The sequence below is a fragment of the Microbacterium sp. C23T genome (assembly GCF_053345975.1).
On record NZ_JBKFBD010000024.1, the window covers coordinates 1 to 54,289 of the forward strand.

Genomic DNA, 54,289 nt, shown 5'->3' on the forward strand with positions numbered 1-54,289 from the left:
TACGAATCAGACACCGAACGACGCAACGCGCTACCCGACTGGCTGCACTTCTACAATCACCACAGGCAACACTCCGCCATCGGAGCCGCACCCATCAGCAGACTCAACAACCTGCCTGGACATCACACCTAGGCCACGGACTTCTCGAGCGCGGGGGACGTCGTCGCCGGCGGAGCCAGCAGGTGGATCTCCTCGAGTTCGAGGACGAGGCCGGCGTTGGAGCTCGCCTCGGCGGCGAGGCGGGTCAGCAGAGCGTGGTCGATCCGAGGTTCGTCGGCGCTCTCGAAGGTGAACCGGAGCGGGATCGACGGATCCAGCCACACGGACGAGCGTCCTGAGCCGTCTGCGTGGCGCCACGACATCATGAAACTCTCGTTGCGGCGCAGCTTGGTGGTGACGATCAACTTGACGTGTGCAAGAAGGTGCTCCGGCACGTAGATCGGGGTGCCCTCGGCACCGTAGGCGAGTTCAGCCATGGGGACTGCTCCTTCCGGAGGCGTGGTCCCAATTATAGTTCGCCATCGAACGTTTTGCTAATGGGATTTTCGTCATCGGATGTTCAACAAATTAAAGTTCGATGATCGAAGGTTTCGCTTTCGAGAGTTTTGTGGTCGAATGAAACGAATTCCTCCGTCGGTTCGCGGCGTGGGGACCGACGAGGGAGTGAGCTCGTGACGGAGACCGCGATGCCGTCGACGGCGATGACGGACGGACAACGCCCCGATGTGGCCGGCGTGCTCGAACGACTGCGGCTGGCCGAGGCGAAGCTCGCCCGGCGGCGCGAGCAGCAGACCGGCATGAACGAGACGGACCGCGCAGCGATGCGCTACCTCCTGGAGCACGTCGACGCGGAGGAGATCACCCCCTCCATGATCGTGAGGGCGCTCCACCTCTCCCCCGCCTCGGGCACCGCGCTCATCGACCGTCTGGTCGCACGCGGACTCGTCGTCGTCGAAGGACACCCGCACGACCGTCGCAAGAAGATCATCCGCCCCTTCGATCGCAACGTCGACCCGGACCACCTCGACCCGCTCACGATGCAGCTGCGCGGTCTCGCGTCCGGATTGCCGGCGCGGGATGCGCGCATCGTCGCCACCTTCCTCGAGGACGTCCTCGCGATGGTCTCGGGGACCGCGATCCCCGCGAACTGACGGCGCCGGGTCAGAGCACCACGGGCGCGAGTCGCTGTGCGATCTGATCGAGCGCTTCGCGGATCGATCCGAACTCGCACACGCTGGCGGTTCCCGCGACCCACAGCACATAGACGCGGTCGTCCTTGCACTCCAGGTACGCGACCACACGACGAGGATCCGTGGGGTCGGCAGACGGATCGCAGGCCACCCAGGCTCCGGATCCCACCCACAGCAGCTCGGGGCGACGGGTCTGGACCGCGGGAATCGATGTCTCGAGCATGGCGACCTCCTGGGTGGTGTCCGCGCCTCGTCGCGCGTCATCGTCAAAGATCCTCGCCCGCGGACGTCGGGAAGAGGGGCTTGACGGCGGGCGCGCGATCTGAGTGTGGCGCTGCGCCACCGAGGGCGTCTTAGGCTGATGCCGATGCGGGAGTTCTTCGGAGGGGTCGGTCTGCTCGGCCGCGGCTTCGCGCAATGGCGGCAGAGGCCCGGCCTCATGGCACTCGGCCTCGTTCCTGCGGCGATCGTCGGCCTGCTGTTCCTCGGCGGGCTCATCGCACTCAGCGCCTCCCTGCCGGCGCTCACCGAGGCGATGACGCCGTTCGCCGACCGCTGGCCGGGCGTGTGGGCGACCGTCTTCCGCATCGCGGTCGGCACCGCGCTCCTCGGCGCCGCCCTCGTGCTGGTGGCCGTCACATTCACGGCGCTGACGCTGCTGGTGGGCGATCCGTTCTACGAGCGGATCTGGAGGGGGGTCGAGGCAGACGCCGGAACCCCGAAGCTCGAGGGCGACTACGGGTTCTGGCGCTCGGTCGCGGACGGGCTGTCGCTCATCGCACGCGGCGTGGGCATCGCACTGGTCGCCGCGCTGATCGGCCTCGTCCCGGTGATCGGCGCAGTGGCGAGCACCGTCTTCGCGGTGGTCTTCACCGGATGGCTGATCTCCGACGAGCTGAGCTCGCGCGCGCTGACCGCCCGCGGACTGACGAGGCGCGACCGAAAGAAGCTGCTGCGCCGCAGACGCTTCCGCGTGCTGGGGTTCGGCGTCGCGACGCAGCTGTGTTTCCTGGTGCCGCTCGGCGCCGTGGCCACGATGCCGGCAGCCGTCGCGGGAGCGACGCTGCTCGCGCGGTCGCTGCTCGATCCCACCCCGCCGACTGCTCACACTCCGGCCTGACCGGAATACCGGCGACGCGGCATCCGAGTCAGTCGGACCCGTCGTGATCCGAGGCCACGTCGAGGAGGTGCGGGATCGCGCGGTCGATCATCGTCATGGTCGCCGTCAACGAGATCCGGAAGTGATGCGGCTGCTCGAACAGCGACCCGGGCATGACATATACGCCCCGCTCCTCGAGGGTGTCGCAGAACGCCTGGGCGTCGCCGCCGGGCGCCTTGCCCCACAGGTAGAAGGTGCCCTCCGGCCGGGTGACCTCGTAGCCGGCATCGGTGAGCGCGCCGTACATCCGGTCGCGCTTGCGCGTCAGCTCGGCCGTGTCGAGCGACAGGGTCTCGAGCTCCGGCACCGAGTACTGCATGACGGCGTCGGGGAACCCCCAGCCGATGGCCAGCCCCAGGGGGAAGAGTCCGGCGCGCAGCTCCTCCCGCTCGGCCATGGGGATCCGGGGCGACAGCGCCAGGTAGCCGAGCCGCGCTCCGGGGGCGAGCAGCACCTTGCCGTAGCTGTAGTCGATCACCGTCCACGGGTAGTACGCGGCGGGGCTCGTGAACGCGATGCCGTCGAAGCGGATGCGGCGGTACGGCTCGTCGGACAGCAGCCAGATACGGCGGTCCTGGGCACGCGACGCCTTCTCGAGCACTGCGGCGAGCGCCTCCCACGTCGACGGCGGATAGACGCGACCGGTGGGGTTCGCGGGCGAGTTGACGACGACGATCCTCGTGCGAGGAGTGATCGCGCGCGCGATCGCGTCGACATCGAGGTCGAACGTGTCGGGCGCGAGGTCCGCACCGACCGGGACGAGGTCCGCGGCGTGGAGCATCGGCGCGTAGCAGAACCAGCCGGGCACCGGGATCACCACCTCGTCGCCCGCGTCGGCCAGCAGCGCGAACGCGAGGGAGATCGCACCGAAGGCGCCCTGCGTCATGGCGATGTCTTCGGGTTCGAAGTCGAGTCCCAGCTCTCCGGACAGCGCGCCCGCCACGACTTCCTGCGCGGACCGCTCGCTGCTCTTGTAGGCGAACCAGTCGACGGTCCGCGGCTCGGCGTTCCTGCGAATGGCCGCCGGGAGGCCGGGCAGCGCCATCTCGTGCGGGTTGCCGAACGCGAAGACCAGTGCCTCCGGGTCGGACGCGACGACCTGCATGCGGGAGAAGTACGAACCGACGACATCCACCGCCGCCTTCGCCGCCGTCGCCCGTGTCGACATCGCCATGGCAGTCACCTCTCGCCCCAGTGCCGATCCGTGATCCCGCCCAGGATCCCAACAGACGCGGGGCGCGTCAATCGCCTCCGCGATCGGCACGCGTCACAGGCGTTCCCCAACCGAGCAGTGCTACCTTCGCCCGGGCGCGACAAGTGGAGGACGGATGATCGACGACCCTGAGCTGGGGCTCGTACTCGGTGGTGGTGGCGCCTTCGGCGCCGCCCACGTCGGTGTGCTGCAGGTGCTCGCCGAGCGAGGCATCCGCCCCGGCATCGCGACCGGAACGAGTTCGGGCGCCCTCGTCGCGGCCGCGTACGCCGCGGGCCTGGAGGCGCACGCCATCGAGCGCGCCGCACACGCTTTCCGCTGGAACGCGATCGCACGCTGGTCGATGACGCCGCGCTGGGGTCTGCTCGACACCACCGCCATCGTCGACGCCGTCCCTCGTGCCCTCGGCGAGGACCCTCGCATCGAGCACCTGCCCCGGCGCTTCGCCGCGTACGCCACCGATCTGCGCACGCGCCGCGGGATCATCCTCGACGAGGGGCCGCTGAGCGCCGCCCTCCGCGCGACGGTCGCGGTGCCGGGCCTTCTCCCCCCGATCCGCCGCGGCGATGCGCTGCTCGCGGACGGCGGGATGATCGACAACGTGCCGGTCGCCGCGGCGCGCGCCCTCGGCGCCACCCGCGTGATCGTCGTGCGGCTGCACGCGAAGTGGGAGAACGTGCGCATGATGCGCACCGTCACCCGCACCGCGGATCTCGTCGCCGACCCGTCGGTCGTGCTGGTCCAGCCCGAGATGGAGGGCATGGCGCAGTGGCGGATGACCGACGTGCCGCGCCTCATCGCCGAAGGACGCCGCGCGGCGACGGTGGCGTTGGATGCTGCGGCACAGCGTGGTGCGTCGCTCCCCGCGGATGCCGCGCTCGTGGCCGAGTAATCGTCGCGAGGCGCTCTCTCACATCCGCGCGTAGCGGGCGCGAGCGAAGCAGAAGACTCCGTAGATGATCAGACCCGCGGCGACCACCCAGAGGATGATCGGCCCGAAGGGCAGGCCGGCGAGCGTGTGGAGCGCCGCATCCAGCCCTCCGGCCGTCTGCGGATCGTGCGTGACGGCCGCGACGACGAACAGCGCGCCGGCCACCGCCACGGCGATGCCCTTCGCGACGTAGCCGACGATCCCGAACGTCACGATGCCCTTGCGGGCGACTCCGGTCGGCAGGTCGAGGTGCTTCTCGAACGCGCGCGTGAACCCGCGGACCACGAAGGCCGCGCCGATGGCGAAGACGATGAGACCGATGAGCACGAGCAGGAAGATCCCGCCGGGGGTGCTCATGAGACGGGCACTGAGCGTCTGCGACGACTGAGACGAATCGGAGCTGCCGCCGAGCGCGTACACGAGCGCCGTGAAGGCGATGGCGAGGTACGCGAGGGCGGTGCCGATGTACTTGACGCGGTAGCCCCACTTCTTCTTGGTGTCGGGGTTGCGCTCCAAGAACGCCTGCGCGACCTGCCACACGGCGAGCGCCGCCAGCCCGACGGCGATCGCCCAGAGGAGGAACACCCCGAGAGGTGTACTGCGGATCGCCTCCATCGCACCGCCCTGGTCGGCCTCTCCTGCGCCGCCGGTCGCCACCGAGATGGCGATGAAGCCGATGACGATGTGCACGATCCCCAGCACGACGTAGCCGATGCGGGCGATGGTCCGGAATGCGGGCGACTCCGTCGCTGCCCGCGCCGCGTTCTTCGCAGTGGTCATTCGCGAAGCGTATCGCCGGGGAATCCCGCAGGATTGGGGCTTGAAATCCGCACGAGAAGCGTGCTCAGGCGTCCGGTTCCGCAGAGGACGCCCGCGACGACATCGCCCTTCGGATGCGGTAGGCCTGCATCGCACTCCACACCAGGCAGGCGACCGCGACGCCCTCCAGGAATCCCGCCAGCACATCGCTCGCCCAGTGGGCGTGAAGGTAGGTGCGGCTCCACATCATGTAGGCGATCCAGACCGCTCCGAGTGCCCACACGTACCAGCGGCGCAGCAGCAGTCCCAGCGTGACGGCGATGGTCGTCGCGACGGCCGTGTGACCGGAGGGGAACGAGGTGGCCACGCTCTCGGCGAGCGAGTCCGACGGGCGCACCCGCGCGATGATCGCGGCCAACGGGGCGCCGATCGCCGTCACGGTCACGATGGCGATGGCGAGGGTCGCAGCATCCCATCGCCGTCGACGCCAGAGGAAGACCGTGATGATGAGGATCCCGACGACGGGCGCCCCCACCACCCCGCCCACGATGGAGGGCACCCAGGCGATCACCAGACCCACATCGGTCAAGCCTGCGAGCATGACGTCGTCCCACCAGAGGTCGACGGCAAGGGGATCGTGTCCGCCCAGCGCCACCGCGAACCGCAGCACCACGAACAGCACCGTGGCCACCACGCCGATCACCAGGACCGTCGCGCGGTGGGGGTCGGGGTGCGGAAGCGGCTCGTCGGGCGTCACGGCGAGCGGCGCGCGACTGACCTGCGGTTCTTCGTTCTCGCCCACGCGACCATTGTGAACGCGGCCTGGTCTCGCCCGCGCCCTCTTGCCTTGTGCGGTCCGGGTGTCGTATGGGCCATTGACGAGCCGCACGCGCACTGCTCTGATGAGCGCATGGAGGCGATCGTCGACGTCGACTACGTGGTCGTCGGTGCGGGGGCGATGGGGATGGCGTTCGTGGACGCCCTCACCACGGCCGCCGACGACGTGTCGGTCGCGATCGTCGACCGCCGTCACGGCGCCGGGGGTCATTGGCTCGACGCGTATGGATTCGTGCGCCTGCACCAGGCGTCAGCGTTCTACGGCGTCGCCTCGACGCTCCTCGGCGGCGGACGGCTGCAGACGGACGGCCCCGAGCAGGGACTGCACGAACGCGCGAGCGCCGCGGAGGTATCGGAGTACTACGCCCGCGTGCTCGCCCGTCTCGTCCGGTCAGGCCGGGTCGCCTTCCACGGCCGCAGCGAATACCTGGGCGATCGCCGGTTCGTGTCGCTGCTCAGCGGTACGCGTTTCCATGCGCCCCGCGCGCGGGTGGTGGACGCGCGGTACCTGTCCCCCGACATCCCGCTGCTCACTCCCCCGCCGTTCGCGGTCGAGGACGGTGCCCACGTCGTGGCCGTCAACGACCTCGTGCGCCTCGCGGAGGCTCCCGGCCACTACGTCATCGTCGGTGCCGGCAAGACGGCGACCGACACGTGCGTGTGGCTGCTGCAGAACGGCGTCGCCGCGAACGCGATCACGTGGGTCCGTCCGCGCGACCCGTGGCTGCTCAACCGTGCCGTCGTACAGCCCGACCCGGCGATCTTCCTCGGCATGGCGGCCGACACGATGGCCGCCGCGGCGGCGGCTTCAGATCCCGACGACGTGTTCTTCCGGATGGAGGATGCCGGGATCATGCTGCGCTTCGATCCCGCGGTCACCCCGACGATGGCCAAGACGCCGACGCTCGCCACATGGGAGCTCGACCTCGTCCGGACGATCGACGACGTCGTCCGTCGTGGACACCTGCAGTCCGTCGGCCGGGGACGCCTGACGTTCGCCGACGGCGACGTGCACGTGCCCGCCGATTCGCTCGTCGTCCACTGCGCAGCCGAAGGGCTGAAGTACCCGGGCCTCACACCGATCTGGACCCCGGAGGCCATCACCCCGCAGCCGGTGCGGGTCGGCTTCCCCTGTTATGGCGCAGCGCTCTCCGGCTACGTCGAGGCGACCCGCGACGACGACGCCGAGAAGAATCGCGTCTGCCGCCCCTCGCCGTACTCCGACACCCCCGCCGACTGGGCGACGATGCAGACGATCGGCGGCGACGCGTCGCTCGCGATGTCGAAGGAGACGGATCTGCGGGCGTGGTCGAACACGACGCCGCTGAACCCTGCGCGCGTGGCTCCGGAGCGGGCGGACGACCCGGCCGTGCTCGCCGCCGCGGCGAGGTTCAAGGAGAACATCGGCGCAGGGCGAGCGCGTCTCGCGGAATTCGCGGGGATCGCATAGGCCGTACGTCAGAATGTCGCCATGAACCAGACGGCCGTCTACCAGCCCGGCGTGTGCAACATCGGTCCCGCCGAGATCCGCAGGCGACGCGCGTCGGGGTGGTGGGGGCTCGCGATCGCCGTCGTCTTCCTGGGCATCGCGTTCGCCCTCGGGTGGGCGGCTCCGTGGCGTCTGCTGGTCGCGCTGCCGGTCTTCCTGTCGGCCCAGGGATTCCTGCAGGCCGCTTTCCACTTCTGCGTCGGGTTCGCGAGCCGGGGTCTGTACAACTTCGGCGACCTCGGAAAGGAGGCGAGCGTCCAGGACGCCGAGTTCCGGCGGAAGGATCAGCGCAAGGCGCTGCTCATCAGCCTGCTGGCGTTCGCCGTCGCCGCCGTCGTGGCCGTGGTCGCGTACCTGATCCCGATCGGCTGACGCGTCGGGACCTCAGTCCCAGTCGAGGTACTCCTCGACGATGACCGCCGTCTCGATCGGGTGCGTGAGCGGGAAGAGGTGACCGGCACCGTCGAGGTTCTTGACGCTCGCCCGCTCGGGCGCCGTCGCCCGCAGGCGCTCGCCGTTGGTGCGCGGGGTCACCTCGTCGTCCGCGCCCTGCACGATCAGCACCGGGATCACCGGGGCGAGAGCGATGTCTTCGTCCTCGACACCCAGCAGCAGCAGTCCGTTGACGCGCTCGGGGTGCGCAGCGACCAGCGCACGCGCGACGGTGCCGCCGCGGCCGTGCCCGCCGACCCACGTGCGCTCGAGGCCCAGCTCATCGATGACCGCGACGACGTCGTCGGCCTGATCGCCGGTCGACGCCGCGTCGACGTTCGTGCGATAGCCGACGCGGATGATGTGGAATCCCGCCTCCTCGGCGAGGTAGTGCCCCACTACACCCAGCGCGTCCTGGCCGGGTTCGGCGATCAGCACCAGGCCGATGGGCCCGTCGCCCTCGACGATGTACGGAATCGCGCGTCCGTCGGGCTCGAAGATCTGCGTGGTGTCGGTCATGGGAAGCCTTTCCGGGAAGCGAGCGTCAGACGTTGAAGCGGAACTCGACGACGTCGCCGTCCTGCATGACGTAGTCCTTGCCCTCGAGCCGGGCCTTGCCCTTCGAGCGGGCCTCGACGACCGAGCCGGTCTCGACGAGGTCGTCGAACGAGATGACCTCTGCCTTGATGAAGCCCTTCTCGAAGTCGGTGTGGATCACGCCGGCCGCCTGCGGCGCCTTCCAGCCCTTGCCGATGGTCCAGGCGCGGGCCTCCTTCGGGCCGGCCGTGAGGTACGTCTGCAGCCCGAGCGTGTCGAAGCCGATGCGCGCCAGCTGGTCGAGACCGGACTCGTCCTGCCCGGTCGAGGCGAGCAGCTCCGCCGCTTCCTCCGGGTCGAGGTCGATGAGCTCCGACTCGATCTTCGCGTCGAGGAACACGGCCTTGGCCGGTGCGACCAGAGCCTCGAGCGAGGCCTTCTTCGCAGCATCCGTCAGCACCGCTTCATCGACGTTGAAGACGAAGATGAACGGTTTCGCGGTCAAGAGGCCCAGCTCCCTGATCGGCGAGAGGTCGATGCCCGAGGCCGACAGCAGCACACCGCGCTCGAGGGCGTCCTTCGCCTCGACAGCCGCGGCGAGCACCGAGGGGTCGAGCTTCTTGCCCTTGACCTCCTTCTCGTACCGGGTGATCGCCTTCTCGAGCGTCTCGAGGTCGGCGAGCTGCAGCTCGGCGTTGATGGTCTCCATGTCGCTCTGCGGGTTCACCGCGCCGTCGACGTGCACCACGTCGTCGTCGTCGAAGCCGCGCACGACCTGGGCGATCGCATCCGCCTCGCGGATGTTCGCGAGGAACTTGTTGCCGAGACCCTCGCCCTCGCTCGCGCCGCGGACGATGCCGGCGATGTCGACGAAGGACACGGCGGCGGGCAGGATCCGCTCGGAGTGGAAGATCTCCGCCAGTTTGTCGAGCCGCTGGTCGGGCAGGTTGACCACGCCGATGTTGGGCTCGATCGTCGCGAAAGGGTAGTTCGCCGCGAGCACCTGGTTCTTGGTCAGGGCGTTGAAGAGGGTCGACTTGCCGACGTTCGGGAGACCGACGATTCCGATGGTGAGAGCCACGGGCATCCAGTCTAGATGGCGACGGATGCTGCACCCCGCGGCATCCGGCCCTCCGAGGATCAGTCCGGGTCGACGCGCCACCGCATGAGCACGCTGCCCGAGCGCTCCCACGACCGGGTCTCGAGCAGCTGGAGAGCCACCGCCGCGTCGTGACGCTCGCGCCCGTTGCCGCGCGTGTCGCACGACGCGATACTGAGCGCGTGGACGAGTGCTGCGCGCCGCGGGTGCCGGAGGGCTACGACCGGGAGTTCAACGCCCGGTTCGCCCGGCGGCTCGCCCGGCAGTACCGGAGCGACGGCCTCACGCCGAGTGCGGCCCTGGTGCTCGACTTCGCGGGCTCGGTCGGGCTCGAGGGAGCCTCGCTGCTCGAGATCGGCGGAGGGATCGGCGACATCCAGCTCGAGGCGCTGAAGCGGGGCGCGTCCCACACGACCAACGTCGAGCTGTCCGCCGCCTACGAGCCCGAGGCAGCACGGCTGCTCGACGAGGCCGGCCTGCGCGATCGCGCCACACGGATGCTGGGGGTCGATCTCGCGAGCACGCCCGAGGCGGTGGAGCCCGCCGACATCGTGGTGCTGCATCGCGTCGTCTGCTGCTACCCGGACTACGAGCGCCTGCTCGGCGCCGCCGCCGGACGAGCCAAGCGCGCGGTCGTGTTCAGCCACCCGCCGCGCACGCTGTTCGCCCGGTTCTCGGCGCGCGCGATCAACGCCTTCTACACCCTGACGGGCAACCCGTATCGCGCGTACGCGCACATGCCCGACGCCATGATCGCGGTGCTGAGCGGGCGCGGCCTCGAACCGCGCTACCGCGAGGTCAGCGGGCCGTGGCACGTCGTCGGCTCCGTGCGCACGTGACCCGTCGAGCTCACGACCGGATGCCGCGGAACGCGTGCGTCACGTACGGCAGGTCCACGACCTCCGCGCCGGTCGCCTCGATGACCCGGCGCTCGTCGAACAGGTCGCTCACCGAGGCCAGGATCGCCGCCCGGTCCGCGCCCGACGCGGTGATGACGTAGCTGCGCGAGGCGACCATGTCGAGGAGCGCTGCGCGTGTGAGGGAGCGCGTCCACGTCCATGAGCGCGGCTCGAGTCCGTCGAACGGCTCGGCCACGCGGGGTCCGTCGCCCGCGAGCATCTCCTCGGCGTGACTGCCCTGCATCGCCGCCGTGAGGCGCGCCACCCATGGATCCGACTCGTCGCGGATGTTCCAGATGAGCCCGAGCACACCTCCCTCGCGGAGCGCGCGCCCGACCTCGGCGGACGCGGCGAGGGGGTCGACCCAGTGCCACGCCTGGCCGAGCAGCACGGCGTCGACGGAGGCGTCGGGAAGCGGCATCCGTTCCGCCGTCCCCACGAACGTCGGAACCCCGTGGACGTGCTCGCGGAGAGCGGCGAGCATGTCGGCGTCGGGGTCGATCGCGACGACCTCGGCGCCGGCTTCGACGATCGTGCGCGTGAGCTTGCCGGTGCCCGCCCCGACGTCGGCGACCCGCACGGCGCGGCCGGGCTCGCGCACCGGGGCGAGCATCCAGTCCACGGCGTCGCGCGGGTAATCCGGCCGGCCCGACTCGTACGCGCCCGCGGCGGCCCCGAACGACAGCGACATCTCTTCGCGACTGGCCATGTCTCCGACCCTATGACGAGAGTGCGCGCCCGGCGCGCCTTCCGTCCGCGCAGCCGGGCCGGGGTGAGTCTGGACATGTGCCTCTGGACTTCACCGCGATCGACTTCGAAACGGCGAACTCCAGCAACGCCTCGGCCTGTGCGGTCGGACTCGTCCGCGTACGAGGCGGCGAGATCGTCGATCGGACGGGCTGGCTCATCCGCCCGCCGGCCGGGCACGACGTGTTCTTCGAGCTGAACGTCCGCATCCACGGCATCCGACCGGAGGACGTCGTCGACGCGGCGCCGTGGAGCCGCCAGCTCGCCGAGATCGTCGCGTTCGTGGGATCCGACGTGCTCGTCGCCCACAACGCCGGGTTCGACATGGCGGTGCTCAAGCGGGCGTGCGACGCGACCGGCGACGAGTGCCCGCCCTACCGGTACGCGTGCAGCCTGCAGGTGGCCCGCAGGGTCTACCGTCTCGAGTCGTACCGTCTGCCGTTCGTCGCCGCGGAGGCCGGATTCGCCGATTTTCCGCACCACAACGCCACCGCAGACGCCATGGCCTGCGCGCACGTCATGATCGACGCGGCGCGGCGCGTGGGCGCCGACGACATCGACGCCCTCACCGAGGCGGTCGGCGTCCGGGTGTCGCAGATCTCGGTCACCGAAGCCCCCGCGGTCTCGTTCGCCGTCGCCTGACGCGGAACCGGTCCCCACGGCCGCTCCACTCGCCGCCGGCGCGTCGAGCGGAGCCTCGGGCCGCGTGCGCCCACCTGCGGCCCGCCGCGCGGGCGATGTCCGAGGCATCCGGCACCCTGGAGTCATGGACGCAGTCGTGATCAGTGTGGTGGCAATCGCCTGTCTCCTTGTCGGCGTGATGGCGGGCTGGGCGGCGGGACTCGCCCGCGGCGCGGCACGTGCCGCGCGCGAACAGGCCGACCTCACCGCGCGGCTCGCCGGCTCGGATGCCGCGCGGCAGGGGGTGCAGGCCCAGCTCGAGCATCAGCAGGTGCTCTACCGTGAGCTCGCGAGCCAGGCGCGCCACGACCAGGCGGCCCGCGAGGAGCGCGAGCGCCGCGAGCAGTCGGTGCTGCGGGCCCTCGCGCCCGTGCAGGAGACGCTGGCCGCGATGCACACGAAGGTCGACGATCTCGAGCGCGACCGACACCTGCAGTTCGGCACCCTCGCCGAGCAGCTGCGACGGGCGCACGAGTCCGACGAAGCCCTGCGGGCGACCACCGAGTCGCTGGCCGGCGCCCTGCGCTCGGGCAGCACCCGCGGCGTCTGGGGCGAGACGCAGCTGCGGCGCGTCGTCGAGGCCGCCGGGCTCACGCGCCACGTCGACTTCGACCTGCAGACGTCGATCACGTCGGACGCCGGCGCGGGCCGCCCCGACATGGTCATCCGTCTCCCCGGCGAGAAGGCGATCGCCGTCGACGCCAAGGTGCCCCTCGACGCGTTCCTGGAGGCGAGCGCCATCCCTCTGACGGCGCAGGGCGCTGAGGGCGCTCGTCGGCGCAGCCTGCTCGACAAGCACGTCAAGGCCGTACGGGCGCACGTTGACGCCCTCGCCCGCAAGACCTACTGGGCGGGACTCTCGTCGAGTCCCGAGTTCGTCGTGTGCTTCGTGCCGAGCGAGTCGCTCCTTGCGGCCGCCCTGGAAGAGGACCCCTCGCTGCTCGACTATGCGTTCGGCAAGCGCGTTGCGCTGGCATCGCCCGTGAACCTCTGGGCGGTGCTCAAGACCGTCGCGTACACCTGGACCCAGCAGGACGTCTCGCAGGAGGCCCGCGTTCTCTTCGACCTCGGCAACCAGCTCTACGAGCGGCTCGGGTCGCTGGCGTCGCACGCCGACGACCTGCGCAGGGCGATCGAGCGCACCGTCGACAGCTACAACCGGTTCGCCGGATCGCTCGAGACCCGTGTGCTGGTGAGCGCGCGCAAGTTCCCCGGCATCGACGCCACCAAGCTCGATGCCGTCAACGAGCCCGCCGCCATCGAGAAGAGTCCGCGCCGTCTCACCGCGCCGGAGATGCTCGACGAGACGCTCCCCGGGCTCGAAGAGCGACCCGGACCCGACACGGGACGCGACGTCGAACACCCGCGTCTCTCCGCGACCGCGGAGCTCGGCGACGTGCGCGCACGCATCGCCTCGCCGAACGAGTGAGGCTCAGGCGCCGCCGGGGACGAAGCTCAGCAGCACGATGACTGCGGCCGAGACGCCGACGAAGGCGCCGATCATCCACCAGGCACTGATCTCGTGACCCTCGTCACGGCGGACACGCAGGAGCACGTCCGGTCGGCGGGCGGGATCGATCGCGTTCGCGACCACCGCCTGCGCGCCCGTCTGGGGCGACGACGGATCGGCTGAGTGCGCAGACATCGTCAACTCCTCGAGTAGGAAACACCAACGTGTCTCCATCGACACCACTGAAGATTCTGCCAGAGTTCCCTCGAAGGCCGGTCACGAAACGGTCACGGCGGCATCACGTGTCGCGCCGCCGCGGCCGTCTCCCTCAGGCGGTCAGAGCCACTTCGAGACGAGGTGCTCCGACGAGATCCGGCGCAGCGTGCCCGACGCGCCGCGCAGCACGACGCTCTCGGTGTAGACGTACCCGCCCTCGCGGCGGACGCCGGCGACCAGCGCGCCGTCGGTCACGCCGGTCGCGACGAAGATCGTGTTGTTGCCCTTCACGAGGTCGTCCGCCTCGTAGACGAAGCCGTCGAGGTTCAGGCCCGCGTCGATGCCGCGCTGCTTCTCGTCGTCGTCGCGCGGCCACAGTCGGCCCTGGATGTGGCCGCCGAGCGCCTTGATCGCACACGCGGTGACGATGCCCTCCGGGCTGCCCCCGACACCCACGCACATGTCGGTGCGGGCGTTGTGCCGCGCCGCATTGATGCCACCGGCGACGTCGCCGTCGCTCATCAGACGGGTGCCGGCGCCGGCCTCGCGGATCTCCTCGATGAGGCGCTCGTGACGCGGGCGGTGGAGCACCGAGACCACGAGCTCGTCGACGGGCTTGTCGAGGGCCTTGGCCAGCCGGCGGATGTTCTCGCCGATCGGCAGGCGGATGTCGACGACGCCGACGCCCGCGGGGCCGGTGACGAGCTTGTCCATGTAGAAGACGCTCGACGCGTCGAGCATCGTGCCGTGGTCCGAGACGGCGATGACCGAGAGCGCATTGTTGCGGCCGGCGGCGGTCAGCGAGGTGCCGTCGATCGGGTCGACCGCGACGTCGGCCTGCGGGCCGCGGCCGTTGCCGACCCGCTCGCCGTTGTAGAGCATGGGCGCTTCGTCCTTCTCGCCCTCGCCGATGACGATCGTGCCGTCGAAGTTGACCGTGGTGAAGAACGCCCGCATCGCGTCGACGGCGGCCCCATCGGCTGCCTCCTTGGCGCCGCGGCCGATGAACGGCACTGCGCGGATCGCCGCCGCTTCGGTCGCCCGCACGAGTTCGAGTGCGAGGTTGCGGTCGGGGTGGAGGGGACTCATGTCCGCGGTCAGGCTCACCATGCGGTCAGCCTATGCCAGCATCGCGCCCGATTCACGAGAATTTCACGCGACAGAAAGGGAAGGAATGGCGTTTCTTTCCAATAGTGCAGGGACGCGGGTTTCCCGCGCTCCGCCGGGCAGCGGCATCCATTCCGGCTTCCGGCCCTTGGGTAGAGTTTGCGGTGACGCCCATTCGATCAAAAGGGAGCACTCATGCCCGTCGCCACCCCGGAGCAGTACGCCGACATGCTGGACCGCGCGAAGGCCGGTGGCTTCGCGTATCCCGCCATCAACGTCGCGAGCTCGCAGTCGATCAACGCGGTCCTCCAGGGACTCACCGAGGCCGGCTCGGACGGCATCATCCAGGTGACGACGGGCGGCGCCGACTACTTCGCCGGCCACACCGTGAAGAACCGCGCCGCCGGTGCGCTCGCGTTCGCGAAGTTCGCCACCGAGGTCGCCAAGAGCTACCCCATCACGGTCGCCCTCCACACCGACCACTGCCCGAAGCCGGCGCTCGCCGACTTCGTGCTCCCCCTCATCGAGGCGTCGGAGGAAGAGGTGAAGGCCGGCCGCAACCCGATCTTCCAGTCGCACATGTGGGACGGCTCGGCAGTCCCGCTCGACGAGAACATCGAGATCGCGAAGGACCTGCTCCCCCGCCTCAAGAACATCAACGCCATCCTCGAGGTCGAGATCGGCGTCGTGGGCGGCGAGGAGGACGGCGTCCAGCACGAGGGCTCGAACGAGGCGCTCTACACGACGGTCGCCGACGTGACGAAGGCCGTCGAGGCACTCGGCCTCGGCGAGCACGGACGCTACATCTCGGCCCTCACCTTCGGCAACGTGCACGGCGTGTACAAGCCGGGCAACGTCAAGCTCCGCCCCGAGCTCCTCGGTGAGATCCAGGAGGGCATCGCCGCGAAGTTCGGCACCGGCCCGAAGCCGCTCGACCTCGTCTTCCACGGCGGGAGCGGCTCGACCGACGAGGAGATCGCGCTCGCGGTCGCCAACGGCGTCGTGAAGATGAACGTCGACACCGACACGCAGTACGCGTTCACGCGCTCTGTCGCCGGCTTCATGTTCTCGAACTACGACGGCGTCCTGAAGGTCGACGGCGAGGTGGGCAACAAGAAGGCCTACGACCCGCGCGCCTGGGGCAAGATCGCCGAGTCGGCGATGGCCGCCCGCGTGGTCGAGGCCACCAAGCAGCTCGGCTCGGCCGGCAAGAGCCTCGGCGCGTAAGCAGCGGATTCGACGGATGCCCCGGCACCGGCCTCGCGGCCGATGCCGGGGCATTCGCGCATTCCATGATGCTGAGGTGGGCCCATGCGCCCGAGGCTCCGCGCGGCGCGAAGCGACGCGTGGAGGGGCGTGGGGATCACTCGGGGTCGGCGTACCGGTCGAGCAGTCCGGGAGCGCCCTCGGGGCGGTGGACCACCACGATCTCGTCGCCCGCCTCCACGCGTCCGCCCTGGACGACGCGCAGGTAGGGCCCGAGACGGCGTTCGCCCGAGAATCGTTTGACCCATCCGCGCGCGTCGTCGCCGCCGACCCAGCGCGCGAACGTCTGGCACGGGGTGCGGGGCATGGTGACCTCGACCTCGACGCGGTCGCCGATGCGCCAGCGTTCGCCGATGAGCGCGGCGTTGACGTCCATGCCCTCGACCCGCAAGTTCTCGCCGAACCAGCCGGGCGGCAGCTCGCGGCCGAGCTCCGACTCCCAGAACGCGGCGTCCTCCTCCGCGTACGCGTAGAGCGCCTTGTCGAAGCCGCCGTGGTGCTTGCGGTCGGCCTGCACGTCGGCGTAGACACCGTAGGGACCGACGCGCACGGGTCCGTCCACGGGGCCCTTGTCGATCGCGGTCACGCCGACGGAGCCGGCATCGGGACGCAATTGTCGGACGGCGCAGACGGCGACCAGGCGAGGCATCCGCTCATCCTAGCCATGGGCCCTGCCGGTCACGCTCACTCCCCCGGCGGCGCCGCAGGTTCGCCGCGCAGCAGCACGCGGCCGTCCGAGACGGCCCGCACCTCGATCGACGCGATGTCGTCGCGGTCGAGGGCCGTGCCGGCGTCGAGGTGGGCCGTCGTCCCGGGCCCCGCTCGCCACGAAGACAGCTCGCTCGTGGTGCCGTCGGTCGAGGTGACGACGAGCACGTAGGGCCACTCCTTGTCGGCTGTGTAGGGGTCGCGGCTGGGCGGGTAGTGGCAGATCATCGCGATGCGGGTGCCCCACGCCACATCGGTCAGTTCCACCTTCGCGGTCAACGGCACGTCCGTCACCGCCTGGAGCGCGACGACCTCTTCGGGCACGCTCGCCGGCGCGACCGCCGTCGTCACCGCGAACGCGACCACGACGGCGACGGCCGCCGCCGCGGCGAGGCCGCTGCCCCACGCGATCATGCGACGCCTGCGGGCGTCGCGCGTCCCGCGGACGACCATGCGCTCGCGCGCCGCGGGATCGGGCCCGTCCTGGTCCGACGGCTCGAGCAGGGTCTCGGCGCGTTCGGGTGAGACCCGCGCCAGGAGTCCCATCGTCGGCGCGAGATCGGCGATCGCGTCGCGGCAGACAGGACAGCTGTCGAGGTGGGCCTCGTACCGGCGACGGTCGTCCACGCTGAGCGCGCGCACGACGTACGCGGCGTCCCAGTCGGCGAAGCGGGCGTGATCCGTGGTCATCGCGTCACCCCCTTCTCCTGCAGGGTGAGCCGGAGGGCGCGCAGCCCGTAGTGGAGCCGCGACTTGACGGTGCCCTCCGGGATGTCGAGTTCGTCGGCCATCTCGGCGACGGAGAGCCCCCGGTAGTAGGCGCGCACGACGACGGCACGGTGGTCCGTGGTGAGCGTGGCCAGCGCCTCCTCGACGAGGATCGCCTCGAACAGAGCGTCGGTCGCGTCCGGCGCGCTGCGCTCAGGGACCTCGGCGACGCCGATCTCCCGGCGGCGCCGCGCACTGCGCGCCTCGTCGATCACGAGGTGACGCGCGACGGTGAACATCCACGAGCGCGTGGTCGAGGGATCCTGCTCGAGGATCTTGGGCGTTCGCCACGCCCGCAGCAGCGTCTCCTGCACGATATCGTCGGCACCGGCGCGGTCGCCGGTGAGATGCACGACATAGCGCCAGACCGGCGCCGCATGTGCGTCGTACAGAGCGGCCAGGCGCGCGGCATCGCGTCCGGCGGCACTGTCTCGATGCTCCACGCTGTCGTGCGGCATCCATCACCTCCCGCAGGAGACACGAGACACACGACCCGCGGGTTCACGTGAATCCGCAGCGCGCCCGCGCCGTCACCTGTGAGTATGGACCCGCGGCGGCGGGACCGCACAGCGCGCGATGCGCGCGCCGCAGAAGGTCAGAGCCGCGCGCTGTCGAGGAGCGCCTGCCACACTCCGGGGTCGTTCGTCAGCGGCGCGACCATCAGCGCGCCGGCGATCAGCGAGAAGACGATGCCGCCCACCAGCGGGATCCACCACGTCACGCGCGAGCGGCGCATGTTCCAGACCGAGAGGGCCGCCGTGGCGCACCAGCCGACCACGAGGACGATCACGGCAGCGATCGCCCACGGCTTTCCGGCGGCGGGATCCGAGAGCTGCACGTCGACGCCCATCAGTCCGAGCATCGTCTCGGCATACGAGCCGTAGTCGAGGAAGGCGGGCACCGAACTGATCACGTTGACCAGGCCGTAGGCGAGCAGAGCGAACGTCACGATGCGATCGACGGGGTGCTGACGCTTCTCGGCGACGGCAGGGGCGGGTGGGATGCCGTCGGCCGGGGCATCCGTCATGATCGGCGCGATCGGTTCCTGCTGCCACGGCGCCGGCTCCTGGATGCGCGCGCGCTGCTCCTCCGCCGTCGCGTACTCGCCGTACTGGGGGCGGGGACGCGAGCGCGGATCGGGTTCGGCGTTCGCGGCGTCGCTCATGCGCGGGTCCGTCCACCGAGGGCGCGGTCGTCGCGCTTGCCGGCAGCATCCGTCCGGAGCTCCTTCGGGAGGGAGAACTGCAGATCCTCCTCGGCCGTGCGCACCTCTTCGACATCGCGGTAGCCGGCCGCGGCGAGATCGTCGAGTACCTGCTGCACGAGCACCTCGGGCACCGATGCGCCACTGGTGACGCCGACGGTCTCGACGCCTTCGAGCCACGCCTGCTCGACCTCGTCCGCGTAGTCGACGCGATAGGCGGCCTTGGCGCCGTGCTCCAGCGCGACCTCGACGAGCCGCACACTGTTCGACGAGTTCGCCGACCCGACGACGATCACGAGGTCGGCGTCCTTCGCGACCTTCTTGATCGCGACCTGGCGGTTCTGCGTCGCGTAGCAGATGTCGTCCGACGGCGGATCCTGCAGCTCGGGGAAGCGCACCCGCAGGCGGCGCACGGTCTCCATCGTCTCGTCGACCGAGAGCGTCGTCTGCGACAGCCACACGACCTTCGACGGGTCGCGCACCTCGATGGTGTCGGCCTCCTCGGGCGAGTTCACGATGGTGACGTGGTCGGGAGCCTCACCCGCGGTGCCCTCTACCTCTTCGTGGCCGACGTGGCCGATGAGGAGGATCTCGAAGTCGTCGCGCGCGAAGCGCACCGCCTCGCGATGCACCTTCGTGACGAGGGGGCACGTCGCATCGATGGCGCGAAGACCACGATCGGATGCCGCGTTCACGACTGCGGGCGACACCCCGTGCGCGCTGAACACGACGTGGGCGCCCGAGGGGACCTCGTCCACCTCTTCGACGAAGATGGCGCCCTGCTTCTCGAGCTCGGTGACGACGTGGATGTTGTGCACGATCTGCTTGCGCACGTACACGGGTGCGCCGTAGCGCTCGAGCGCCTTCTCGACGGCGATGACGGCGCGGTCCACGCCCGCGCAGTAGCCACGCGGGGATGCCAGGAGCACCCGCTTCTGTCCGGCCCCGGCGATATCCTTGAGCGGTTCGCGCCGCCGCGGGATCCGCGGGACGGGCATGCTCACAGGGGCCTGACTCGATCGGGTCTGTCCCGCGGTGCTGATGCTCACCCCTCGATTCTACGGGCGGGCTCCTGAGCGGGGCCTCCGCCGAGGAGCCCGCGATGCCCGCCGGCTCACGGGCGTGAGCAGCCCGCGCACGGGCATGAAAGGACCGCATGACGAGTTTCCAGCCCGCCACCGTCCCCGGCGAGCCGCCGCCCCCCGACTCCGTTCCGCCGCGAGATTCCACGGCGCAGGCGCCGACCTCCGTCGCCCGGCTCAACGACACGATCCGCGGTTTCGTGCAGACGTGGGGCTCGGTGTGGGTCGAGGGCGAGATCACGGGGTGGAACCAGCGGGGCGGCAACGTGTTCGGCCGCCTGAAGGACCTGGTGACCGACGCCACGATCTCGTTCCGCATCTGGTCCTCCACACGGGACCGGCTGCCCGCAGACCTGAAGGTCGGCGACCATGTGATCGCGTGCGTCAAGGCCGATTACTTCGTGAAGAACGGCGACTTCAGCTTCGGCGTCTCGGCGATGCGCCATGTGGGACTCGGCGACCAGCTGGAGAAGCTGGAGCGCCTGCGGGTGCAGCTGCGGTCCGAAGGACTGTTCGATCCCTCCCGCAAGAAGCCCCTCCCCTTCCTGCCGCACCTCATCGGCCTCATCACCGGCGAGAACTCGGATGCCGAGAAGGACGTCCATCGCAACGCCGAGCTGCGCTGGCCGCAGGTGAGGTTCCAGACGAAGTACGCCGCCGTGCAAGGAGACCGGTGCGTTCCCGAGACGATCGCGGCTCTGAGGGCGCTGGATGCCGCGCCCGACGTCGACGTCATCATCATCGCCCGCGGCGGCGGCGACCCGCAGACCCTGCTCGGCTTCAGCGACGAGCGGCTGATCCGGGCGGTGGCGGCGGCATCCACCCCCGTCGTCAGCGCCATCGGCCACGAGAACGACCACCCGCTCCTCGACGACGTCGCCGACCTCCGCGCATCGACCCCGACCGACGCCGCCAAGCGGGTCGTGCCGGACGTCGCGGAGCAGCGCGCGCTCGTCGGGCAGCTGCGTGCCCGCATGAACACCCGGCTCACGCAGCGCATCTCGCACGACATCGCCCAGCTCGAGCAGCTGCGCTCCCGCCCGGTGCTGCGCGACCCCGAGACGCTGCTGACCACCCGCTCGCACGAGGTCGAGCTCCTCGCGGCTCGCGGGCGCGATCGCATCGACCGGTCGCTGCGCGTCCAGGAGCAGCGCACCGCCGAGCTCCGCGCGACGCTGCGCGCTCTCTCGCCCGCATCGACGCTGGCCCGTGGCTACGCCATCGCGCACCTCGCCGACGGCGTGATCGTGCGCGACGCCGCGCAGGCCCCGGCATCCACTCCCATCGTCGTCACCGTCGGGCGCGGCTCGTTCGCGGCACGCTCCGAGGGTGAGATCGCGGAGGACGACGGCCGGACGGGCGACGACGTCGAGCCGGACCGGGCGCGGGGCGGGGCGGGTCCCGCGGCCGAATAGACTGTGACCATGACTGAGACGAGCGGCGCCCTCACGGACGTCGCGACCCTCTCGTTCGAGCAGGCGCGCGACGAACTCGTCCGCGTCGTCGCCGAACTCGAGCAGGGCGCCCCGACCCTCGAGCACTCCCTCGCACTCTGGGAGCGCGGCGAGGCGCTCGCCGCCCGCTGCGAGGAATGGCTGCTGGGCGCCAAGCGCCGTCTCGAGGCCGCTCGCGCCTCCGCCGATCGCGCACAGGGCGAGGCGCTCTGATGTCACGCGAACCCCGCATCGTCGCCGAACTCGGTCGCGCCGAGACGCCGCAGGAGACCGCCGACCGCAAGGCCGAGTCGTCGCGCGTCTACCGCTCGAGTCAGAACGTCCGCAATCTCATCGCGGCGCTGCTCGCGACACTCGCGGTCGTCATCGTGATCATCGCCGCCGTGCCCCGCGGCACGCCGCCGCCGCGCGAAGCGATCGATGTCGCCTCGGTCGCAGCGGGTGTCGCCGCCTCCGAGGGCCGCACGATCATCGCCCCGGAGATGTCCGACGGGTGGATCGTGAACCGCGCCGGCATCGAAGGCAACGGCGGGGTGCGCGCGTTCACCGTCGTCTACGCCCCCGCCGAGGAGGACGAACGCGGCTTCCTGCGCGTCGCGCAGGGATTCGACGCCGACGAGGCGTGGCCCGCCCGCGTGCTCTCGGGCTCCGCCCCGCAGGACACCGTCACCATCGACGGCATCACGTGGGAGCGCTACGAACTCGATCCCGACCGCACCGGGAACATCTCGGTCGCGCTCGCCACCGACGCCGGCACCGACACGGTGCTCATCTACGGCGCCGCGAACGCCGACGCTCTCGAGGAGACGGCCCGCTCCGTCACCGATCAGATCACCGCACTGCGCGACGCCGACAGCATCGAGGAGACTCCGTGACCGCTCAGCCCCTGCCCGAAAAGGTGTGGAACGAGATGATCCGCGGCAATGCCCGCTTCGTCGCGGGCGAGCCTAACCACCCGCGCCAGGACGTCGACCGCAGGGCCGAGACGGCCGCAGGGCAGCGGCCGCGCGCCGTCCTCTTCGGCTGCTCCGACTCGCGGCTCGCGGCCGAGATCATCTTCGACAAGGGGCTGGGCGACCTCTTCGTCGTTCGCAACGCCGGTCAGGTGGTCGGCGAGTCGATCGTCGCGAGCCTCGAGTACGCGGTCGCGATGCTCGAGGTCCCCCTCATCGTGGTGCTCGCGCACGACAGCTGCGGCGCCGTGCGCGCTGCGATCGACAGCACCGCGATCGATGCCGCGCCCCTCCCCCCGCACATCTGGCGGCTCATCGCGCCGATCGTGCCCGCCGCACGCCAGGTCGCCGCGGAGACCGGCGTCTCGCGCGCGGACGAGATCGACGCCGAGCTCGTCGGACGTGAGCACCTGCGCAACACGGTCGCCGACATCCTCCGCTCGTCCGAGCTCATCAGCACCGCCGTCGCCGAAGGACGCGTCGGCATCGTCGGCGCCAACTACCGCCTCGCCGAGGGCGTCGCCGTGCCCCTCGTCGCTGTGGGGCTCGACGCCGCCTGACCCCCGAACTCTGCCAAGACATCCCCTGTACCGACACGTGAGGAACAACGACGTGACCGACATCGAGTACCGCATCGAGCACGACACCATGGGCGAAGTGCGCGTGCCCAAGAACGCGCTGTATGCCGCGCAGACGCAGCGCGCGGTGGAGAACTTCCCCATCTCCGGCGACCGGCTCGAGCCCGCGCAGATCGTCGCGCTCGCGCGCATCAAGAAGGCCGCGGCCCTCGCCAACAAGGAGCTCGGCACGCTGGACGGCGCCATCGCCGACGCCATCGCCGGTGCGGCTGACCGCATCATCGCCGGCGAGTTCGCCGACCAGTTCCCGATCGACGTCTACCAGACCGGCAGCGGCACGTCGTCGAACATGAACATGAACGAGGTGCTCGCGACCCTCGCCACGCAGGCGCTGGGCGCGACCGTGCACCCGAACGACCACGTCAACGCGTCCCAGTCGTCCAACGACGTGTTCCCCACCTCGGTGCACATCGCCGTGACGCAGGAGCTCATCGACGACCTGATCCCCGCGCTCGACCACCTGGCCGTCGCTCTCGAGGCGAAGGCCGACCTCTGGAAGACCGTCGTGAAGTCGGGCCGCACCCACCTCATGGACGCGACTCCCGTCACCCTGGGCCAGGAGTTCGGCGGCTACGCCCGCCAGATCCGCCTCGGCATCGAGCGCGTGCAGGCTGTGCTCCCCCGCGTCGCCGAGGTCCCCCTCGGCGGGACCGCGGTCGGCACCGGCATCAACACGCCGGTCGGCTTCCCGCAGCGCGTGATCGAGCTCATCGTCGCCGACACCGAGCTGCCGATCACCGAGGCCAAGGACCACTTCGAGGCCCAGGCCAACCGCGACGGCCTGGTCGAGGCATCCGGCGCCCTCCGTACCATCGCGGTGTCGCTGACCAAGATCAACAACGACCTCCGCTGGATGGGCTCGGGCCCGAACACGGGTCTGGGCGAGCTGCACATCCCCGACCTGCAGCCCGGCTCGTCGATCATGCCCGGCAAGGTCAACCCGGTGATCCCCGAGGCCACGCTCATGGTGTGCGCGCGCGTCATCGGGAATGACGCGACCGTCGCGTGGGCCGGCGCCTCGGGTGCCTTCGAGCTCAACGTCGCCATCCCGATCATGGGAAGCGCGGTGCTCGAGTCGATCGAGCTGCTCGCGAACACCTCGCGCGTCCTCGCCGACAAGACCATCGACGGTCTCGAGGCGAACGTCGAGCGCGCCGCCGCGTACGCCGGCATGTCGCCGTCGATCGTCACGCCGCTCAACAAGCTCATCGGCTACGAGGCCGCCGCCAAGATCGCCAAGCACTCCGTCGCGAAGGGCATCACGGTGCGCGAGGCTGTGATCGACCTCGGCTACGTGGAGCGCGGCGAGCTCACGCTCGAGCAGCTCGACGAGAAGCTCGACCTTCTCTCGATGACGCACCCGGGCTGATTCGCCCGTCCCATGCCGCAAGCCGTGCGTCGGCGGGATAATCGGGTCATGGCCCGAACGCCCCGCCCGGTTCCCGCGCGCGTCAGGATCCTCGCCGCGATCCTGGCGGTCGCGTGCGTGGGTCTCGCGATCGTGGGAAGTGTCACGTTCCTGGTGCAGCGCGAGCAGGCGCTCGGTGGCGTCAACGATCGGCTCAAAGCTCAGGTCGCGTCGCTCGAGACCGTGGCCAATGGCGACTCCGCGGACGCGACCGACGGCGCGTCCGCGGCGACGGAGGAGCTCGACAAGAGCGACTTCCAGAATGTCGACGACTACCTGAACGCGGTGGTGGCGCGCCTCGTACCCGCGCGCAACGAAGGCTCGCTGGCGCTGGTCGACGGGGTACCGAGATGGGTGCCGTCGACACTCACGGGAATCCCCATCTCGAAGAACCAGCAGCTCATCGACCGCGTCGTCGAGGAGACCGCGGACGGTACACCGCACATGGGAACGGCGGTGACCGACCAGGGTTCGCTCCGCTACATCGCGATCCCGGTGACCATGGCGGGTGATCCCCGGCAGGGCATGTACGTCCGCGCGGTCGATCTCGGCGCGGAACTCCAGCCGGTGACCTTCGCCATGACGACGTACGTGATCGCGGCGGTCGCCGTGCTGTTCGCGATCGGGATCGTGGGGTGGTTCGTCACCGGCCGGCTGCTGTCGCCGATCCGGCGCCTCCGCGAGACGGCCGACGCCATCTCGATCACCGACCTCTCGCATCGGCTCGAACCCCAGGGCAACGACGACATCGCGGATCTGTCGCGGACGGTGAACTCGATGCTCGATCGCCTGGAGGATTCCGTCGACGTGCAGCGCCAGCTCCTCGACGACGTGCGCCATGAGCTGAAGACGCCCATCACGATCGTGCGGGGTCACCTCGAGCTCATGAACCCCCAGGATGCTGCGGATGTGGCGTCCGCCCGGGACATCGGCATCGCGGAGCTCGACCGGCTCACGAGGCTCGTCGAGGACATCGACCTGCTGGCCACCGCCGAGGCGGACTCGTACAGCCTCGAGACGGTCGACCTCGCCGGGCTCACCGAGCGAGTGGGCGAGCTCGTCGCCGTCATCCCCGGGCACAGCTGGACGGTCGAGGCCCGCGCCGAAGGCGGCACGATCGGCGACCAGGACCGCCTGCTGCAGGCGTGGCTGCAGCTCGCCGACAACGCCGCCAAGTACACCCCAGAGGGCAGCCCCATCGAGATCGGCAGCGCCCACTCGGGCGACGGCTCACGACTCTGGGTGCGCGACCACGGCCCCGGCATCCCACCCGGAGCGCGTGCCCGGATCTTCCGCCGATTCGACCGCGCCCACGTGAAGCGCTCGGTGGGCGGGTCGGGTCTCGGCCTCGCCATCGTGGACGCGATCGCGAAGGGTCACGGCGGGCACTGCGTCGTCACCGATACGCCGGGCGGCGGCGCGACATTCACGATCCACCTGCCTCCCACGGAGGCCGAACTGCCGGCACCGGTACGTGCCGGAGACGTGCTGCAACGGGAGGCCGCCGGATGACCAGGATCCTCATCGTCGAGGATGAACCTCGGATCGCCGCGTTCGTGAGTCGCGGCCTCGAGGCCGCCGGCTACGAGACGCTCCTCTTCGAGGACGGCCCGGAAGGGCTCGAGGCGGCGCTGCGCGGCGATGCCGACCTCGTGCTCCTCGATGTCGGCCTGCCCACGATGGACGGCTTCGAGGTGCTGCGCGAACTGCGGGCCCGCGGTTCAGCGGTGCCCGTGATCATGCTCACCGCCCGATCCAGCACGCGGGACACCGTCACGGGGCTGGACGCCGGCGCCAACGACTACGTGCCGAAGCCGTTCACGTTCGAGGAGCTGCTCGCCCGTGTGCGCTCGCGCCTGCGCGAGAGCGTGCCGCAGCCCGGCGTCGCGGTCTCGCACGGCGACGTCGTGCTCGACATCCTCGCGCGCCGCGCGACCGTCGCGGGCCGCGAGGTCGACCTGTCGGCGCGCGAGTTCTCCCTCGCGGAGCAGTTCCTGCGCAACCCCGGCCGGGTGCTCAGCCGGGAGCAGCTGCTCAGCCGGGTGTGGGGGCTCGACTTCGATCCCGGGTCCAACGTGGTCGACGTGTACGTGCGGTATCTGCGCGGCAAGCTCGGCGCCGACCACATCGTCACGGTCCGTGGCGCAGGCTACCGCTGGGAGTGAGCCCGTCGGGCACCCGATGACCGGGGTGCCCCGCCCGAGCAGGAAGAAGCCCCCGGTGCTGGGGGACACCGGGGGCTGTGAAGGGCCGGACTGGGGGATCCGACCGTTGTCAGTCGCGCTTGTCTGGGGAATTGCGCGACTGGTCTTTCTTCCCGTCGTTGCCGGCGCCGTTGCCGTTTCCGACGTTCGATCCCGCGTGGGCGGGAGGCTTCTGGCCGGTCGACTGCCGACCGGACTGCTTCTGCTTCTGAGGCGGCTGCGCGGGGGCCTCCTGCTCCGGGGCCGGAGCCTGGACGATGCCCTGCCGCTGAGTGGTGGATCCGCTCGAATTGTCCGAGTTGTTCCCGTCGCCCTGCTCGTTCTGTCCGGCGAACTCCTGCTCCAGGCGAGCGATCAGCGCATCGAGCCGACCGTTCGACCAGCCATGCGAGGCTGCCCAGCTGCGCAGCGCGTCCCACGTGCCCGCGGCCTTCGCTGCGGCGATGGCGGAGTCGAGGTCACCGGCGGCAGGAGGAGCCGGAGGGGCCGGAGGGGCGGGCGCGGCCACCTCGGGCGCCGCGTTCGCAGGTGTGCGGGTGGTCGTCGACGCGGGCGGTGCGACCTCGACGGGTGCGGGCGCCTGGACCACTTCGGGCTCGGCCGAGGGACTCAGTGCGTCGGGCGTCGCGGCCGGCGCGGGCTGGGGCGTCGACGACGGGGATGCCGCCGCCGGGACGACGACGCGCTTGGATGCGACGCTCGTGCCGGCGGACTCGGCCAGGGCCGCGGTGTTCGCGAGGGCGACGGCAGTCACGACGGCGACGCTCGCCGCGACAGCGGTCATGCCGCCGATCACGAGCCCCGTGCGTGCTTGCACTTCTCGCCTGCCCTCCGTGTGCGCGGAATCGTTTCCCCTCCTCCATGGTGACAGACCGATCGCGCGGTATGCGCCGTGGGCGATGAGACTTTCCTCATGCTCGCACGGCGCAGCGGGCCGGGATCCGGCACCCCGACCCGCTGCGTCGTCAGCTGATGACGGCGACTCTCAGGCGAGCTCTCCGGCCTCCAGGAGGTCGGTGACGAGCGCGGCGATGGCCGACCGCTCCGACCGCACGAGCGTCACATGGCCGAACAGCGCGTGACCCTTGAGCGTCTCGATGACCGACGCGACGCCGTCATGACGACCGACTCTCAGGTTGTCGCGCTGGCCCACGTCGTGGGTCAGCACGACGCGCGAGTTCTGCCCGATGCGGCTGAGCACCGTCAGCAGCACGTTGCGTTCGAGCGACTGCGCCTCGTCGACGATCACGAACGCGTCGTGCAGCGAACGGCCTCGGATGTGCGTCAGCGGCAGCACCTCGAGGAGGCCCCTTTCGACCACCTCGTCGAGCACGTTGGTCGAGACTACGGAGCCGAGCGTGTCGAAGACCGCCTGGCCCCACGGGTTCATCTTCTCCTGCGCGTCGCCGGGCAGGTAGCCGAGCTCCTGCCCGCCCACGGCGAACAGGGGCCGGAACACGATGATCTTGCGCTGCTGCTGTCGTTCGAGCACCGCCTCCAGGGCCGCGCACAGGGCGAGAGCCGATTTGCCGGTGCCGGCGCGACCACCGAGCGACACGATGCCGACCTCGGGGTCGAGGAGCAGATCGATCGCGATGCGCTGCTCCGCCGAACGTCCGTGCAGGCCGAACACCTCGCGGTCGCCGCGCACCAGGCGATACTCGCCGTCGCCGACGACCCGACCCAGCGCCGAGCCCCGCTCGGAGTGGATGATCAGGCCCGTGTTCACTGGGAGCCCCTGCACGTCCTCGCTGGAGGCGACTTCGCTCTCGTACAGGTCGCTGATGTCGTCACCCGAGACGTCGAGGTCGGAGATGCCGGTCCAGCCGGAATCGACCGCCTGCTCCGCGAGATACTCCTCCGCCGTGATGCCGAGCGACGCCGCCTTGACCCGCATCGGCAGGTCCTTCGAGACGACGGTGACCTCCTGCCCGTCCTGGGCGAGGTTCATCGCGATGGCGAGGATCCGGCTGTCGTTGTCGCCGAGCCGCATGCCCGAGGGGAGGACCGTCGCATCGGTGTTGTTCAGCTCGACGCGAAGCGTGCCGCCCTCACCGACCGGAACGGGGAAATCGAGGCGCCCGTGCTCGACGCGGAGTTCGTCGAGATGGCGCAGTGCCTGCCGGGCGAAGTAGCCGATCTCGGGGTCATGCCGCTTGCCTTCCAGCTCCGTGATCACCACGACGGGGATCACGACGCTGTGCTCGGCGAAGCGGAAGAACGCCCGCGGATCGCTCAGCAGCACCGAGGTGTCGAGTACATAGGTCCGCAGATCCTGATCGGAATCGGCGACCCGCCCGAGGTCCTGACTGCGCTGCTCGTGTGGTGCTCGTGTGGTCACAACCCACTCCCGCCCCGGGTGGTTCACCCGGCAGTCACGAGTCGACCATGGGTCACGAGTCGCGATCCGGAAGGCCGACTCGACCGGGCTCCTTGCCCGATGCGCTCACGCTACGACCGCGCCGCGTCGTCGGACGCGCTCGACACGCACGAATTCGTGACATGTCGGTGAACGGATGCTGCACGAGCAGCATCCCCGGTCACCAGACGCGCGTCGACGAGAAGGCGGCGAGCGCGTCGCCGAACAGCCGCAGCGTGTCGGCACCGGTGCCGACGTGCGGGGCGACCCGGATGCGGCCGGCGCGCGTCGTGACGGTGAGGCCGTGGTTCGCCAGGGAGGCGGCGAGGGGCGCCGCGTCCTGCGGGGCGGGCTCCAGGGTCACGATGCCCGCGCGGCGCTCCGGCTCCCTGGGGGTGACGACCGGCACCTCGTAGCGATCCGCGAAGAAGATGACGTCGGTCGCCCGCGCGGCCAGCACCGACTCGATGTCGGCCACGCCCACATCGACCACTTCGCGCAGCGCCGTCGCCAGGCGCGCGGCGGCGAGCGTGTCGAAGCCTGCGACAGAGAAGGCGCGCGCCGATGCGGCGGGCACGGGCACGGTGTCCACCGGCAGGTCGCCCTCCACGCCCTGGAAGCCCGACAGGACGGGCGCGATGCGCTCGAGCGCGCGATCACCGAACCACGCGAACCCCGTCCCCCGGCCGGCGCGGAGCCACTTGTAGCCGTTGCCGCACACGACGTCCGCCGCGAGGTAGTCCGCTTCGACCGCACCGAATCCCTGGATGGCATCGACGATGAGCAGGCGATCGCCGATCACCTCGCGGATCGCCGACAGATCGGTGCGGTACCCCGTGCGGAAGTCGACGAGGCTCACCGCGACGGCACGTGTGTCGTCGGAGAGGGCGGAGCGGATCGCGTCTGGTGTCATGAACCCGTCGGCCGGCTCGACCCACTGCAGCTGGACCGACCCGAACGCCTCCGACGCGCGGGTCGCCGCCACGGTCAGGCTCGGGAACTCGCCGCGGCCGAGCATGAGGCCGCCCGCCAGTCCGTAGATGGCGTGCATGAGGCCGTACGTCGTGGACGGCTGCAGCACCACGTGCGAGGCATCCGTCCCGATCAGCTCCGCGACCAGCTCCCGGGCCTCTCGCTCGTGGTCGGCCACGAGTTCGATGCTTGTCCGCCGGCCCGAGCCGAGCAGCTCGGTGTCCCCCTGCGCCTCGCTGCGGACCGCAGGCGAGAGCGGCCCGAACGCCGCCCAGTCCAGATACCCCGGTTCCCCATCGAACGACGCCAGATATGAATCCAGATCCGTCACGCGGATCATTCTGGCAGAGGTCGGATCAGCGGTGTGAGCGGCCGATCAGCCGCCGTATCGACGGTCGCGCGAGGCGAAGTCGCGGATGGCGCGGAGGAAGTCCACCTCGCGCAGATCCGGGCCGAGCGCCTCGACGAAGTAGAACTCCGAGTGGGCCGACTGCCACAGGAGGAAATCGCTCAGCCGCTGCTCCCCCGAGGTGCGGATGACGAGGTCGGGATCGGGCTGTCCGCCGGTGTAGAGGTGCTCGCCGATCTGCTCGGGCGTGAGGCTCGCCGCCAGCTCCTCGAGCGATCCCCCGCGCTCATCGTGCTGGGCGATGATGCTGCGCACGGCGTCGACGATCTCGCCCCGGCCGCCGTAGCCGACCGCGAGGTTGACGTGCATCCCCGCGTTGTCCTTGGTGCGGGACTCGACGTCGGCGAGCACGCGTCTGAGGTCGTCCGGCAGCGCGTCCGCCCGGCCCACGTGCTTCACTCGCCAGTCGCGCTCGTGCGAGAGCTCGTCGGCGAGTTCGGCGATGATCTCGATGAGGTCGGAGAGCTCCCGCGAATCGCGCTTGCGCAGGTTGTCGTTGGACAGCAGGTACAGCGACACGACGCGGATGCCGACGTCGTCGCACCAGCGGAGGAATTCCTTCATCTTGGCCGCACCCGCGCGGTGGCCGTGGGCGGCGGAGTCGTAGCCGAGCTGCTTGGCCCACCGGCGGTTCCCGTCGATCATCATCGCGAGGTGGCGGGGAACGGATGCCGGGTCCAGACGTCGGCGCAGGCGGTTTATGTAGAGCCGATAGAGGGGCCCCCTGCCCTCGTTCGTCTCGCCGCGCGCCACATGCCTACGCTACCTCTCGCGCGACCCCGTCCCTAGCGCGGGACTGAGTGTCACCATTCGCGGTACTCAGTATGTTCCCCTCGGGGCATGCGGGCCCCTCTACGCTTAGGACATGAGCCGCCGTCGCAGTCTTCCCCGGGCCCCCGAGGTCCCCGTGCTGCCGCTGATGGACGCCGCGGCGGTCGACGCCGCGACGCCCGACCTCAAGCCGACGTGGCGCGGCTGGATCCACGCGGCGACCTTCCCCGTCGCGATCGCGGCCGGCATCGTGCTGATCGTGCTCGCGCAGGGCGCGCCCGCGAAGTGGGCGTCGGCGGTGTTCATGGCCACCTCGCTGCTGCTCTTCGGCAACTCCGCGCTGTACCACCGGTTCAACTGGAAGCCCAAGACCAAGGCGATCCTCAAGCGCATCGACCACGCCAACATCCTGCTGCTGATCGCGGGCACCTACACTCCCATCGCGGTGCTCGCGCTGCCGCCGCAGCAGGGAGCGTTGCTGCTGGTCCTCGTATGGAGCGGCGCACTGCTCGGCATCCTGTTCCGCGTCTTCTGGATCAACGCGCCGCGCTGGCTCTATGTCGCCCTCTACCTCCTGCTGGGATGGGCGGCCGTCATGTACATCGTCCCGCTGTTCCAGGCCAGCGCGGCCATGATGGTCCTCGTCGCCATCGGCGGCCTGCTCTACACCGGCGGCGCCGTCGTCTACGCGCTCAAGCGCCCCAACCCGTGGCCGGGCCACTTCGGCTTCCACGAGATCTTCCACGTCTGCACGGTGCTGGCCTTCCTCTGCCACTGGACGGCGTGCCTCATCATCGCACTGCACCCGTACTCCCCGTCGCTGGGGCTCGCGGGCTGATGACGAGACGGATGCTGCGGGCCGCAGCATCCGTCACCATCACCGCTCGGGCGGCTCAGCCCTTGGGCGGCGCCGTGGCGTCACCGCGCTCGTCGCCGGCCGCCGGGTCGATGCTCTGATCGTCGACCTCGGTCGCCTCCGTCGCGCGCGCCGCCTGCTCCTCGGCGTCGAGCTGCTCCTGGATGTCGGCGCGCACACGGCCCCGGCGAATGCGGCGCATCATGTCCCAGATCAGGAAGATCACGGCGATCGCGATGAGCGCGGTGAAGAGGAATCCCACGACTCCGGGGCTCACGAGGTTCGGATCGACCGCGGGCGTGGGAGTCGGCGTCGGAGTCGTCGCTGCGGGAAGGAGTGCGACGATCGCGTGCTGCATGGGGTCCTCGCTCTGCCCGCGTGGCGGGCGGTGTCGTCGGGGGTGCGCGCGAGCGCATAGCCTGGAGTTCCAGCCTAATCTTCCGATCCGACCCGACGAGCCCGAAGGAGCGGCGTGACCACGCAGGACATGCTCGACGAGCGCTACGGCCGCCGCCGCTCCCCCGCACGCGCGTGGATCATCGGCGCCGGCATCGTCATCGCGGTCGCCGTCGTCGGACTCTTCGGCTGGTCCACCGTGCGGGGGTCCCTCAACTCCGTCGACTCGGACACGACGTCGTTCGACGTCGTCGACGAACACTCCGTGACGCTCGGATTCCAGATCAGCAGTCCCCCCGGCGCCGCGGTCGCGTGCGCGATCGAGGCGCAGGACCAGGAGCACGGCGTGGTGGGCTGGCGGGTCGTCGAGCTGCCGGCATCCGAGCTCCATGCGCGCGCCTTCCGCGAGACGATCCCGACGACCGCGCTCGCCACCACCGGGTTCGTGAATTCGTGCTGGGTGCTGCCCGGGTGAGTTTGTCCGAACAGACGCCGTGACGTAGTCTGGCGGGACATCAGCAGAATCGCGCCCTGGCCGTGAGCCGGGGCGTTCGGTTTATGCCCGCACCGCTCCGGTCGGCCGCGGGCCCAACGAAGGAGTCAGCCGTGTCCACCGACGCCCCCGTGACCTTCCTCACCCAGGACGCCTACGATCGCCTGGCCGCCGAGCTCGAGCACCTCTCGACCACCGGCCGCGAGGAGATCGCCAAGCGCATCGAGGCCGCGCGCGAAGAAGGCGACCTCAAGGAGAACGGCGGCTACCACGCCGCCAAGGACGAGCAGGGCAAGCAGGAAGCCCGCATCCGCACGCTTCAGCACCTGCTCAAGACCGCGACGGTCAGCGAGGCGCCGGAGAGCAATGGCGTCGTCGAGCCCGGCACCGTCATCACCGCGATCGTGGCGGGCGGCGAAGAGGTCTTCCTGCTCGGCAACCGCGAGATCGCGGTCGGCTCCGAGCTCGACGTGTACAGCGAGGCCTCGCCGCTGGGCGTCGCCATCCTCGGCCGCAAGGAGGGCGAGAAGACGTCGTACACCGCCCCCAACGGCCGTGAGATCGCCGTCGAGATCGTCAAGGTCGAGACCTACAACGGGCAGTGACCCGAAGCGGCCTCAGGGATCCCTCTGAGGCCGCCGGGCGCGGCTCAGCTAGTCCGGGACGACCGTGGGCGCGTAGCCCGCATCCTCGAGCACCGAGATGACGTGCGCCCGGTGCTCCTCGCCGCGCGTCTCCACACTCAGCTGCAGGATCACCTCGCTGATCTGGATACCCTGCCCGTGGCGGGTGTGCAGCACCTCGATGACGTTCGCCCCGGCGATCGCCAGCAGCTCCGATACGCGCGCGAGCTGTCCGGGACGATCCGGCAGCGGGATGCGCAGCGTCATGTACCGACCGGATGCCGCGAGCCCGTGCGCGACCACGCGCTGCAGCAGCAGCGGGTCGATGTTGCCGCCCGAGAGCACCGTGACGGTCGGGCCGGTCGCGACGACCTTGCCCGCCAGGATCGCCGCGACGCCTACCGCGCCCGCGGGCTCGACGACCTGCTTGGCGCGTTCCAGCAGCACGAGCAGCGCGCGGGCGATGTCGTCCTCGGTCACCGTCACGACCTCGTCGACGAGATCGCGGATGATCTCGAACGGCAGGTCCCCCGGACGGGCGACCGCGATGCCGTCCGCGATCGTGGGCGAGGTCGGGACCTCGAGCGGACGCCCCGCCTCGAGCGACGCCGGATACGCGGCGGAGTTCTCCGCCTGCACGCCGATCACCCGCACCGTGCGGCCCTCCGCCGCGGCGCGCGCCTTGACGGCGGCGGCGACGCCGGCGACGAGTCCTCCTCCGCCGATCCCCAGCACGACGGTGTCGAGGTCGGGCAGCTCGTCCATGAGCTCGAGGCCCAGGGTGCCCTGCCCGGCGATGACGTCGTGGTGGTCGAACGGGTGGATGAACACGGCACCCGTCCGCTCGGCGAACTCCGCCGCGAGGCGCAGCGGCGTCTCGACGGTGGCACCTTCGAGCACGACGTCGGCGCCGTACCCGCGCGTGGCGAGGAGCTTCGGCACCGGCACGCCGAGCGGCATGAAGATGGTCGCGTGGATGCCGAGGGCCTTCGCCGCGAGCGCCACGCCCTGGGCGTGGTTGCCGGCCGAGGCGGCGACGACGCCGCGGGCGCGCTCCTCGGCGGTCAGCCGCGAGAGGCGATAGGTCGCGCCACGGATCTTGAACGACCCGGTGCGCTGCAGGTTCTCGAGCTTGAGGTGCACCGGCACGCCCAGGACGTCCGACAGGTGCAACGAGGCGTCGAGCGGGGTGTGCGAGATGACGCCCTCGAGGGTGGCGGCGGCATCCTCGAAGTCCGCGAGCGTCGGGACGGCCGAAGCGAGTGCCGCCGGGGTGGCCGCGATCTCGGCGGCCTGATCGGCGGATGACATGGCGGTGGTCACGAACGGACTCTCCTCTGCCGGGGGACGGTGCTCCAGATGAGGTCCCCGGTGGGTCTGGCGCCGGTCTCCCACGCGCGTTCGGCAAGGTAGACCGCCACGACGTTCACGAACGCGGCGAGCGGCACGGCGAAGAGGGCTCCCGGGATGCCGGCGATCATGGCACCGCCCGCGACCACGAGCACCACCGCGAGCGGGTGGACCTTGACGGCGGAACCCATGAGGAGCGGCTGGAGCACGTGACCTTCGAGCTGCTGCACACCGAGGACGACCACGAGCATCCACAGCGCGATCCACGGACCGTTGTAGACGAGAGCGAGGAAGACGGCGACCGTTCCGGTGACCACGGCACCGACGATCGGGACGAACGCGCCGAGGAACACGAGCACGGCCACGGGTATCGCCAGGGGCACGCCGAGGAGCGCGGCGCCCAGGCCGATGCCGACGGCGTCGATCGTCGCGACGAGCAGCTGCGTGCGCGCGTAGTTGACGACGGTGATCCACCCGGCGCGGCCGGCGCCGTCGGCGGCGGGGCGCGCCTTCTTGGGGAACAGCCGCAGGGTCCAGCGCCAGATGCCCGCGCCGTCGGCGAGCAGGCACAGCAGGATGAAGAACGCCAGCACGGCGCCCGTGACGACGTGGCCGATCGTCGAGCCGATGGCGAGTGCGCCCGACCACAGCAGCTCGGCCTGCTGCTGGAGGAACGTCCAGCCCTGCGCGAGCAGGTCGTCGATCTGGTCCTCGCTCAGGTGGAGCGGGCCGTCGATGAGGTACTGCCGGAACTGCTCGACCGCCGCGACGGTGCTCGCCTGCACCGAGTCCCACTGCTGCATGATCTGCCAGACAACGAGCCACAGCAGACCCGTCACGATCGCGACGGTGCCCACCACGGAGATGACGATCGCCAGCCAGCGCGGCACGCGGCGACGCAGCATCCAGGCGAAGGCCGGCCACAGCAGGGCGGTGATGAGGATGGCGATGAGGAGCGGGATCACCAGCAGCTTCAGCTGGATGACGAGCCATACGCCGACCCCGATCGCCGCGGCGACGACGATGAGGCGCCACGAGTAGGCGGTCGCCAGGCGGAGGCCGCGCGGCACCGCGGCGGACGTCTCGGTGGAGACGACCCTGCCGCGGTCGCGGACGGCGTCGAAGATGGAGCCGCGGGGCTTGTCGTCGGAGCCGCTCATTGAGCCAGTCTAGGCGCGTCGCATTCCGCGCCGGTCATGAACGGCGGGCGGCGCGATGTCCGGACCCCGGGCTACGCTGGCGCGCGTGAAGTCCTCACTCAGCGCCGCAGAGGCGCGCCGCGTGGCTCTCGCCGCCCAGGGATTCGGGCGCCCCCGGCCCACCGCCGCCGGCACCCGGCAGCTGAACGGTGCGCTGGCACGCATGGCGACGCTGCAGATCGACTCGGTCAACGTCTTCGCCCGCTCCCACTACATGCCGCTGTTCTCGCGGGTCGGCGCCTATGACACGGCCGCCCTCGACCGCCTGCTGTTCGCGCGGCGCTCACCCTACGTCGAGTACTGGGCCCACGTCGCGGCCTTCATCCCCGCAGAAGACTGGGGACTGTTCGATTTCCGCATGCAGGCCATGCGTGCGAAGTACGGCAGCAAGCCCGGCGGCTGGTTCGACGCGAACCGCGACATCGTGGACTGGGTGCGTGCCGAGCTCGCCGATCGCGGCCCGTTGCGCCCGGCGCAGATCGAGCACGACGCCAAAGAGAGTGCGCGGGGTCCCTGGTGGGACTGGGACGTCGTCAAGCAGGCTCTCGAATACCTGTGGATGTTCGGCGAGGTGGCGATCGCCGGCCGCCGCGGCTTCGAGCGACGGTACGGCCTCGCCGAGCAGGTGATCCCCCGCCACGTGCTCGAGGCACCGGTCCCCCGTGACGAGGCCGTGCGTGAGCTCACGCGTCGCGCGGCGCGCGCCTACGGCGTCGCCACCGCCGCCGACATCGCCGACTATTGGCGCATCGCCGACCGCAAGGCCGTCACGGCCGCCCTGGATGACCTCGTCGACGCCGGCGAGCTGCACCCGATCACCGTCGAAGGGTGGACGACCGCCGGTCGCCCGGCCAGAGCGTGGCTGCACGCCGATGCCGTGGTGCCGCGCAAGATCGACGCCGCCGCGATCCTGACCCCGTTCGACCCCGTCGTGTGGTTCCGCGATCGTGCTGAGCGGCTCTTCGACTTCGAGTACCGCATCGAGATCTACACGCCCGCGCCGCGTCGCCGGTTCGGCTACTACTCGCTGCCCGTCCTGATCGGCGACAACATCGTCGGCCGCGTCGACCTGAAGGCCGACCGGGCCGCCTCGACACTGCTCGTGCAGTCCGCGTGGTGGGAGCACGGCACCCCCGCCGATGCTGCGCCTCGCCTCGCCGACGAACTCCGGCTCGCCGCATCCTGGCAAGGACTCGAGTCCCTCTCCGTCTCCCGTTGGGGCGATGCCACCGACGACCTCGCCCGGGTCCTGCCCGAGGCGACGCGCCACGAGGCGGGTCCGGCCGAGCCGGTGCCGCTCGCCGCGGACGAGCCCGGCGCAGACGCGCGCGACCTCGATGTCGAGGAGCTCGCGGGCTGACCCGTCGACCCAGCGGGGTTCAGGCGCCCGGCCCGACCACCTCGAGCCCGAGCCAGCGGGCGAGGTCCTGGATCTCGGCGTCCACGGACTCTCGGACCTGTTCGGTGAACGGCTCGTCCTCATGCACGGCATGCAGGCGGAGCAGGCCCGCCTTGCGGTCGGCTTTGGCGTCGAGCTTTCCCACGAAGCGGTCGCCGTGAAGGATCGGCAGCGCGAAGTAGCCCCACCGCCGCTTCGCCGCCGGCTTGTACATCTCCAGCAGGTACTCGTAGCCGAAGAGCTCCTCGAGCCGACGCCGATCGAATACGAGGCGGTCGAACGGCGACAGCAGGGCGGTGCGCCCTGCGAACCCGTCAGCGGCGGCCAGGGCGTCGGCGTCGACGCGCCAGAGGCCGTCGACCCCGTCGACGATGGCCGCTTCGCCGATCTCCCCGACGTCGATCGGTTCGAACGGCTGGGCGATTCCCTTCACCCGCGCGATCCCGAGAGACGCGAGCCGACGCTCCGCGCGCTCGCGGCCGGCGTCCTCGTCGGTCAGCTGTGGCACATCTCGCGGGTAGACGCGGTCGGCGACATCGAACAGGCGGCCACCGGCATCCCGCGACGACACGGCCACATCGCCGCACAGCACGAGCATCTCGAGAAGCTGCATCGAGTTGCGGTTGTTCGTCCAGCCGGACGAACGCCACGACACCTGCGCGGCATCGGGGATGTCGGCCGCCCGCAGCGGACCCTCGGCGCGCAGTCGCGCGAGGACCTCACGCCGGAACACCTCGTTCGCCGCGAGCCACTCCCGCGCCTGCGCGGACTCGGGTCGACGCCGCATCTCGGGGATGAGAAGAGCCAGGTCGGTCATGGCGCGGTAGAACCCGCCCCACTCGAACACCGCGCGGTCCTCTTCGAAAAGGCGCGTCAGGTCGGCCGGCTGATACGGCCACCCGAGCCTGCTCCACAGGATGAGGTCGGCACTGGGCGCGATCGCCGCGGTCGGCTCGATGTTCACCACCGTGAGCGCGTCGATGGTCTCGACGATGCCGGCCGGCCTCTCAGCCGTCAGCAGCTGTCCCCGCAATGCGATGCGCCGCGCCTCTTCGCGGCTCAGCCGATGGACCATGTCCCGACGCTATCGCCGGCGTCCGACGTCAGCCGCGTCAGAACTGGACGCGCGGAGGCTCCGAGATCGCCGCACCGTCGATCACTTCGAAGAACTCGCGCTCGTGGAAGCCCAGATTGCGCGCGAACAGGTTGTTCGGGAAGACCTTGATCTTCGTGTTGAGCTCGCGGACGCCGCCGTTGTAGAACCGGCGCGAGGCCTGGATCTTGTCTTCCGTGTCGACGATCGACTGCTGCAACTGCAGGAAGTTCTGGCTCGCCTGCAGCTGCGGATAGGCCTCGGCCACCGCGAACAGAGACTTCAGCGCCTGCTGCAGATGCCCCTCGGCGACGCCGGCCTCAGCCGGACCCGACGCCGACAGCGTCTCGGCGCGCGCTCGCGTCACGTTCTCGAAAACCGCCTTCTCGTGCGCGGCGTAGCCCTTCACCGCCTCGATGAGGTTGGGCAGCAGATCCGCACGACGCTTGAGCTGCACCGTGATGTCGCTCCACGCCTCATCCACCCGCACATTCAGCTGGACGAGCGAGTTGTACGTCGCCCAGAGATAGATGCCGATGATGACGACGAGCGCCACCACGATGAGGACCGGGATCAGCCATTCCATTGCCGAGGCTCCGTTCGATAGTGCCCTCATCCTACCGACGCGAAACCCCCTCGCATGTGGGGTTATCCCCGACTCTCAGCCGTTACCCACCGAGCACGCGATCGAGGTACGGGTTGCGGAACAGCCGCTGCGGGTCGAGACGGTCGCGCAGGGCGACGAAGTCGTCGAATCGGGGGTAGCGCGACCGCAGGGCGTCGGCGCCGAGGGTGTGCATCTTGCCCCAGTGCGGCCGACCGTCGAAGCCGAGCATGATCTCCTCGACCGCCTCGAAGTACTCGGTCGGGTCCTCGCGCCAGTAGCGGTGGACCGCGATGTACCCGGAGTCGCGTCCGTGAGCCGTCGACAGCCAGCGGTCGTCGGCGGCCGCGACCCGCACCTCGACCGGGAACCCGATCCGCCAGCCGCGGTCATCGATGAGTGCACGCATCGCCTCGAACGCGGGGCGCAGGTTCTCGACCGGCACCGCGTACTCCATCTCGCGGAACCGCACGGACCGGTTGGTCGCGAAGACGCGGGCCGAGGCATCCGTGAACTCCCGATTCCCCCAGATCTTCGCCGACAGCCGGTTGATCGGCGGCACGAGCGCCGGGATCGCCGCACCGGCCGCGCACGCGACCTGATGGACACCCGTGCCGACGAGGGTGTCGTCGATCCACTTGCCCACGGCGGGGAGAGGATGCCGCGGCGCGCTCTCGGGGAGCCGCGTGTTGGTCTTGGTCATCGCGCGGTCGGTGTGCGGGAACCAGTAGAACTCGAAGTGGTCGGCCGCCGCCGCGCGCTCGTCGAGGGCGCCGAGGACCTCGTGGAGGTCCTCGGACTGCTCGACCGCGTGCAGCACGAAGGCGGGCACGCATTGGATCGTGACCTCGACGAGGATGCCGAGGGCACCGAGCCCGAGGGCCACTGCCGGCACGAGCTCGGGGTTCTCGTCCTCGCTCACGGTGAACAGCTCGCCGGAGGCGGTCACGAGAGTGGCGCCGACGACCTGGCCCGCGATGCCGGTGAAGCGCTCCCCCGTGCCGTGCGTGCCGGTCGAGATCGCCCCCGCGATCGACTGGCGGTCGATGTCGCCGAGGTTCTCCATCGCGAGGCCGAACGGTGCAAGGAGCGACGGGACCTCGTGCAGGCGCGTGCCCGCCAGAAGCGTCACCCGGGCACGGTCGGCGTCGACCGAGACGAGCCCGCTGAGATCGCGGAGCTCGAGGAGCGCGCCGGGAGCCACCGCGATGCCGGTGAAGCTGTGGCCGGCGCCGACCGCCTTGATCGGCATGTGCTGCGCCGCCGCCGCGACGACGGCGCGCTGCACGGCCGCGACGGTGCGGGGGAACTCCAGGCGCTGCGGCCGCACCGACTCCGTGCGGCCCCAGTTGCGCCACACCCCTCCGGGACGGGTCACAGGAACGCCTTACCCTCGCCGCGGTAGGTCGCCACCTCCCCCACTCTGGTGTCGCGGTCGATGAGGTGGTAGCGATCCACGCGCTCCGCGAGCTCGCCGCTCTTGGAATGGCGGAACCAGACACGGTCGCCCACCCGGAGATCGCGTGCCGCGTCGCCGCGCAGCGGCGTCTGCACCTCGCCGGCGCCCTCCCGGGGCGCCATGCGCAGGTCGCCGGGCCACACCGCCCGGGGCTGACGCGACTCGAGTGCCGGTCCGGAGGCGATCCATCCGCCCCCGAGCACGGTCGCGACGTCGGGGGCGGGCTTGCGCACCACTTCGAGCGCGAAGGCCGCGGCCGGAGCGGGATCGAATGCGCGGTATCCGTCGAACAGGTGGCCGGCGAGCAGGCCGCTGCCGGCGGTGACCTCGGTGACGGCCTGATCGGATGCCGTGAGCTCGAGGGATCCGGTCCCGCCGCCGTTGACGAACTCGAGCGGGGCGATGTCGCGCAGCGACGCGACGATGGCGCCGCGCCGATCCAGGAGCTCGGCGGCCGAGCGGCGCTGCATCCAGCGGATCACCGCGTCGCCGGATCCGGTGGCATCGCCCTGACCGGCGATCTGGGCCTCGTACATCATGAGGCCCACGAGGCGGAATCCGGGGCGGGCGGCGATCGAGCGTGCGAGCGCGGCCACCTCCGCCGCCTCGTGCACGGGCGAGCGGAGAACGCCGATGTGCCCGAGAGCCGGCGCGCGCCAGGAGGCGTCGGCGTCGATCGCCACGCGGATCTCGGGCCGCGCGCCTGGCACGGCGACGGCGTCGATGAGGTCGAGCTGTGCCAGGTCGTCGACCATCAGTGTGATGCGCGACGCTGCGGTCTCGTCGGCGACAAGTGCGGCGATCGCGGCACGGTCGGCCGTCGGGTAGCCGAGCACGATGTCGTCCATCGTCTCGGCCAGCCACAGCGCCTCGGGAAGGGTGAACGCGAGGATGCCCTGGTACCCGGGCAGGGCCAGGACGGCGTCCAGCACCTCGCGCACGCGGACCGACTTGCTGGCGACGCGGATCGGCACGCCGCCGGCCCGCACCACAAGGTCGAGCGCGTTGTACCGCAGCGCCTCGGCGTTGATGGCGGCCACCGGGCCGCTTACGTCCGCCACGGCATGGCTCATGGCGTCCCAGTAGGACGCGGGGTGGTCCCACGGCTTCGTCGCCGTGGGCGTGGACAGAAGATCGAGACTCATACGGCTCGCTTCGGGTGCGTGCGCATCGCCCCAGCCTAGAGCGCTGGGAGCGGTTCCGATGACCGGCTGTGGAAGGTCGCCATCCGGTGCCTGGAACGGCCGATCGCAGCGGGACGAACCCTCCTATCCGTGCCGACGGGCCGCTTCTACACTGGCTCCGTGAACACCGGCCGATCGGAGACCGTGCAGAACATCCGTTTCGCGCGTTCGGCCGACGGCACGGGCATCGCCTACGCGGTGCATGGATCGGGGCCGCCGCTCCTCATCGACGCCTGCTGGCTCAGCCACCTCCAGTTCGACTGGCAGAGCCCCGTCTGGCGTCACTACCTGGAGGGTCTCGGCGACATCGCGACCGTGATCCGGTACGACGAGCGCGGCCACGGGCTGTCCGACCGGCACGTCACCGACCACGGCCTCCAGGCCCGCGTCGCCGATCTGGAAGCGGTCGCCGACGATGCCGGCTTCGACCGGTTCGCCCTCCTCGCGATGGCGCAGGGCGGTCCGGTCGCACTCGAGTACGCCGCTCGCCACCCCGAGCGTCTCACGCGGCTCGTGTTCTACGGCAGCTACGCGGGTGCGCACACGGCCGCGACGCCGGAAGAGCTCGACATGTACGCGGCGTTCGAGGCGCTGATCAAGGTCGGGTGGGCGCGCCCCACCTCCGAGTTCCGGCGCGTCTTCAGCAGCATGATGATCCCCGGCGGCACCGAGGAGCAGATGCGGTGGCTCGACGACCTTCAGCGGGTCTCGGTCGACGCCGAGACGGCCATCAGCGCTCGGGCCGAGCGTCAGGTGACCGACGCGAGCGATCGCATGCGCGAGATCGACCTGCCGACGCTGGTCATCCACAGCCGGGGTGACCAGATGAACGATTTCCACCACGCCCGAGAACTCGCGGCGGGGATCCGCGGAGCGCGCCTCGTGGCGCTCGACAGCAGCAATCACATCGTGCTCGAGGACGAACCGGCGTGGCCGCACTTCCTCAGCGAGATCACTGACTTCATCGCCCCCGACCGCGCCGTCGGCTCTGCCGATCCGGCCGCGGCCGCGCCGTCGGCCGTCCTCTCCCCGCGAGAGCTCGACATCCTCCGGCTCGCGGCGGCCGGACACGACAACGAAGGCATCGCCGGCGAGCTCGTGCTGTCGGTGCGCACCGTCGAGCGGCACCTTCAGAACGCCTACGCGAAGCTCGGTCTGCAGGGTCGCGCGGCACGGACGGCTGCCGTCGCCCGACTCCTCTCCCAGGGCTGACGCCTACGCGCCAGCCGCCACGGCTTCGTGCACCCACGCGCCCCGGTTGCGCGTCGGCGCCGATGCGGGCGGGGATGCCGGATTCCTACGGTGGTGCCATCACCAACCCATCCGGGAGGAATCATGTCGATGTTCACCGCACACCACGCCATCACCGCGACCGAGGAGGACCGCGCACTGAAGACCAAGCACGCCGCCATGTGGGCGAGCGGCGACTACCCGGCGGTCGCCGACGAGGTCGTCGGCGACCTCGGCGGGATCCTCGTCGAAGCGCTCGATGTGCGCGCCGGCGAGCGCGTTCTCGACGTCGCGGCCGGCACGGGCACGTCGGCGATTCCGGCCGCGCTGCGCGGGGCCGACGTCGTGGCGACCGACCTGACGCCGCGACTGCTGGACGTCGGGCGCGAATCAGCACCCGCGGACGTCGCCGTGCGCTGGCTCACGGCCGACGCCGAAGCGCTGCCGTTCGCGGACGCCGACTTCGATGTCGTCATGTCGAGCATCGGGGTGATGTTCGCCCCGCACCACCAGCAGTCCGCCGACGAACTCCTCCGGGTGGCCCGACAGGGTGCACGCATCGGCGTGCTGAGCTGGACGCCCGACGGGTTCATCGGGCAGCTGTTCGCCGTCATGAAGCCGTACGCGCCGCCGGCACCGGCCGGGTCGTCTCCAGCCCCGCTGTGGGGGCTCGCCGATCACGTCGCCACGCTCTTCGGTGATCGTGTCACCGGCATTCTGGCCAGCCAGCAGGTGCTCCGCGTGGATCGCTTCGCCGACGGCGCGGAGTTCCGCGACTTCATGAAGGGGAACTACGGGCCGACCATCTCCGTCTACGCCTTCAACGCCGCGGACCCCGCCAAAGTGGCGGCGCTGGATGCGGATATCGCCGCACTCGGCGACCGCTTCCTCCACCAGGGCGTGATGGAGTGGGAATACCTGCTCGTCACCGCACGCCGGGCCTGAGGCACGGAGCAGGATGATGTTCGTTCCGTCTTTCGTGCCCACCGATGAACTCGCGCTCTCGCGCGAAGCCGCCGTCGCCCACGCTGTCAGGACCGCCCTCGAAGAAGGCCGTCTCACCCGGCCGCCGTCGGCGCTACGCCGTCACACGGTCGCTGCGCTGCGTCGGATCGCGAAGCTCGTGAGGCGGAACCGGGATCAGTCCTTCGCCCTCGCGGCGCGCTCCTGCTCGACCTCGTCCTCGGCACCGTAGACCGCGATCGGCGGGGCACCCAGGAACAGCGCGGTGAACTTCCACCACCACCCGCTCTTCGAGGTGCTCGGGGCCGCCTCGCCCTGCCGGTCCGTGCCGTGCTCGTTCATGCCGGGACCCTTTCGCCGGTTTTTCCCAGGCTAGCGGGCCTTCTCGGTGAACGCGAGTGTCGGGCGGGAGTACCCCCGGTGGGATTCGAACCCACACTTGGGCGAGTTTAAGTCGCCTGCCTCTGCCGTTGGGCTACGGGGGCGGGTCGCGTGCCGCCGGGAACGCGAATGCCGCAGGCTCATCTTCTCAGACGAGCCTGCGGCATCCGGCGTTCGACGTCAGTTCGCGGCGACCTTCTCGGCGTCGGCCGCGGCCTTCGCCGGAGCCTTGCGCGCGGGCGCCTTCTTTGCCGGCGCGGCCGCCGGGGCAGCCTTGTCGGCGGGCGCCTCGACCGGCTGCGGCGGCCGCGGGCGCGCGGCGAACTCTTCGAAGACGTAGCGCGGGTTCTGGACGGTCGACAGGTTGACCATGTCGCGACCGAGCCAGAAGTTGTTCCACCAGCCCCACAGGACGCGCCACTTGCGCTCCCACGAAGGCATCGCCAGGCCGTGGTAGCCGCGGTGGGCGAGCCACGCGATCCAGCCCTTGAGGGCGATGTTGCCCGACTGGAACACGCCGACCCACAGGCCGAGGCCCGCGACGGCGCCCAGGTTCTTGTGGATGTACTGGCGGGGCACCTCGCCGCGGAGCACCGCGACGAGGTTCTTCGCGAGGAGCTTCGCCTGACGCACGGCGTGCTGGGCGTTGGGCACGCAGTAGCCGCCCACGCCGCCACCCGTGAGGTCGGGCACGGCCGAGACGTCGCCGGCGGCCCAGGCGCCCTCGACGACCTCGTCCTCGGTGCCGACACGGAGGTCGGCGCGGGTGCGGATGCGACCGCGCTCCTCGACGGGCAGGTCGCCGCCGCGCACCACGGTCGGGTTCGCCATGACGCCGGCGGTCCAGATGATGAGGTCGCTCGGGATGGTCTCACCGGTCGACAGCTCGATGTTGCCGCCGACGGCGCCGGTCACCTGCGTGTCGAGGTGCACCGAGGCGCCGCGCTTCGCGAGGTTCTTGAGCACCCACTCGCTCGTCTTCAGCGAGACCTCGGGCATGATGCGCCCCATGGCCTCGATGAGGTGGAAGTGCGTGTCGTCGAAGGTCAGCTGCGGGTAGCTCTTGACCAGCGACGAGGCGAGCGAGCGGAGCTCGGCGAACACCTCGATGCCGGCGAAGCCGCCGCCGACCACGACGACCGTCAGCAGACGGTCGCGCTCGGGACCGGCGGGCAGGGTCGACGCCTTGTCGAAGTTCGACATCAGCTTGTCGCGGATCGCGACGGCCTCTTCGATCGTCTTCAGGCCGATCGCGTTGTCGGCGATGCCGGGGATCGGGAAGGTGCGCGAGACGGCGCCCGCGGTGACGACGATCTGGTCGTACTCGAGCTCGTACGGCTCGCCCGCGATCGGAGTGATCGTGGCGACCTTGTTCGCGTGGTTGATGCCGGTCACCTTGGCGGCCACGACGTTCGTCTTCTTGAGGTGACGGCGCAGCGCGACGACCGAGTGGCGGGCCTCGATCGAGCCGGCGGCGACCTCGGGGAGGAACGGCTGGTACGTCATGTAGGGCAGCGGGTCGACGATCGTCACGTCCGCTTCACCCTTGCGCAGATGCTTCTCGAGCTTCCAGGCCGTGTAGAAGCCTGCGTATCCGCCACCGACGATGAGGATCTTGGGCACGGTGTTGGTCACGGTTTGGAGTACTCCTCCTGTGTCAGCGGCTCGGCGCGCGGGACGCCAATCGGATGCGTCGGACAGCAGCGGTGACGCCGAGCGCCACCAGTATAGCCGTCGCGGTGACCAGCAGGAGCGGGAGGGTGCCATAGATGACGGTGTCCCGATCGGGAAGAAGCGGCGATGCGGCGCGCGTCGCGGGATCGGCGTCCGGCAGGGGCGGAACCTCCACGGGGGCGGTCGGCTCCTCCGGCAGCGGCGCGACCGGCGCCCGGCGGTACAGGCGCACCCAGTCCTCGAGACTGCCCATGGGGTTGGCGGTGACACTCGGGATGCTCGCGGTGACGGCGGCGGCGGCATCCACCAGTCCGTAGCCGTACAGGACATCCGGCACAGCCTTCGCGCCCGCTGCGGGGCGAGCCGTCTTGATGATGCGGTTGATCACGTTGTTCGCGTCGAGCTCGGGGTGCGCCGCCCGCACGAGCGCCGCGATCCCGGCGACGATGGGGGCCGCGCCGCTGGTGCCGTCCCACGAGACGAGCGTCGAATCGGCGGAGACCCCGACGAGCTCCTCGCTCGGCGCCGTGACTCCGATCGTGATGCCCTGGGTCGACGCCTCGACGCTGGCCTTGCCCGATCGGTCGACGCCGCCCACCGTCAGCACGCCCGGGATCGTCGCGGGTGCGCCGACGCGCGTCGTGCCGCTCCCCCGGTTTCCCGCGGCGACGACGATGACGACGTCGTGCTCGAAGGCATACAGGAAGGCGTCGTCCCAGCTCTCCGGCCAGTCCGGCACGTTCGTCGTCAGCGACATGTTGATGACGTCGGCGCCGTTGTCGACCGACCAGCGGATCGCATCGGCGATCTGGTCGGAGAAAGGCCGCGGCGCCGAGGAGCCGAACGCGACCGACACCGACAGCAGCTGCGCCTCGGGCGCGACGCCGATCATCCCGCTGTCGGGGCCGGTGCCCCTGCCTGCGGCGAGCGAGGCGACCCAGCTGCCGTGGTCCTTGTCGACGGCGCCGACGGGCGTGCGCCCATCGGGTGAGCCGGCGCCCGAGACATCCGTTCCCCCGGCGACCGCACCGTCGAACGCGACGGGTCCGCGGCCGATCCCGGTGTCGATGACCGCGATCTTCACGCCGGCGCCGCGCGTGGTCTCCCACGCCTTCTCGACGCCGTAGTCGGTGAGCCAGTACTCGGCGCTGCGCACCGGGTCGTCGGCAGGAGCCGCCTGCGCGGCCGCGGGGCCGGCCACGACGAGGGTCGTCGCGACGGCGGCCGCGGCGACGGCCGCGAGCAGGCGCCGGATCATCCGCCCGAACCCGGCTGCGCGCAGACGCAGCGCTCGGGCGACCACGACGACATGGCCAGTGCGCGGTCGCCGATCGGGTTGACGCCCGGGCCGGCGGCGAGGGCATGGCCGGCGAGCGCGTGCAGGCACTTCACACGCGTCGGCATGCCGCCCGCGGAGATCCCGGCGATCTCGTCGACCTCTCCGAAGTGGGCGCGGTCCTGCAGATAGGCCTCGTGCGCACGCAGGTAAGCGGCGGCGACCTCCTCGTCGACGAGCTCATCCTGAAGCTCACGCATGACGTGGTCGGCTTCGAGGCCCGACATGGCGGCCGTCGCGGCGGGGTGGGTAAGGTAGTAGAACGTCGGGAACGGCGTGCCGTCGGGAAGGCGCGGCGACGTCGCCACCACCGTAGGGTTGCCGCACACGCAGCGCGCGGCGATGCCGACGACGCCGCGCGCGGGACGACCGAGCTGTTCCTGGAGCACGGCGAGGTCGGCGTCGCTGACAGAGGGGTACGGCGGGGTCGTCACAGAGGTGCTCCTTGGTCGGGCCCAGGCTACCGGCGCCACCTGGGACGGTCCTGGGCCACGCGGCGGGCGAACGCGCCGCCGTGATCCCGGCGGCCGGCGTCGCTCACGGCGTCGGGCTGGTCGAGGGTTCGGGGTCGGGCACGCCCACTGTCACGGGCGCCACGGTCTGCGCGAGACCGGCCTCGGTGACCGAACGCACCAGCTTCGCCATCCAGTCCGCATCGGCGGCCTGGAGCTCGTCGCTCACCGGGTCCTGCTCCTGCGGCGCGAGCTCGGGCGGCAGATCGTCGTCGACGAGGTACACCACCTCGCCGGGCTTCACGTAATACAGCCGCTCGCGCGCCTGCGTGGTGATGTACGCGGGGTCCTGCCAGCGGTCGCGCTGAGATTCGAGTTCGGCGACGTCGTCGCGGCTGACCTGCACCGCCGACTCGAGAGCGGCGACCTGCTGGCGCTGGTCGACGTAGGTGCCGATCGTGGGCACGAGCACGAAGGCAGCGAGGACGACCAGGCCCATCATGATGACCATGAAGCCGGAGAGACGGATGCCGCCGAGCCACGCCCGCACGTCGACCGGGCGACGTGCGCTCACGGGGCGGCGACGAGGCGCACCGGCAGCGGCGCCTGCCGCTTGAGTACGAGAAGGGGGAGCCGTCGTCTTGGCCACGGCTCCCCCTTCCTGTCAGCAAGCCGCTACGCGGCGCAGGTCGCTAGAACGTCTTCAGTGCATCAGCCCTTGAAACGGGGGAAGGCTCCGCGGCCCGCGAACACCGCGGCCTCGCCGAGCTCCTCTTCGATGCGCAGAAGCTGATTGTATTTCGCGACGCGCTCGCTGCGGGCGGGCGCGCCGGTCTTGATCTGACCCGCGTTGACGGCCACCGCGAGGTCGGCGATGGTGGTGTCCTCGGTCTCGCCCGAACGGTGCGACAGCATCGAGCGGTAGCCGTTCTGCGTGGCGAGGGCGATCGCGTCGAGCGTCTCCGACAGCGTGCCGATCTGGTTCACCTTCACCAGCAGCGCGTTACCGACGCCGAGATCGATGCCGCGCTGCAGGCGCTCGGGGTTCGTGACGAACAGGTCGTCGCCGACGAGCTGGACCTTCTTGCCGATCTTGTCGGTGAGGTCCTTCCACGCGTCCCAGTCGTCCTCGGCGAGGGCGTCCTCGATCGTGACGACGGGGTAGTTCGCCACGAGGTCGGCGTAGTAGTCGGTCAGCTGCTCGGCCGACCAGGCCTTGCCCTCGACGGTGTACACGCCGTCCTTGAAGAACTCGGTCGCCGCGACGTCGAGGCCGACGCCGATGTCCGTGCCCGGGGTGAACCCGGCCTTCTCGATCGCCTTGATCAGGAAGTCGAGGCCCTCGCGGTTGCTGGGCAGGTCGGGAGCGAATCCGCCCTCGTCGCCGAGCCCGGTCGAGAAGCCCGCGGCCTTGAGCTCGCCCTTGAGGACGTGGTAGACCTCGGTGCCCCAGCGCAGCGACTCGGCGTACGTGTCGGCACCGATCGGGGCGAGGAAGTACTCCTGGAAGTCGATGCCGTTGTCGGCGTGCTCGCCGCCGTTGATGACGTTGAACAGCGGCACGGGCAGGACGTGCGCGTTCGGGCCGCCCAGGTAGCGGAACAGCGGCAGGTCGGCCGAGTCGGCGGCGGCCTTGGCCACCGCGAGCGAGACGCCGAGGATGGCGTTCGCACCGGTGCGCGACTTGTTCTCGGTGCCGTCGGTGGCGATGAGGATCTCGTCGACGAGACGCTGCTCGCTCGCCTCGACACCCTCGATCGCGGGGCCGAGCTCGTCGATGACGGCCGCGACCGCCTTCAGCACGCCCTTGCCGCCGTAGCGGCTCTTGTCGCCGTCGCGCAGCTCGTACGCCTCGAAAGCGCCGGTCGACGCGCCGGAGGGGACGGCGGCGCGCTGGACGATCCCGTCGTCGAGCAGCACCTCCACCTCGACGGTCGGGTTTCCGCGCGAGTCGAGGATCTCACGGGCGCCTACAGCCTCGATCTGTGCCACAGGGGGTCTCCTTGCTTGGTGGAGGGTGGTTCGTCGGAGCGTCGTCGGTCCGCCCAAGAGTCTAGTGATGACGGATGCCGAGGCCAGAGGCATCCGTCATCCTCAGCGTCATACGACGAGCGCGATCGCGATCCCGTCGTAGCCCTTCGCGTCGAGCGTCTGGATGGCGGTCGCGTCGAAGCGCGGGTCGCGCCCGAGCATCTCGAGCCCGCGCTGCACGCCGATGATCTGGGGATTCTCGGTCGCGGGGTTGGCGACCTCACCACCGCGGACGGTGTTGTCGACCATCACGACGGTGCCCGGTCGTCCGAGCCTGGCGGCCCAGTCGAGGTAGATCGTGTTGGACTCCTTGTCGGCGTCGATGAAGACGAGATCGAAGGGCTCGCCTCCCTCGAGCGTCGGCAGCACGTCGGCGCCACGCCCCAGCCGGATCTCGACCTTGTCTCCCACCCCGGCGCGGTCGACGTTCCTGCGGGCGAGCTCCGCGTTGAGGGGCTCGGCCTCGATCGTCACGACCCGGCCGTCGGCGGGGATGCCGCGCGCGAGCCAGATCGTCGAGTACGCGCCGAGGGTGCCGATCTCGAGCACGCGACGGGCACCCGACATGCGCGCGAGCAGGTGGAGGAATTTGCCGTTGACCGGCGCGACCTCGATCGCCGGGAGGCCCGCGTCGTTCTGGTCGGCGACCGCCCGCTCGAGACCGGGATCGTGCCCGATCAGCAGCTCGGTGAGGTAGGCGTCTACACGGCGCCAGGTGTCGGGAGTGGGATCGGCCATGCCCCTCAGCCAATCCGGCCGCCCGCCGGGCGTCAAGACCTGGCGGCCGCCCGCGCGACGAGTGCCTCGAGGAGCGCCGCCCCGGTGCCGGCGTCGTCGACGGTCACGACGAACCGCTTGCCGCTGCGACGGAGCACCTCGATGGCCTCCCCCGTGCGCAGCACGACGCCGAACCGGCGCCCCGTGCTGAGGCGGAGCCCCCAGCCTCCGAACTCGCCCATCGGGTTCACCTCCACTCGCGCCGCCGAGACGATGTCGGCGAGCGGCACGTGGAACCGCGGGATGCCGAGCACCGAGTCGACGTGCAGGCCGGTGTCGTCCACGCGGACGTGGAAGGCGAGCGTCGTCGCGGCGAACACGAGGAGCAGGAGCGCGATGCCGGCGAGGAGCCAGGTGAGCAGCGGCTCGGCGCCCGTCACCCAGGCCACGACGGCCGCGACCGCCACGGCGAGCACGGCGGCGACGATGGCGATCGCTCCTCCCGTGTTCATCGCGGTGGCCCGCACCCACACCGCACGCTCGTTTGCGGCGAGCGCGAGGGGCGTGGCAGGCGCCGGCGTGGCAGGAGTCATGTGCTGATGAGGCTGGATGAGCCAGGCGGCCACGCCGAACAGCGCGCCGGCGGCGAGCGCAGCGGCGAGCGCGACCCAGACCGGGGGCGCGTCGTCGGCGCTGTCAAGTCCCGCCTGCATCGCGAACGTGACGGTGAACGCCACTGTCGTCAGGGCGGAAGTTGCCGCCGCCGTGGCGCCCATGAGGCGGTAGGTCGCTCCGCGCTCACCCCGACGCAGTCCCGGCAGCGTCATCAGCGCGATCAGGAACGGGATGCCGAGCCCGAACGCCATGGTCATCAGCGGCTGGGTCCACGCGGGCGCGAAGCCGTCGGCCTCCCCCGCCGCGTTCCAGTGCACGGCGACCGGCGACGGCACCTGCGGGAGGAGCAGAAGCTGGACGCCGACCGCGAGGGCGACCAGGGCGACGGGCAGCCACACCGCGACGAGCACGAAGCGGCGGACGACCGGGTCGGAGCGGTCAGCGGGCGTTGCGTTCGTCATGGGCGGCGATCTCCTTCACGAGGGCGGCGAGTGCGTCGGACGGGAGCCCCGCCGCGCGCGCCCGCGCGACGAGGTCGTGGATGTCGTGGTGGAGGGACTCGAGGGTCGCCGCCTGCGCGGTGACCACCGCACCGCGTCCTCTCCGCAGCTCGACGAGCCCCTCGTCGCGGAGGTCCTGATAGGCGTGCAGCACCGTGTGGACGTTGACGCCGAGGGCGGCCGCGATCTCACGGGCCGCAGGAAGGCGATCACCCGTCTGCACGCGGCCGGCCGCGGCATCCGCTCGCACGGATGCGGCGATCTGCGCGAACAGCGGCGCATCGCTCTCGGGATCGATCCTCACCAACACGCATTAATTCTATGACAACTAGAACAACTTCCGGATCGGATTGTGGAGATCGACCAATCGAATGCGGCCCGCGGAGCGCGGTCGACCATGCTGGGGCCCATGCGCGTGACCCCTCGACGCCTCGCCATCGGCATGAGCCTGTGGATCCCCAACCTCTTCAGCGGCATCCGCGTGCGGAGATTCGCCGACGACTGGACGAGCGCCACCGTCGAACTGCATGTCAACGTCTTCACCCGCAACTACGTGAAGACGGCTTTCGGCGGCTCGATGTCGGCGATGACGGACCCGTACTACTTCATGCTGGTGATGCATCAGCTCGGACGGGACTACGTCGTGTGGGACACCCGCGGCGAGATCGAGTTCCTGAAGCCCGGTCGCGGGGTGCTCACGGCGCACTTCGCCGTGCCGCGCGAGAAGGCCGAAGAGCTCCGCGGGCGGGCACGCGGCGGGGCGAAGGTGCTGGAGTGGTTCGAGACCGACATCACCGATGCCTCGGGTGACGTCGTCGCGCGCGTGCGCCGCGAGGTCTATGTGCGCGAGAAGAAGCGCGTGACCACGGCGTCGGCGAGCGGCGTCTAGGGGTCAGCGGCCGGCTCGGTAGTCGGTCGCCGTGAACCCCAGCACTGCGCGGAAGTCGTTCGCGAGGTGCGCCTGATCGGCGTAGCCGAGCTCGGCAGCGACGTCGGCCAACCCCGCGTCGGGGTCCTCCCGCACGCGCTGCGCCGCCTCCTGCAGCCGGCGGCGCCGGATCATGGCGGCCGGGGACAGACCGACCGTGCGGTGGGCGAGCCTCTGCAGGGTGCGCACCGACACGCGCAGGCGTTCGGCCGCATCGTCGAGCCGCAGGATCGTCGGGTCGCTCATGAGCAGGTCGGCCATCGCGTTCGCGAGGCGCGCGTCGGACGTCGGCGGTCCGACGCGCTCGACCAGCCACCCCGAGACGGCTGCCGCCGCCGCATCGAGGTCGGGCATGGCCGCCGACACCGCACGCAGCAGGTTCGGCTCGTCGAGGATGGTGTGCGCATCGACCAGGTCGCTCGGCGCGTCGTGCAGCCGGGCGAACGCCGCGGGCTTCAGCAGAGCGCCCACAGCCCAGCCGCTCCCCCGGAGCTCGCGCTCCGAGGCCCGCGTCGTGGCGCCCCACAGCGTGACACCGTCCGGCTCGACGGCGAGGTTCGCGGCCGGATAGCCCAGGACGGGCTGACGCGACACGACCGCGTCGGGAAGGTCCCACTGCGGGATCCAGAACCATTCGACGAGAGTGGATGCCTCGCCCTCCGGCGCGATGCGTGTGAAGCTCGGCAGTCGCTCCGGGTAGAGCACGCCGCGCGTCGGATCGGTCACTCCGTCACGGTAGTGCGCGGGTCGGACACCCGGGACCGATGGTGTCGCGAATCTCCAAGACCGCAGCATCCGTCCGCCGCGAGCATGGGCTCATGAGCACGCAGAACATGACCGGCACGACCGGCGCCCACACGACCGACGGCCGCCCGAACAGCGCGACCAGCCTCACCCCCTTCCTCGCGATCCGGGGGGCGAAGGAGGCGCTCGACTTCTACCGCGACGTGTTCGGCGCGCGCGTGACCGACGTCACCGAGTTCGATGGGCTCGTCGTGCACGCCGGGCTGGACTTCGGCCTCGGCATCCTCCAGATCGGCGAGCCTTCGCCCGCGTACGGGCTCGTCCCCGCGCCGGAGGGCGACGACGACTGCTACTCGATGGGCATCTACGTGCCGGACGCCGACGCGGTGACCGCCCGCGCGGTCGCTGCCGGCGCGACCGTGCGCGAGGAGCCGTCCACCTTCGTGTCGGGCGACCGCTACGCCAGCGTGCGCGACCCGTTCGGCGTGCGGTGGTCGATCATGACGCGCGTCGAGGACCTCTCGGAGGAGGAGAGCGCCGCGCGCGTCGCGGAATGGGCCGCCTCGGTCAGCGCGGGCTGACCGCGTCCTCCCGCGCGACGGCGAGTTCGGCGAGGAGGGCGGGCAGCAGCGCCTCGGCCGTGCGGCGATAGCCGAGCGCGCTCGGGTGGAACCGGTCGAGGCTGAACATCTCGTCAGGCTGGGTCACGAAGAACGGCCCGACGGCGCGGCCGAGCGACACGGCGCGCGCACCGGTGCGGGCCGCGGCGACGGCCTGGGCGTCGGCCAGCTGGCGCGACAGCCGCGAGCCGAGGGCGCGCAGCGGCTGCGGCACCGGGCGCAGCGCGCCGAGGTCGGGGCAGGTGCCGACGACGACCACTGCTCCGCGCGCGCGGAGGCGCACGATCGCCTCCTCGAGGTGGGCGACCGAGGTCGACACGGGCACGCGATGCGTGATGTCGTTGCCACCCACGACGATGACGGCGGCGTCCGGGCGGTAGTCGGCGGGCAGCGCGTCGACCTGAGCGGCGAGCACCGAGGACTCCGAGCCCACGATCGCCGCGGTGCGCAGCCGCACCGGCCGGCGCTCGGCCCGGGCGAGGCCCTTCGCCAGGCGGGCG

At 70.7% G+C, this 54,289-nt stretch carries 61 protein-coding genes, 1 tRNA gene and 1 pseudogene (1 of these 63 cut by a window edge); 25 read left to right on the plus strand and 38 right to left on the minus strand.

What is annotated here, in order from left to right; all coding sequences use genetic code 11:
* Positions 1 to 132: pseudogene (locus ACLBXX_RS14045) on the plus strand (IS481 family transposase); the annotation flags it as partial.
* Here the strand turns inward: ACLBXX_RS14045 and ACLBXX_RS14050 are convergent.
* On the minus strand, positions 129 to 476 hold the full coding sequence (locus tag ACLBXX_RS14050) for a DUF7882 family protein (RefSeq protein ID WP_447658512.1): 348 nt from the start codon (positions 474 to 476) through the stop codon (positions 129 to 131). The pseudogene ACLBXX_RS14045 and the gene ACLBXX_RS14050 sit on opposite strands and share 4 nt — an antisense overlap.
* A 195-nt stretch (positions 477 to 671) precedes the next feature.
* On the opposite strand from ACLBXX_RS14050, the gene ACLBXX_RS14055 reads away from it, so the two are divergent.
* On the plus strand, positions 672 to 1,151 hold the full coding sequence (locus ACLBXX_RS14055; protein ID WP_447658513.1) for a MarR family winged helix-turn-helix transcriptional regulator: 480 nt from the start codon (positions 672 to 674) through the stop codon (positions 1,149 to 1,151).
* A 10-nt stretch (positions 1,152 to 1,161) separates the two neighbouring features.
* Here the strand turns inward: ACLBXX_RS14055 and ACLBXX_RS14060 are convergent, their stop codons facing one another.
* Positions 1,162 to 1,413 (minus strand): hypothetical protein, encoded by a 252-nt coding sequence (locus ACLBXX_RS14060; protein WP_447658514.1) that lies wholly within the window; start codon positions 1,411 to 1,413, stop codon positions 1,162 to 1,164.
* 144 nt (positions 1,414 to 1,557) lie between these two features.
* Between ACLBXX_RS14060 and ACLBXX_RS14065 the strand changes: the two genes are divergently transcribed.
* Entirely contained in the window at positions 1,558 to 2,310 is a 753-nt protein-coding gene (locus ACLBXX_RS14065; protein ID WP_447658515.1) for an EI24 domain-containing protein, read from the plus strand.
* Positions 2,311 to 2,338: 28 nt separating this feature from the next.
* Here ACLBXX_RS14065 and ACLBXX_RS14070 read toward each other — a convergent pair whose 3' ends face one another.
* On the minus strand, positions 2,339 to 3,523 hold the full coding sequence (locus ACLBXX_RS14070; protein WP_447658516.1) for an aminotransferase class I/II-fold pyridoxal phosphate-dependent enzyme: 1,185 nt from the start codon (positions 3,521 to 3,523) through the stop codon (positions 2,339 to 2,341).
* Positions 3,524 to 3,677: 154 nt separating this feature from the next.
* Between ACLBXX_RS14070 and ACLBXX_RS14075 the strand changes: the two genes are divergently transcribed.
* Positions 3,678 to 4,454, plus strand: coding sequence for a patatin-like phospholipase family protein (locus ACLBXX_RS14075; RefSeq protein WP_447658517.1), 777 nt, complete (start codon positions 3,678 to 3,680; stop codon positions 4,452 to 4,454).
* Positions 4,455 to 4,472: 18 nt separating this feature from the next.
* Here the strand turns inward: ACLBXX_RS14075 and ACLBXX_RS14080 are convergent, their stop codons facing one another.
* Complete coding sequence (locus ACLBXX_RS14080; protein ID WP_447658518.1) at positions 4,473 to 5,273, minus strand: DUF1206 domain-containing protein; 801 nt, start codon at positions 5,271 to 5,273, stop codon at positions 4,473 to 4,475.
* A 64-nt stretch (positions 5,274 to 5,337) separates the two neighbouring features.
* Positions 5,338 to 6,054 (minus strand): phosphatase PAP2 family protein, encoded by a 717-nt coding sequence (locus ACLBXX_RS14085; protein WP_447658519.1) that lies wholly within the window; start codon positions 6,052 to 6,054, stop codon positions 5,338 to 5,340.
* Positions 6,055 to 6,162: 108 nt separating this feature from the next.
* On the opposite strand from ACLBXX_RS14085, the gene ACLBXX_RS14090 reads away from it, so the two are divergent.
* Both ACLBXX_RS14090 and ACLBXX_RS14095 read left to right on the plus strand, forming a co-directional pair.
* Positions 6,163 to 7,539, plus strand: coding sequence for a pyridine nucleotide-disulfide oxidoreductase (locus ACLBXX_RS14090; protein ID WP_447658520.1), 1,377 nt, complete (start codon positions 6,163 to 6,165; stop codon positions 7,537 to 7,539).
* 21 nt (positions 7,540 to 7,560) lie between these two features.
* Positions 7,561 to 7,950: a hypothetical protein gene (locus ACLBXX_RS14095; RefSeq protein ID WP_447658521.1), complete on the plus strand. Its 390-nt coding sequence runs from the start codon at positions 7,561 to 7,563 to the stop codon at positions 7,948 to 7,950.
* Between the two features lie 12 nt (positions 7,951 to 7,962).
* Here the strand turns inward: ACLBXX_RS14095 and ACLBXX_RS14100 are convergent, their stop codons facing one another.
* Positions 7,963 to 8,529, minus strand: a complete 567-nt coding sequence (locus tag ACLBXX_RS14100; protein WP_447658522.1) for an alpha/beta fold hydrolase — start codon at positions 8,527 to 8,529, stop codon at positions 7,963 to 7,965.
* Between the two features lie 25 nt (positions 8,530 to 8,554).
* Positions 8,555 to 9,628: a redox-regulated ATPase YchF gene (gene ychF, locus ACLBXX_RS14105; protein ID WP_310291951.1), complete on the minus strand. Its 1,074-nt coding sequence runs from the start codon at positions 9,626 to 9,628 to the stop codon at positions 8,555 to 8,557.
* Positions 9,629 to 9,828: 200 nt separating this feature from the next.
* Here ychF and ACLBXX_RS14110 point away from each other — a divergent pair, with 200 nt between their 5' ends.
* Positions 9,829 to 10,485 carry an SAM-dependent methyltransferase gene (locus ACLBXX_RS14110; RefSeq protein WP_387146004.1) on the plus strand — a complete coding sequence of 219 codons (657 nt, stop codon included), beginning with the start codon at positions 9,829 to 9,831 and terminating at the stop codon, positions 10,483 to 10,485.
* 10 nt (positions 10,486 to 10,495) lie between these two features.
* Here the strand turns inward: ACLBXX_RS14110 and ACLBXX_RS14115 are convergent, their stop codons facing one another.
* Positions 10,496 to 11,254, minus strand: a complete 759-nt coding sequence (locus ACLBXX_RS14115; protein WP_447658523.1) for a class I SAM-dependent methyltransferase — start codon at positions 11,252 to 11,254, stop codon at positions 10,496 to 10,498.
* A gap of 77 nt (positions 11,255 to 11,331) precedes the next feature.
* Between ACLBXX_RS14115 and ACLBXX_RS14120 the strand changes: the two genes are divergently transcribed.
* Together ACLBXX_RS14120 and ACLBXX_RS14125 are read left to right on the plus strand one after the other, a co-directional pair.
* Complete coding sequence (locus tag ACLBXX_RS14120; protein WP_447658524.1) at positions 11,332 to 11,934, plus strand: 3'-5' exonuclease; 603 nt, start codon at positions 11,332 to 11,334, stop codon at positions 11,932 to 11,934.
* A 124-nt stretch (positions 11,935 to 12,058) separates the two neighbouring features.
* Positions 12,059 to 13,402, plus strand: coding sequence for a DNA recombination protein RmuC (locus tag ACLBXX_RS14125; RefSeq protein WP_447658525.1), 1,344 nt, complete (start codon positions 12,059 to 12,061; stop codon positions 13,400 to 13,402).
* 3 nt (positions 13,403 to 13,405) lie between these two features.
* On the opposite strand, the gene ACLBXX_RS14130 is transcribed toward ACLBXX_RS14125, so the two are convergent.
* Together ACLBXX_RS14130 and glpX are read right to left on the minus strand one after the other, a co-directional pair.
* Positions 13,406 to 13,618: a UDP-N-acetylmuramyl pentapeptide phosphotransferase gene (locus tag ACLBXX_RS14130; RefSeq protein ID WP_082496936.1), complete on the minus strand. Its 213-nt coding sequence runs from the start codon at positions 13,616 to 13,618 to the stop codon at positions 13,406 to 13,408.
* 141 nt (positions 13,619 to 13,759) lie between these two features.
* Positions 13,760 to 14,749, minus strand: a complete 990-nt coding sequence (gene glpX, locus ACLBXX_RS14135) for a class II fructose-bisphosphatase (RefSeq protein WP_310291961.1) — start codon at positions 14,747 to 14,749, stop codon at positions 13,760 to 13,762.
* A gap of 192 nt (positions 14,750 to 14,941) precedes the next feature.
* On the opposite strand from glpX, the gene fbaA reads away from it, so the two are divergent.
* Entirely contained in the window at positions 14,942 to 15,973 is a 1,032-nt protein-coding gene (gene fbaA / locus ACLBXX_RS14140) for a class II fructose-bisphosphate aldolase (RefSeq protein WP_387145994.1), read from the plus strand.
* Positions 15,974 to 16,109: 136 nt separating this feature from the next.
* Here fbaA and ACLBXX_RS14145 read toward each other — a convergent pair whose 3' ends face one another.
* The 5 genes from ACLBXX_RS14145 to ACLBXX_RS14165 all read right to left on the minus strand — a co-directional run bounded on the left by ACLBXX_RS14145 (position 16,110) and on the right by ACLBXX_RS14165 (position 19,690).
* Entirely contained in the window at positions 16,110 to 16,661 is a 552-nt protein-coding gene (locus ACLBXX_RS14145; RefSeq protein WP_447658526.1) for an MOSC domain-containing protein, read from the minus strand.
* A 35-nt stretch (positions 16,662 to 16,696) separates the two neighbouring features.
* A complete protein-coding gene (locus ACLBXX_RS14150) occupies positions 16,697 to 17,410 on the minus strand; it encodes a zf-HC2 domain-containing protein (RefSeq protein WP_447658527.1) in 714 nt (237 codons plus the stop codon).
* Positions 17,407 to 17,946: a sigma-70 family RNA polymerase sigma factor gene (locus tag ACLBXX_RS14155; RefSeq protein ID WP_387145985.1), complete on the minus strand. Its 540-nt coding sequence runs from the start codon at positions 17,944 to 17,946 to the stop codon at positions 17,407 to 17,409. Before ACLBXX_RS14155 ends, ACLBXX_RS14150 begins: the two co-directional genes overlap by 4 nt.
* 137 nt (positions 17,947 to 18,083) lie before the next feature.
* The gene (locus tag ACLBXX_RS14160) at positions 18,084 to 18,653 is read right to left on the minus strand and encodes a DUF6264 family protein (RefSeq protein ID WP_447658528.1); all 570 of its coding nucleotides are present in this window, start codon (positions 18,651 to 18,653) and stop codon (positions 18,084 to 18,086) included.
* The gene (locus tag ACLBXX_RS14165) at positions 18,650 to 19,690 is read right to left on the minus strand and encodes a 4-hydroxy-3-methylbut-2-enyl diphosphate reductase (protein WP_387146177.1); all 1,041 of its coding nucleotides are present in this window, start codon (positions 19,688 to 19,690) and stop codon (positions 18,650 to 18,652) included. Before ACLBXX_RS14165 ends, ACLBXX_RS14160 begins: the two co-directional genes overlap by 4 nt.
* Positions 19,691 to 19,848: 158 nt before the next feature.
* Between ACLBXX_RS14165 and xseA the strand changes: the two genes are divergently transcribed.
* From xseA to ACLBXX_RS14200, 7 genes are read left to right on the plus strand one after another with little or no spacing between them, the layout of a single operon-like run.
* Positions 19,849 to 21,189, plus strand: coding sequence for an exodeoxyribonuclease VII large subunit (gene xseA / locus ACLBXX_RS14170; RefSeq protein ID WP_447658529.1), 1,341 nt, complete (start codon positions 19,849 to 19,851; stop codon positions 21,187 to 21,189).
* 9 nt (positions 21,190 to 21,198) lie between these two features.
* A complete protein-coding gene (locus ACLBXX_RS14175) occupies positions 21,199 to 21,441 on the plus strand; it encodes an exodeoxyribonuclease VII small subunit (RefSeq protein WP_387145976.1) in 243 nt (80 codons plus the stop codon).
* Positions 21,441 to 22,103 (plus strand): DUF4245 family protein, encoded by a 663-nt coding sequence (locus ACLBXX_RS14180; RefSeq protein WP_447658530.1) that lies wholly within the window; start codon positions 21,441 to 21,443, stop codon positions 22,101 to 22,103. The genes ACLBXX_RS14175 and ACLBXX_RS14180 overlap by 1 nt, the downstream gene beginning before the upstream one ends.
* Before the next feature lie 35 nt (positions 22,104 to 22,138).
* Positions 22,139 to 22,741 carry a carbonic anhydrase gene (locus tag ACLBXX_RS14185; RefSeq protein WP_387146174.1) on the plus strand — a complete coding sequence of 201 codons (603 nt, stop codon included), beginning with the start codon at positions 22,139 to 22,141 and terminating at the stop codon, positions 22,739 to 22,741.
* A gap of 52 nt (positions 22,742 to 22,793) precedes the next feature.
* The gene (locus ACLBXX_RS14190) at positions 22,794 to 24,188 is read left to right on the plus strand and encodes a class II fumarate hydratase (RefSeq protein WP_447658531.1); all 1,395 of its coding nucleotides are present in this window, start codon (positions 22,794 to 22,796) and stop codon (positions 24,186 to 24,188) included.
* 48 nt (positions 24,189 to 24,236) lie between these two features.
* Positions 24,237 to 25,739, plus strand: a complete 1,503-nt coding sequence (locus tag ACLBXX_RS14195) for an ATP-binding protein (RefSeq protein ID WP_447658532.1) — start codon at positions 24,237 to 24,239, stop codon at positions 25,737 to 25,739.
* Positions 25,736 to 26,392 (plus strand): response regulator transcription factor, encoded by a 657-nt coding sequence (locus ACLBXX_RS14200; RefSeq protein WP_387145967.1) that lies wholly within the window; start codon positions 25,736 to 25,738, stop codon positions 26,390 to 26,392. Before ACLBXX_RS14195 ends, ACLBXX_RS14200 begins: the two co-directional genes overlap by 4 nt.
* A gap of 109 nt (positions 26,393 to 26,501) precedes the next feature.
* Here ACLBXX_RS14200 and ACLBXX_RS14205 read toward each other — a convergent pair whose 3' ends face one another.
* From ACLBXX_RS14205 to ACLBXX_RS14220, 4 genes are all read right to left on the minus strand, one after another.
* Complete coding sequence (locus ACLBXX_RS14205; RefSeq protein WP_447658533.1) at positions 26,502 to 27,248, minus strand: hypothetical protein; 747 nt, start codon at positions 27,246 to 27,248, stop codon at positions 26,502 to 26,504.
* Positions 27,249 to 27,416: 168 nt separating this feature from the next.
* Positions 27,417 to 28,772 carry a PhoH family protein gene (locus ACLBXX_RS14210; RefSeq protein WP_447658534.1) on the minus strand — a complete coding sequence of 452 codons (1,356 nt, stop codon included), beginning with the start codon at positions 28,770 to 28,772 and terminating at the stop codon, positions 27,417 to 27,419.
* Positions 28,773 to 28,971: 199 nt separating this feature from the next.
* The gene (locus tag ACLBXX_RS14215) at positions 28,972 to 30,093 is read right to left on the minus strand and encodes an aminotransferase class V-fold PLP-dependent enzyme (RefSeq protein WP_447658535.1); all 1,122 of its coding nucleotides are present in this window, start codon (positions 30,091 to 30,093) and stop codon (positions 28,972 to 28,974) included.
* Positions 30,094 to 30,138: 45 nt separating this feature from the next.
* Positions 30,139 to 30,924 (minus strand): isoprenyl transferase, encoded by a 786-nt coding sequence (locus ACLBXX_RS14220; protein ID WP_447658536.1) that lies wholly within the window; start codon positions 30,922 to 30,924, stop codon positions 30,139 to 30,141.
* A gap of 112 nt (positions 30,925 to 31,036) precedes the next feature.
* On the opposite strand from ACLBXX_RS14220, the gene trhA reads away from it, so the two are divergent.
* Positions 31,037 to 31,780 carry a PAQR family membrane homeostasis protein TrhA gene (gene trhA / locus ACLBXX_RS14225; protein WP_310291988.1) on the plus strand — a complete coding sequence of 248 codons (744 nt, stop codon included), beginning with the start codon at positions 31,037 to 31,039 and terminating at the stop codon, positions 31,778 to 31,780.
* 55 nt (positions 31,781 to 31,835) lie between these two features.
* Here trhA and ACLBXX_RS14230 read toward each other — a convergent pair whose 3' ends face one another.
* Entirely contained in the window at positions 31,836 to 32,156 is a 321-nt protein-coding gene (locus ACLBXX_RS14230) for a hypothetical protein (protein WP_447658537.1), read from the minus strand.
* A gap of 114 nt (positions 32,157 to 32,270) precedes the next feature.
* Here ACLBXX_RS14230 and ACLBXX_RS14235 point away from each other — a divergent pair, with 114 nt between their 5' ends.
* Both ACLBXX_RS14235 and greA read left to right on the plus strand, forming a co-directional pair.
* Positions 32,271 to 32,669 carry a DUF4307 domain-containing protein gene (locus ACLBXX_RS14235; RefSeq protein WP_447658538.1) on the plus strand — a complete coding sequence of 133 codons (399 nt, stop codon included), beginning with the start codon at positions 32,271 to 32,273 and terminating at the stop codon, positions 32,667 to 32,669.
* A gap of 131 nt (positions 32,670 to 32,800) precedes the next feature.
* Complete coding sequence (gene greA, locus ACLBXX_RS14240; RefSeq protein WP_045296735.1) at positions 32,801 to 33,292, plus strand: transcription elongation factor GreA; 492 nt, start codon at positions 32,801 to 32,803, stop codon at positions 33,290 to 33,292.
* A gap of 48 nt (positions 33,293 to 33,340) precedes the next feature.
* On the opposite strand, the gene ilvA is transcribed toward greA, so the two are convergent.
* Both ilvA and ACLBXX_RS14250 read right to left on the minus strand, forming a co-directional pair.
* The gene (ilvA, locus tag ACLBXX_RS14245) at positions 33,341 to 34,621 is read right to left on the minus strand and encodes a threonine ammonia-lyase (RefSeq protein ID WP_447658573.1); all 1,281 of its coding nucleotides are present in this window, start codon (positions 34,619 to 34,621) and stop codon (positions 33,341 to 33,343) included.
* An 8-nt stretch (positions 34,622 to 34,629) separates the two neighbouring features.
* Complete coding sequence (locus tag ACLBXX_RS14250; protein ID WP_447658539.1) at positions 34,630 to 35,820, minus strand: AI-2E family transporter; 1,191 nt, start codon at positions 35,818 to 35,820, stop codon at positions 34,630 to 34,632.
* A gap of 85 nt (positions 35,821 to 35,905) precedes the next feature.
* On the opposite strand from ACLBXX_RS14250, the gene ACLBXX_RS14255 reads away from it, so the two are divergent.
* On the plus strand, positions 35,906 to 37,219 hold the full coding sequence (locus ACLBXX_RS14255; RefSeq protein WP_447658540.1) for a winged helix-turn-helix domain-containing protein: 1,314 nt from the start codon (positions 35,906 to 35,908) through the stop codon (positions 37,217 to 37,219).
* 19 nt (positions 37,220 to 37,238) lie between these two features.
* Here the strand turns inward: ACLBXX_RS14255 and ACLBXX_RS14260 are convergent, their stop codons facing one another.
* From ACLBXX_RS14260 to ACLBXX_RS14275, 4 genes are all read right to left on the minus strand, one after another.
* A complete protein-coding gene (locus ACLBXX_RS14260) occupies positions 37,239 to 38,333 on the minus strand; it encodes a DNA glycosylase AlkZ-like family protein (protein ID WP_447658541.1) in 1,095 nt (364 codons plus the stop codon).
* A 37-nt stretch (positions 38,334 to 38,370) separates the two neighbouring features.
* Complete coding sequence (locus ACLBXX_RS14265) at positions 38,371 to 38,937, minus strand: LemA family protein (RefSeq protein WP_310291997.1); 567 nt, start codon at positions 38,935 to 38,937, stop codon at positions 38,371 to 38,373.
* Between the two features lie 82 nt (positions 38,938 to 39,019).
* Positions 39,020 to 40,333, minus strand: coding sequence for a D-arabinono-1,4-lactone oxidase (locus ACLBXX_RS14270; protein ID WP_447658542.1), 1,314 nt, complete (start codon positions 40,331 to 40,333; stop codon positions 39,020 to 39,022).
* The gene (locus ACLBXX_RS14275) at positions 40,330 to 41,559 is read right to left on the minus strand and encodes an alanine racemase (RefSeq protein WP_447658543.1); all 1,230 of its coding nucleotides are present in this window, start codon (positions 41,557 to 41,559) and stop codon (positions 40,330 to 40,332) included. The genes ACLBXX_RS14270 and ACLBXX_RS14275 overlap by 4 nt, the downstream gene beginning before the upstream one ends.
* Positions 41,560 to 41,718: 159 nt before the next feature.
* Here ACLBXX_RS14275 and ACLBXX_RS14280 point away from each other — a divergent pair, with 159 nt between their 5' ends.
* Positions 41,719 to 42,810, plus strand: a complete 1,092-nt coding sequence (locus ACLBXX_RS14280) for an alpha/beta fold hydrolase (RefSeq protein WP_447658544.1) — start codon at positions 41,719 to 41,721, stop codon at positions 42,808 to 42,810.
* Between the two features lie 123 nt (positions 42,811 to 42,933).
* Positions 42,934 to 43,773: a class I SAM-dependent methyltransferase gene (locus ACLBXX_RS14285; protein WP_447658545.1), complete on the plus strand. Its 840-nt coding sequence runs from the start codon at positions 42,934 to 42,936 to the stop codon at positions 43,771 to 43,773.
* A gap of 195 nt (positions 43,774 to 43,968) precedes the next feature.
* On the opposite strand, the gene ACLBXX_RS14290 is transcribed toward ACLBXX_RS14285, so the two are convergent.
* The 10 genes from ACLBXX_RS14290 to ACLBXX_RS14335 form a co-directional block, all read right to left on the minus strand.
* Positions 43,969 to 44,133 carry a hypothetical protein gene (locus tag ACLBXX_RS14290; RefSeq protein WP_447658546.1) on the minus strand — a complete coding sequence of 55 codons (165 nt, stop codon included), beginning with the start codon at positions 44,131 to 44,133 and terminating at the stop codon, positions 43,969 to 43,971.
* 70 nt (positions 44,134 to 44,203) lie between these two features.
* Positions 44,204 to 44,276, minus strand: a tRNA-Leu gene (locus tag ACLBXX_RS14295).
* Positions 44,277 to 44,352: 76 nt separating this feature from the next.
* Positions 44,353 to 45,795 carry an NAD(P)/FAD-dependent oxidoreductase gene (locus tag ACLBXX_RS14300; protein ID WP_375872757.1) on the minus strand — a complete coding sequence of 481 codons (1,443 nt, stop codon included), beginning with the start codon at positions 45,793 to 45,795 and terminating at the stop codon, positions 44,353 to 44,355.
* 34 nt (positions 45,796 to 45,829) lie between these two features.
* On the minus strand, positions 45,830 to 47,104 hold the full coding sequence (locus ACLBXX_RS14305) for a S8 family serine peptidase (RefSeq protein WP_387145926.1): 1,275 nt from the start codon (positions 47,102 to 47,104) through the stop codon (positions 45,830 to 45,832).
* Complete coding sequence (locus tag ACLBXX_RS14310; RefSeq protein ID WP_447658547.1) at positions 47,101 to 47,616, minus strand: DUF501 domain-containing protein; 516 nt, start codon at positions 47,614 to 47,616, stop codon at positions 47,101 to 47,103. The genes ACLBXX_RS14305 and ACLBXX_RS14310 overlap by 4 nt, the downstream gene beginning before the upstream one ends.
* Positions 47,617 to 47,719: 103 nt before the next feature.
* Positions 47,720 to 48,208: an FtsB family cell division protein gene (locus tag ACLBXX_RS14315; protein WP_447658548.1), complete on the minus strand. Its 489-nt coding sequence runs from the start codon at positions 48,206 to 48,208 to the stop codon at positions 47,720 to 47,722.
* Between the two features lie 137 nt (positions 48,209 to 48,345).
* Entirely contained in the window at positions 48,346 to 49,626 is a 1,281-nt protein-coding gene (gene eno / locus ACLBXX_RS14320) for a phosphopyruvate hydratase (RefSeq protein WP_375872695.1), read from the minus strand.
* 108 nt (positions 49,627 to 49,734) lie between these two features.
* Complete coding sequence (locus ACLBXX_RS14325) at positions 49,735 to 50,403, minus strand: O-methyltransferase (protein ID WP_447658549.1); 669 nt, start codon at positions 50,401 to 50,403, stop codon at positions 49,735 to 49,737.
* A 32-nt stretch (positions 50,404 to 50,435) separates the two neighbouring features.
* Positions 50,436 to 51,458 (minus strand): DUF1648 domain-containing protein, encoded by a 1,023-nt coding sequence (locus ACLBXX_RS14330; RefSeq protein WP_447658550.1) that lies wholly within the window; start codon positions 51,456 to 51,458, stop codon positions 50,436 to 50,438.
* Positions 51,436 to 51,807 (minus strand): GntR family transcriptional regulator, encoded by a 372-nt coding sequence (locus tag ACLBXX_RS14335; protein ID WP_447658551.1) that lies wholly within the window; start codon positions 51,805 to 51,807, stop codon positions 51,436 to 51,438. The genes ACLBXX_RS14330 and ACLBXX_RS14335 overlap by 23 nt, the downstream gene beginning before the upstream one ends.
* A gap of 99 nt (positions 51,808 to 51,906) precedes the next feature.
* On the opposite strand from ACLBXX_RS14335, the gene ACLBXX_RS14340 reads away from it, so the two are divergent.
* A complete protein-coding gene (locus ACLBXX_RS14340) occupies positions 51,907 to 52,386 on the plus strand; it encodes a PaaI family thioesterase (protein WP_447658552.1) in 480 nt (159 codons plus the stop codon).
* Between the two features lie 3 nt (positions 52,387 to 52,389).
* On the opposite strand, the gene ACLBXX_RS14345 is transcribed toward ACLBXX_RS14340, so the two are convergent.
* Positions 52,390 to 53,151 carry a helix-turn-helix domain-containing protein gene (locus tag ACLBXX_RS14345; RefSeq protein ID WP_447658553.1) on the minus strand — a complete coding sequence of 254 codons (762 nt, stop codon included), beginning with the start codon at positions 53,149 to 53,151 and terminating at the stop codon, positions 52,390 to 52,392.
* A gap of 92 nt (positions 53,152 to 53,243) precedes the next feature.
* Between ACLBXX_RS14345 and ACLBXX_RS14350 the strand changes: the two genes are divergently transcribed.
* Positions 53,244 to 53,750, plus strand: a complete 507-nt coding sequence (locus ACLBXX_RS14350; protein WP_447658554.1) for a VOC family protein — start codon at positions 53,244 to 53,246, stop codon at positions 53,748 to 53,750.
* Here ACLBXX_RS14350 and ACLBXX_RS14355 read toward each other — a convergent pair.
* On the minus strand, positions 53,737 to 54,289 hold the 3' portion of the coding sequence (locus tag ACLBXX_RS14355) for an SGNH/GDSL hydrolase family protein (RefSeq protein ID WP_447658555.1). The gene runs 275 nt beyond the window's last position; the window shows 553 of its 828 coding nt (coding positions 276–828); the start codon falls outside the window, past its right edge; its stop codon occupies positions 53,737 to 53,739. The genes ACLBXX_RS14350 and ACLBXX_RS14355 overlap by 14 nt on opposite strands.

Coding starts and splice junctions, on each gene's coding strand:
- trhA (WP_310291988.1), top strand. CDS start 31,037: ATGAGCCGCCGTCGCAGTCTTCCCCGGGCCCCCGAGGTCCCCGTGCTG.
- xseA (WP_447658529.1), top strand. CDS start 19,849: ATGACGAGTTTCCAGCCCGCCACCGTCCCCGGCGAGCCGCCGCCCCCC.
- ACLBXX_RS14305 (WP_387145926.1), bottom strand. CDS start 47,104: ATGATCCGGCGCCTGCTCGCGGCCGTCGCCGCGGCCGCCGTCGCGACG.
- ACLBXX_RS14080 (WP_447658518.1), bottom strand. CDS start 5,273: ATGACCACTGCGAAGAACGCGGCGCGGGCAGCGACGGAGTCGCCCGCA.
- ACLBXX_RS14340 (WP_447658552.1), top strand. CDS start 51,907: ATGCGCGTGACCCCTCGACGCCTCGCCATCGGCATGAGCCTGTGGATC.
- ACLBXX_RS14150 (WP_447658527.1), bottom strand. CDS start 17,410: ATGACCACGGATCACGCCCGCTTCGCCGACTGGGACGCCGCGTACGTC.
- ACLBXX_RS14250 (WP_447658539.1), bottom strand. CDS start 35,820: ATGAGCGGCTCCGACGACAAGCCCCGCGGCTCCATCTTCGACGCCGTC.
- ACLBXX_RS14115 (WP_447658523.1), bottom strand. CDS start 11,254: ATGGCCAGTCGCGAAGAGATGTCGCTGTCGTTCGGGGCCGCCGCGGGC.
- ACLBXX_RS14050 (WP_447658512.1), bottom strand. CDS start 476: ATGGCTGAACTCGCCTACGGTGCCGAGGGCACCCCGATCTACGTGCCG.
- ACLBXX_RS14130 (WP_082496936.1), bottom strand. CDS start 13,618: ATGTCTGCGCACTCAGCCGATCCGTCGTCGCCCCAGACGGGCGCGCAG.
- ACLBXX_RS14330 (WP_447658550.1), bottom strand. CDS start 51,458: ATGACGAACGCAACGCCCGCTGACCGCTCCGACCCGGTCGTCCGCCGC.
- ACLBXX_RS14065 (WP_447658515.1), top strand. CDS start 1,558: ATGCGGGAGTTCTTCGGAGGGGTCGGTCTGCTCGGCCGCGGCTTCGCG.
- glpX (WP_310291961.1), bottom strand. CDS start 14,749: ATGGTGAGCCTGACCGCGGACATGAGTCCCCTCCACCCCGACCGCAAC.
- ACLBXX_RS14290 (WP_447658546.1), bottom strand. CDS start 44,133: ATGAACGAGCACGGCACGGACCGGCAGGGCGAGGCGGCCCCGAGCACC.
- ACLBXX_RS14160 (WP_447658528.1), bottom strand. CDS start 18,653: ATGAGCGACGCCGCGAACGCCGAACCCGATCCGCGCTCGCGTCCCCGC.
- fbaA (WP_387145994.1), top strand. CDS start 14,942: ATGCCCGTCGCCACCCCGGAGCAGTACGCCGACATGCTGGACCGCGCG.
- ACLBXX_RS14230 (WP_447658537.1), bottom strand. CDS start 32,156: ATGCAGCACGCGATCGTCGCACTCCTTCCCGCAGCGACGACTCCGACG.
- ACLBXX_RS14100 (WP_447658522.1), bottom strand. CDS start 8,529: ATGACCGACACCACGCAGATCTTCGAGCCCGACGGACGCGCGATTCCG.
- ACLBXX_RS14070 (WP_447658516.1), bottom strand. CDS start 3,523: ATGGCGATGTCGACACGGGCGACGGCGGCGAAGGCGGCGGTGGATGTC.
- ACLBXX_RS14145 (WP_447658526.1), bottom strand. CDS start 16,661: ATGCCTCGCCTGGTCGCCGTCTGCGCCGTCCGACAATTGCGTCCCGAT.
- ACLBXX_RS14265 (WP_310291997.1), bottom strand. CDS start 38,937: ATGGAATGGCTGATCCCGGTCCTCATCGTGGTGGCGCTCGTCGTCATC.
- ACLBXX_RS14095 (WP_447658521.1), top strand. CDS start 7,561: ATGAACCAGACGGCCGTCTACCAGCCCGGCGTGTGCAACATCGGTCCC.
- ACLBXX_RS14260 (WP_447658541.1), bottom strand. CDS start 38,333: ATGGTCCATCGGCTGAGCCGCGAAGAGGCGCGGCGCATCGCATTGCGG.
- ACLBXX_RS14350 (WP_447658554.1), top strand. CDS start 53,244: ATGAGCACGCAGAACATGACCGGCACGACCGGCGCCCACACGACCGAC.
- ACLBXX_RS14200 (WP_387145967.1), top strand. CDS start 25,736: ATGACCAGGATCCTCATCGTCGAGGATGAACCTCGGATCGCCGCGTTC.
- ACLBXX_RS14185 (WP_387146174.1), top strand. CDS start 22,139: ATGATCCGCGGCAATGCCCGCTTCGTCGCGGGCGAGCCTAACCACCCG.
- ACLBXX_RS14060 (WP_447658514.1), bottom strand. CDS start 1,413: ATGCTCGAGACATCGATTCCCGCGGTCCAGACCCGTCGCCCCGAGCTG.
- ACLBXX_RS14125 (WP_447658525.1), top strand. CDS start 12,059: ATGGACGCAGTCGTGATCAGTGTGGTGGCAATCGCCTGTCTCCTTGTC.
- ACLBXX_RS14325 (WP_447658549.1), bottom strand. CDS start 50,403: ATGGCCGATCCCACTCCCGACACCTGGCGCCGTGTAGACGCCTACCTC.
- ACLBXX_RS14275 (WP_447658543.1), bottom strand. CDS start 41,559: ATGAGTCTCGATCTTCTGTCCACGCCCACGGCGACGAAGCCGTGGGAC.
- ACLBXX_RS14090 (WP_447658520.1), top strand. CDS start 6,163: ATGGAGGCGATCGTCGACGTCGACTACGTGGTCGTCGGTGCGGGGGCG.
- ACLBXX_RS14180 (WP_447658530.1), top strand. CDS start 21,441: ATGTCACGCGAACCCCGCATCGTCGCCGAACTCGGTCGCGCCGAGACG.
- ACLBXX_RS14175 (WP_387145976.1), top strand. CDS start 21,199: ATGACTGAGACGAGCGGCGCCCTCACGGACGTCGCGACCCTCTCGTTC.
- ACLBXX_RS14285 (WP_447658545.1), top strand. CDS start 42,934: ATGTCGATGTTCACCGCACACCACGCCATCACCGCGACCGAGGAGGAC.
- ACLBXX_RS14195 (WP_447658532.1), top strand. CDS start 24,237: ATGGCCCGAACGCCCCGCCCGGTTCCCGCGCGCGTCAGGATCCTCGCC.
- ilvA (WP_447658573.1), bottom strand. CDS start 34,621: ATGTCATCCGCCGATCAGGCCGCCGAGATCGCGGCCACCCCGGCGGCA.
- ACLBXX_RS14155 (WP_387145985.1), bottom strand. CDS start 17,946: ATGCCGCACGACAGCGTGGAGCATCGAGACAGTGCCGCCGGACGCGAT.
- ACLBXX_RS14165 (WP_387146177.1), bottom strand. CDS start 19,690: ATGCCCGTCCCGCGGATCCCGCGGCGGCGCGAACCGCTCAAGGATATC.
- ACLBXX_RS14075 (WP_447658517.1), top strand. CDS start 3,678: ATGATCGACGACCCTGAGCTGGGGCTCGTACTCGGTGGTGGTGGCGCC.